This is a genomic window from Variovorax pasteuri, assembly GCF_051216435.1.
Lineage (GTDB): Bacteria > Pseudomonadota > Gammaproteobacteria > Burkholderiales > Burkholderiaceae_C > Variovorax.
This window is the reverse complement of record NZ_JBPJZS010000006.1, coordinates 1-56,512: the sequence shown is the minus strand read 5'-3', so window position 1 is coordinate 56,512 and position 56,512 is coordinate 1. Positions and strand designations below refer to the sequence as shown.

General features: G+C 62.9%; 50 protein-coding genes and 2 pseudogenes (1 of these 52 cut by a window edge). 17 read left to right on the top strand and 35 right to left on the bottom strand.

All coding sequences use genetic code 11. The features are described 5' to 3' along the window. The 5 genes from ACSFBM_RS21535 to ACSFBM_RS21515 all read right to left on the bottom strand — a co-directional run. A protein-coding gene (locus ACSFBM_RS21535; protein WP_435441292.1) for a sigma 54-interacting transcriptional regulator crosses the window boundary here: on the bottom strand, positions 1 to 752 show its 5' portion. The gene continues 637 nt to the left of window position 1, outside the view; only the first 752 of its 1,389 coding nucleotides appear in the window; it begins with the start codon at positions 750 to 752; the stop codon falls past the left edge of the window. Beyond that, the gene (locus ACSFBM_RS21530; RefSeq protein WP_435486195.1) at positions 749 to 1,366 is read right to left on the bottom strand and encodes a hypothetical protein; all 618 of its coding nucleotides are present in this window, start codon (positions 1,364 to 1,366) and stop codon (positions 749 to 751) included. The genes ACSFBM_RS21535 and ACSFBM_RS21530 overlap by 4 nt, the downstream gene beginning before the upstream one ends. 108 nt (positions 1,367 to 1,474) lie before the next feature. Continuing rightward, a complete protein-coding gene (locus tag ACSFBM_RS21525) occupies positions 1,475 to 2,902 on the bottom strand; it encodes a sensor histidine kinase (protein ID WP_435441294.1) in 1,428 nt (475 codons plus the stop codon). Continuing rightward, a complete protein-coding gene (miaB, locus tag ACSFBM_RS21520; RefSeq protein ID WP_435486194.1) occupies positions 2,902 to 4,269 on the bottom strand; it encodes a tRNA (N6-isopentenyl adenosine(37)-C2)-methylthiotransferase MiaB in 1,368 nt (455 codons plus the stop codon). Before miaB ends, ACSFBM_RS21525 begins: the two co-directional genes overlap by 1 nt. 72 nt (positions 4,270 to 4,341) lie before the next feature. Continuing rightward, on the bottom strand, positions 4,342 to 4,800 hold the full coding sequence (locus tag ACSFBM_RS21515; RefSeq protein WP_435486193.1) for a hypothetical protein: 459 nt from the start codon (positions 4,798 to 4,800) through the stop codon (positions 4,342 to 4,344). Between the two features lie 186 nt (positions 4,801 to 4,986). On the opposite strand from ACSFBM_RS21515, the gene ACSFBM_RS21510 reads away from it, so the two are divergent. Together ACSFBM_RS21510 and ACSFBM_RS21505 are read left to right on the top strand one after the other, a co-directional pair. After that, positions 4,987 to 6,237, top strand: a complete 1,251-nt coding sequence (locus ACSFBM_RS21510; protein ID WP_435486192.1) for an efflux RND transporter periplasmic adaptor subunit — start codon at positions 4,987 to 4,989, stop codon at positions 6,235 to 6,237. Between the two features lie 55 nt (positions 6,238 to 6,292). Next, positions 6,293 to 9,469 (top strand): efflux RND transporter permease subunit, encoded by a 3,177-nt coding sequence (locus ACSFBM_RS21505; protein WP_435486191.1) that lies wholly within the window; start codon positions 6,293 to 6,295, stop codon positions 9,467 to 9,469. Positions 9,470 to 9,473: 4 nt separating this feature from the next. On the opposite strand, the gene ACSFBM_RS21500 is transcribed toward ACSFBM_RS21505, so the two are convergent. The 4 genes and pseudogenes from ACSFBM_RS21500 to ttcA (ACSFBM_RS21485) form a co-directional block, all read right to left on the bottom strand. Next, a complete protein-coding gene (locus tag ACSFBM_RS21500) occupies positions 9,474 to 10,133 on the bottom strand; it encodes a CAP domain-containing protein (RefSeq protein ID WP_435486190.1) in 660 nt (219 codons plus the stop codon). Positions 10,134 to 10,403: 270 nt separating this feature from the next. Beyond that, positions 10,404 to 11,048, bottom strand: coding sequence for a histidine phosphatase family protein (locus tag ACSFBM_RS21495; protein WP_435441300.1), 645 nt, complete (start codon positions 11,046 to 11,048; stop codon positions 10,404 to 10,406). Between the two features lie 19 nt (positions 11,049 to 11,067). Continuing rightward, positions 11,068 to 11,685 (bottom strand): DUF4136 domain-containing protein, encoded by a 618-nt coding sequence (locus ACSFBM_RS21490; protein WP_435486189.1) that lies wholly within the window; start codon positions 11,683 to 11,685, stop codon positions 11,068 to 11,070. 46 nt (positions 11,686 to 11,731) lie between these two features. Beyond that, positions 11,732 to 12,484, bottom strand: a pseudogene (gene ttcA / locus ACSFBM_RS21485) (tRNA 2-thiocytidine(32) synthetase TtcA); the annotation flags it as partial. A 190-nt stretch (positions 12,485 to 12,674) separates the two neighbouring features. On the opposite strand from ttcA (ACSFBM_RS21485), the gene ttcA (ACSFBM_RS21480) reads away from it, so the two are divergent. After that, entirely contained in the window at positions 12,675 to 13,610 is a 936-nt protein-coding gene (gene ttcA, locus ACSFBM_RS21480; RefSeq protein ID WP_435486188.1) for a tRNA 2-thiocytidine(32) synthetase TtcA, read from the top strand. A gap of 65 nt (positions 13,611 to 13,675) precedes the next feature. Here ttcA (ACSFBM_RS21480) and ACSFBM_RS21475 read toward each other — a convergent pair whose 3' ends face one another. The 6 genes from ACSFBM_RS21475 to ACSFBM_RS21450 all read right to left on the bottom strand — a co-directional run bounded on the left by ACSFBM_RS21475 (position 13,676) and on the right by ACSFBM_RS21450 (position 21,072). Further along, the gene (locus ACSFBM_RS21475; RefSeq protein ID WP_435486187.1) at positions 13,676 to 14,095 is read right to left on the bottom strand and encodes a hypothetical protein; all 420 of its coding nucleotides are present in this window, start codon (positions 14,093 to 14,095) and stop codon (positions 13,676 to 13,678) included. Beyond that, the gene (locus tag ACSFBM_RS21470; protein WP_435486186.1) at positions 14,076 to 16,574 is read right to left on the bottom strand and encodes a hypothetical protein; all 2,499 of its coding nucleotides are present in this window, start codon (positions 16,572 to 16,574) and stop codon (positions 14,076 to 14,078) included. The genes ACSFBM_RS21475 and ACSFBM_RS21470 overlap by 20 nt, the downstream gene beginning before the upstream one ends. Beyond that, positions 16,562 to 18,061, bottom strand: coding sequence for a tyrosine-type recombinase/integrase (locus ACSFBM_RS21465; RefSeq protein ID WP_435486185.1), 1,500 nt, complete (start codon positions 18,059 to 18,061; stop codon positions 16,562 to 16,564). The genes ACSFBM_RS21470 and ACSFBM_RS21465 overlap by 13 nt, the downstream gene beginning before the upstream one ends. Before the next feature lie 12 nt (positions 18,062 to 18,073). Further along, on the bottom strand, positions 18,074 to 19,357 hold the full coding sequence (locus ACSFBM_RS21460; protein ID WP_435486184.1) for a hypothetical protein: 1,284 nt from the start codon (positions 19,355 to 19,357) through the stop codon (positions 18,074 to 18,076). 524 nt (positions 19,358 to 19,881) lie between these two features. Continuing rightward, positions 19,882 to 20,691, bottom strand: a complete 810-nt coding sequence (locus ACSFBM_RS21455) for an ImmA/IrrE family metallo-endopeptidase (protein ID WP_435486183.1) — start codon at positions 20,689 to 20,691, stop codon at positions 19,882 to 19,884. A gap of 60 nt (positions 20,692 to 20,751) precedes the next feature. Continuing rightward, positions 20,752 to 21,072 carry a helix-turn-helix domain-containing protein gene (locus ACSFBM_RS21450; protein ID WP_435486182.1) on the bottom strand — a complete coding sequence of 107 codons (321 nt, stop codon included), beginning with the start codon at positions 21,070 to 21,072 and terminating at the stop codon, positions 20,752 to 20,754. On the opposite strand from ACSFBM_RS21450, the gene ACSFBM_RS21445 reads away from it, so the two are divergent. From ACSFBM_RS21445 to ACSFBM_RS21420, 6 genes are read left to right on the top strand one after another with little or no spacing between them, the layout of a single operon-like run. Further along, a complete protein-coding gene (locus ACSFBM_RS21445) occupies positions 21,071 to 22,156 on the top strand; it encodes an AAA family ATPase (protein WP_435486181.1) in 1,086 nt (361 codons plus the stop codon). The two genes, ACSFBM_RS21450 and ACSFBM_RS21445, sit on opposite strands and share 2 nt — an antisense overlap. Further along, positions 22,153 to 22,626, top strand: a complete 474-nt coding sequence (locus ACSFBM_RS21440; protein ID WP_435486180.1) for a hypothetical protein — start codon at positions 22,153 to 22,155, stop codon at positions 22,624 to 22,626. The genes ACSFBM_RS21445 and ACSFBM_RS21440 overlap by 4 nt, the downstream gene beginning before the upstream one ends. After that, entirely contained in the window at positions 22,623 to 23,123 is a 501-nt protein-coding gene (locus ACSFBM_RS21435; RefSeq protein WP_435486179.1) for an HORMA domain containing protein, read from the top strand. Before ACSFBM_RS21440 ends, ACSFBM_RS21435 begins: the two co-directional genes overlap by 4 nt. Then, positions 23,123 to 24,028, top strand: a complete 906-nt coding sequence (locus ACSFBM_RS21430; protein WP_435486178.1) for a CBASS oligonucleotide cyclase — start codon at positions 23,123 to 23,125, stop codon at positions 24,026 to 24,028. Before ACSFBM_RS21435 ends, ACSFBM_RS21430 begins: the two co-directional genes overlap by 1 nt. Before the next feature lie 13 nt (positions 24,029 to 24,041). Further along, complete coding sequence (locus tag ACSFBM_RS21425; RefSeq protein ID WP_435486177.1) at positions 24,042 to 24,797, top strand: DUF6602 domain-containing protein; 756 nt, start codon at positions 24,042 to 24,044, stop codon at positions 24,795 to 24,797. A gap of 52 nt (positions 24,798 to 24,849) precedes the next feature. Continuing rightward, positions 24,850 to 25,746 carry a DUF6216 family protein gene (locus ACSFBM_RS21420; RefSeq protein WP_435486176.1) on the top strand — a complete coding sequence of 299 codons (897 nt, stop codon included), beginning with the start codon at positions 24,850 to 24,852 and terminating at the stop codon, positions 25,744 to 25,746. 252 nt (positions 25,747 to 25,998) lie between these two features. Here the strand turns inward: ACSFBM_RS21420 and ribB are convergent, their stop codons facing one another. Then, positions 25,999 to 26,610 (bottom strand): 3,4-dihydroxy-2-butanone-4-phosphate synthase, encoded by a 612-nt coding sequence (gene ribB / locus ACSFBM_RS21415; RefSeq protein WP_435486175.1) that lies wholly within the window; start codon positions 26,608 to 26,610, stop codon positions 25,999 to 26,001. Next, positions 26,607 to 26,987: an IclR family transcriptional regulator gene (locus ACSFBM_RS21410; protein WP_435486174.1), complete on the bottom strand. Its 381-nt coding sequence runs from the start codon at positions 26,985 to 26,987 to the stop codon at positions 26,607 to 26,609. Before ACSFBM_RS21410 ends, ribB begins: the two co-directional genes overlap by 4 nt. Positions 26,988 to 27,180: 193 nt before the next feature. Between ACSFBM_RS21410 and ACSFBM_RS21405 the strand changes: the two genes are divergently transcribed. Then, positions 27,181 to 27,396: an integrase core domain-containing protein gene (locus ACSFBM_RS21405; protein WP_435486173.1), complete on the top strand. Its 216-nt coding sequence runs from the start codon at positions 27,181 to 27,183 to the stop codon at positions 27,394 to 27,396. 13 nt (positions 27,397 to 27,409) lie between these two features. On the opposite strand, the gene ACSFBM_RS21400 is transcribed toward ACSFBM_RS21405, so the two are convergent. Both ACSFBM_RS21400 and ACSFBM_RS21395 read right to left on the bottom strand, forming a co-directional pair. Continuing rightward, on the bottom strand, positions 27,410 to 27,706 hold the full coding sequence (locus ACSFBM_RS21400) for an IS3 family transposase (protein WP_435486172.1): 297 nt from the start codon (positions 27,704 to 27,706) through the stop codon (positions 27,410 to 27,412). A 223-nt stretch (positions 27,707 to 27,929) separates the two neighbouring features. After that, complete coding sequence (locus ACSFBM_RS21395; protein ID WP_435486171.1) at positions 27,930 to 28,559, bottom strand: DUF2889 domain-containing protein; 630 nt, start codon at positions 28,557 to 28,559, stop codon at positions 27,930 to 27,932. 183 nt (positions 28,560 to 28,742) lie between these two features. On the opposite strand from ACSFBM_RS21395, the gene ACSFBM_RS21390 reads away from it, so the two are divergent. The 4 genes from ACSFBM_RS21390 to ACSFBM_RS21375 are packed head-to-tail and all read left to right on the top strand — an operon-like array spanning position 28,743 to position 34,903. Further along, positions 28,743 to 30,527 carry a long-chain fatty acid--CoA ligase gene (locus tag ACSFBM_RS21390; RefSeq protein WP_435486170.1) on the top strand — a complete coding sequence of 595 codons (1,785 nt, stop codon included), beginning with the start codon at positions 28,743 to 28,745 and terminating at the stop codon, positions 30,525 to 30,527. Between the two features lie 16 nt (positions 30,528 to 30,543). Further along, on the top strand, positions 30,544 to 32,097 hold the full coding sequence (locus ACSFBM_RS21385; protein ID WP_435486169.1) for an acyl-CoA synthetase: 1,554 nt from the start codon (positions 30,544 to 30,546) through the stop codon (positions 32,095 to 32,097). A gap of 3 nt (positions 32,098 to 32,100) precedes the next feature. Then, positions 32,101 to 33,891, top strand: coding sequence for an acyl-CoA dehydrogenase (locus tag ACSFBM_RS21380; protein ID WP_435486168.1), 1,791 nt, complete (start codon positions 32,101 to 32,103; stop codon positions 33,889 to 33,891). 4 nt (positions 33,892 to 33,895) lie between these two features. Continuing rightward, the gene (locus ACSFBM_RS21375) at positions 33,896 to 34,903 is read left to right on the top strand and encodes an NAD(P)H-dependent flavin oxidoreductase (protein ID WP_435486167.1); all 1,008 of its coding nucleotides are present in this window, start codon (positions 33,896 to 33,898) and stop codon (positions 34,901 to 34,903) included. Between the two features lie 66 nt (positions 34,904 to 34,969). Here ACSFBM_RS21375 and ACSFBM_RS21370 read toward each other — a convergent pair whose 3' ends face one another. From ACSFBM_RS21370 to ACSFBM_RS21330, 9 genes are read right to left on the bottom strand one after another with little or no spacing between them, the layout of a single operon-like run. Then, a complete protein-coding gene (locus ACSFBM_RS21370; protein WP_435486166.1) occupies positions 34,970 to 35,758 on the bottom strand; it encodes a crotonase/enoyl-CoA hydratase family protein in 789 nt (262 codons plus the stop codon). Beyond that, on the bottom strand, positions 35,758 to 36,741 hold the full coding sequence (locus tag ACSFBM_RS21365; protein WP_435486165.1) for an acyl-CoA dehydrogenase family protein: 984 nt from the start codon (positions 36,739 to 36,741) through the stop codon (positions 35,758 to 35,760). The genes ACSFBM_RS21370 and ACSFBM_RS21365 overlap by 1 nt, the downstream gene beginning before the upstream one ends. A 19-nt stretch (positions 36,742 to 36,760) precedes the next feature. Beyond that, positions 36,761 to 37,924, bottom strand: coding sequence for an acyl-CoA dehydrogenase family protein (locus ACSFBM_RS21360; protein WP_435486164.1), 1,164 nt, complete (start codon positions 37,922 to 37,924; stop codon positions 36,761 to 36,763). A gap of 1 nt (position 37,925) precedes the next feature. After that, positions 37,926 to 38,861, bottom strand: coding sequence for an SDR family oxidoreductase (locus ACSFBM_RS21355; protein WP_435467460.1), 936 nt, complete (start codon positions 38,859 to 38,861; stop codon positions 37,926 to 37,928). Positions 38,862 to 38,875: 14 nt separating this feature from the next. Further along, positions 38,876 to 39,868: a Bug family tripartite tricarboxylate transporter substrate binding protein gene (locus ACSFBM_RS21350; RefSeq protein WP_435486163.1), complete on the bottom strand. Its 993-nt coding sequence runs from the start codon at positions 39,866 to 39,868 to the stop codon at positions 38,876 to 38,878. A 26-nt stretch (positions 39,869 to 39,894) separates the two neighbouring features. Further along, on the bottom strand, positions 39,895 to 41,019 hold the full coding sequence (locus ACSFBM_RS21345; RefSeq protein WP_435486162.1) for an acyl-CoA dehydrogenase family protein: 1,125 nt from the start codon (positions 41,017 to 41,019) through the stop codon (positions 39,895 to 39,897). 3 nt (positions 41,020 to 41,022) lie between these two features. Then, complete coding sequence (locus ACSFBM_RS21340) at positions 41,023 to 42,195, bottom strand: acyl-CoA dehydrogenase family protein (protein WP_435486161.1); 1,173 nt, start codon at positions 42,193 to 42,195, stop codon at positions 41,023 to 41,025. A gap of 1 nt (position 42,196) precedes the next feature. Further along, positions 42,197 to 43,384 (bottom strand): lipid-transfer protein, encoded by a 1,188-nt coding sequence (locus ACSFBM_RS21335; RefSeq protein WP_435486160.1) that lies wholly within the window; start codon positions 43,382 to 43,384, stop codon positions 42,197 to 42,199. Between the two features lie 29 nt (positions 43,385 to 43,413). Then, the gene (locus tag ACSFBM_RS21330; protein ID WP_435486159.1) at positions 43,414 to 44,553 is read right to left on the bottom strand and encodes an acyl-CoA dehydrogenase family protein; all 1,140 of its coding nucleotides are present in this window, start codon (positions 44,551 to 44,553) and stop codon (positions 43,414 to 43,416) included. A 167-nt stretch (positions 44,554 to 44,720) separates the two neighbouring features. On the opposite strand from ACSFBM_RS21330, the gene ACSFBM_RS21325 reads away from it, so the two are divergent. Then, positions 44,721 to 47,456, top strand: a complete 2,736-nt coding sequence (locus tag ACSFBM_RS21325) for a winged helix-turn-helix domain-containing protein (RefSeq protein WP_435486158.1) — start codon at positions 44,721 to 44,723, stop codon at positions 47,454 to 47,456. Between the two features lie 293 nt (positions 47,457 to 47,749). Here ACSFBM_RS21325 and ACSFBM_RS21320 read toward each other — a convergent pair. The 7 genes and pseudogenes from ACSFBM_RS21320 to ACSFBM_RS21290 all read right to left on the bottom strand — a co-directional run bounded on the left by ACSFBM_RS21320 (position 47,750) and on the right by ACSFBM_RS21290 (position 54,270). Further along, positions 47,750 to 48,833: pseudogene (locus tag ACSFBM_RS21320) on the bottom strand (IS630 family transposase). 490 nt (positions 48,834 to 49,323) lie between these two features. Then, positions 49,324 to 50,289, bottom strand: a complete 966-nt coding sequence (locus tag ACSFBM_RS21315) for a DUF6282 family protein (RefSeq protein ID WP_435486157.1) — start codon at positions 50,287 to 50,289, stop codon at positions 49,324 to 49,326. A gap of 10 nt (positions 50,290 to 50,299) precedes the next feature. After that, complete coding sequence (ehuD, locus tag ACSFBM_RS21310; protein ID WP_435467444.1) at positions 50,300 to 50,971, bottom strand: ectoine/hydroxyectoine ABC transporter permease subunit EhuD; 672 nt, start codon at positions 50,969 to 50,971, stop codon at positions 50,300 to 50,302. Then, complete coding sequence (gene ehuC / locus ACSFBM_RS21305; RefSeq protein ID WP_435467442.1) at positions 50,971 to 51,615, bottom strand: ectoine/hydroxyectoine ABC transporter permease subunit EhuC; 645 nt, start codon at positions 51,613 to 51,615, stop codon at positions 50,971 to 50,973. Before ehuC ends, ehuD begins: the two co-directional genes overlap by 1 nt. Before the next feature lie 30 nt (positions 51,616 to 51,645). Further along, positions 51,646 to 52,473, bottom strand: coding sequence for an ectoine/hydroxyectoine ABC transporter substrate-binding protein EhuB (gene ehuB, locus ACSFBM_RS21300; protein ID WP_435486156.1), 828 nt, complete (start codon positions 52,471 to 52,473; stop codon positions 51,646 to 51,648). 20 nt (positions 52,474 to 52,493) lie between these two features. Further along, a complete protein-coding gene (gene ehuA / locus ACSFBM_RS21295; protein ID WP_435486456.1) occupies positions 52,494 to 53,288 on the bottom strand; it encodes an ectoine/hydroxyectoine ABC transporter ATP-binding protein EhuA in 795 nt (264 codons plus the stop codon). Between the two features lie 16 nt (positions 53,289 to 53,304). Continuing rightward, positions 53,305 to 54,270, bottom strand: coding sequence for an agmatinase (locus ACSFBM_RS21290; protein ID WP_435467438.1), 966 nt, complete (start codon positions 54,268 to 54,270; stop codon positions 53,305 to 53,307). A gap of 433 nt (positions 54,271 to 54,703) precedes the next feature. Here ACSFBM_RS21290 and ACSFBM_RS21285 point away from each other — a divergent pair, with 433 nt between their 5' ends. Together ACSFBM_RS21285 and ACSFBM_RS21280 are read left to right on the top strand one after the other, a co-directional pair. After that, positions 54,704 to 55,579: a LysR family transcriptional regulator gene (locus ACSFBM_RS21285; RefSeq protein WP_435467436.1), complete on the top strand. Its 876-nt coding sequence runs from the start codon at positions 54,704 to 54,706 to the stop codon at positions 55,577 to 55,579. A gap of 87 nt (positions 55,580 to 55,666) precedes the next feature. Further along, complete coding sequence (locus ACSFBM_RS21280; RefSeq protein WP_435486455.1) at positions 55,667 to 56,440, top strand: sulfatase-like hydrolase/transferase; 774 nt, start codon at positions 55,667 to 55,669, stop codon at positions 56,438 to 56,440. Positions 56,441 to 56,512: the final 72 nt, after the last annotated feature.

Genomic DNA, 56,512 nt, shown 5'->3' with positions numbered 1-56,512 from the left:
TGCAGGGCGGGCGGCATGTCCCCGATTTCGTCGAGCAGCAGCGTGCCGCCGTCGGCCTGCTGGAACAGGCCCTTGTGGTTGGCGTGGGCGTCGGTGAAGGCGCCCTTCATGTGGCCGAACAGCTCCGACTCGAGCAGCGCTTCCGGAATGGCGCCGCAGTTCACGGCGACGAAAGGCTTGTCCGCGCGCGCGCTGGCCTTGTGGATGGCGCGCGCCAGCAGTTCCTTGCCGGCGCCGGAGTCGCCGCGCAGCAGCACGGACGCGTCCGACTTGGCGACCATGCGCGCCTCGGCCAGCAGCTCTGCCATGCGGTTGCTGCGGCTCACGATCTCGGAGCGCCAGCTTTCGTCGCCGGCCTTGCTCGGGGTGGTGGCGGGTGCGCCGAGCGCCAGCGCCTGGGCGATCTTGTCGAGCAGCTCGCGGCCGTCGTAGGGCTTGGTGAGGTAGGTGAACACGCCGCGCGCGGTGGCTTCGACCGCGTCGGGAATGGTGCCGTGCGCGGTGAGCAGGATCACCGGCAGCGAGGGGTGGCGCTTGCGGATCTCGTCGAACAGCTGCAGGCCGTCGCGTCCGGGCAGCCGCACGTCGCTCAGCACGAGTTGCGGATGCTCGATTTCGAGCTGCGTGAGCGCGGTTTCGGCCGAGGTCACGGCCGTCACCTGGTAGCCCGCCGAACTCAGCCGCATCGAGAGCAGGCGGAGCATGTCCGGGTCGTCGTCGACCACGAGAAGGCGGGCACCGGTATTGCTCATGGGCTTTGTCTTGTTCCGTTGGGTGACGCGGACGGCGCCGTGGGCGCCGTGTTGGGCCGCGCAAAGCTGCGCTCGATGGCGCGCAGGGCTTCGATGCGGTCGTTCAGCTGGTCGATGCGGCGCTGGCTGTCGCGCAGCTGCTGCACCTGCTTGTCGCGGTCGTCTTCCACGCGGCGCTGCTCCACGTAGCGCGCGGCCAGCGCACGGGCGAGCGGCTGCAGCGGTTGCGCCTCGGGCGACGGGTTGGCGATGACGCGCTGCATCAGCCCCAGCGCGCGCGCCAGGTCGGCCGGCACGCGGGTCTGCGAGAGCAGCATCGCCAACTGCATCTGGGTGGTGGGCGAATCGCCGGGATCGCCGATGCGCGAAATTTCTGCGCCCAGGTCGGCGCCGTTGAGCGAGCGCATCTTGTCGGCATACGACAGCATGGCGGCCACCGGCCCCTGCGTGATCAGCGTGAAGAGCGACGCGGGCTGCGTTGCCGGCGCGCGGGGCTCGGCCTCGACCGGCATCACGCGCGGCATCACCGGCGGCGGCGGCAGCGCGTCGGCCTCCGCGGGCGGCTTGGGCGGGCTGGCGCAGGCGGCCAGCATCAGGACGAAAGGCACGGTCATCGCCCCGGCAAAGGAGGAACGGCGGACGAACGGGAAAAACATGGGTCGAAGAAAGGACGCGATGCGGTGAGGCGGTGTTGCGATAGGGGAGAGGGGGGCGCGGCGTTGTCAGGCCGTGCGCGGCAGTTCGATGCGAAAACGTGCACCGGGTCCGTCAGGCTGCAGGGTGATGCGGCCCCCGTGGGCTGCAATGTACTCCTGCACGATGGAAAGTCCGATGCCGGTGCCTTTCACCGTGTGCTCGGGCTGGCGTTCGCCGCGGAAGAAGGGTTCGAAGATCCGGTCGCGGTCACCTTCGGCGATGCCCGGCCCCGCGTCGTTCACGTCAATGTAGACCGCTTCCGGCGTCCCCGACACCGCCAGGGTGATGACACCGCCGGTTACCGAAAATCGAATGGCGTTGCTCAACAGGTTGGCGATGGCCGTGCCCAGCTTGGTGCGGTCCACCGTGAGGGCGATGGGCTGGCCCTCGGCGCGCACACGCAGGCCGTGCGACTGCCACTGGAGGCGCTGGGCTTCGATCTGCTCTTCGATCAGCGGCAGCAGCTCGGTGCGCTCGCGGCGCAGCTCGCGCGCCTCGAAGGCGGCGGCGTTGAAGCGCAGCAGCGCCTCGATCTGCCCCTGCAGCGAGATGGTGTTCTGCTGCAGGATGTGCGCGACTTCGAGCTGCGCCGCATTCAGCGGGCCGGTCACGCCGTCTTCCAGCAACGACACGCCTTCGCGCAGCGCGGCCAGCGGTGTCTTCAGTTCGTGCGACACGTGGCGCAGGAAGCGCGCCTTGTCCGCGTCCAGCTCGGTGAGGCGAAGCCGCAGCCACTCGAGCTGCTGCGACACGCGCCGCACGTCGGCCGGGCCGCGGATGTCGATGGGCTCGTCGAGCCGGTTCTGCCCGAGGCCGACGATGGCGTGCTCCAGCCGCTTGAACGGCCGCGCCAGCCAGATGCCGAAAGCCAGCGCCAGCGACACGGCCAGCACGCTCGCGGCCACCACTTCGCGCATCAGCCGGCGCCGCGCGTTCTCGATGCGCTTGGCCAGCGCATCGTTCTGCGTTTCGATCAGGAACTGCGCCTGCTGCGCCAGGTTGGTGTTGAGCGCGTCGAGTTCGCGGAACTGCATGGCCATGGTGCTTTCGCGGGCCAGGGCACTGTCGCCGCTGCCGCTCATCAGGCCTTCGATCACGCCGAGCTGGGTGCGCCACATCTCGATGCCGGTGGGCGCTAGGCCGTTGTTCTCCAGGCGTTCGAGCACCTGGTGGGCTTCGCGCGCGGCGTCGTCGAAGCGCCGGCGCAGCACCGCGTCGTTGAGCACCAGCGACTGGCGCCCGGCGCGCTCCATGGCGGCGCTGCGTTCGGCTAGCGACTGGGCCGCGCCCGACAGGCGCAGCGCGCGCGCCGCGGCGTCGCGGCTTTGCGTCATCAGCACGTCGTACTGAAGCACCGAGCGCAACGCCACGCCGACCAGCAGCGCGGTGATCAGCAGGAACGCAAACAGCAGCAGCTGCTGGAACGAGCCCCGGATGGAGGGTCGCTTCGCCATCAGTGGGCCAGCGCCGTGGCGGCGGCCATGGTCGGTTCGCCCGACTCGCGCGTGGGCACTTCGCCGCGCAGCGTGTACGACAGCGAGCGGGTGATGCGCAGGTCGGTCATCTGGCCGACCAGGCGCGCGTCGCCTTCGAAGTTGACGACCCGGTTGCAGGCCGTGCGGCCCATGAGCTCGTTCGCGTCCTTGCGCGAGGCTCCTTCCACCAGCACGCGCTGGGTGCTGCCCACCAGCGCCTGGCCGAAGCGCTTGACGTTGGTGTCGATGGCCGCCTGCAGCGTGTGCAGGCGCGCGAGCTTCACCTCGTGCGGCGTGTCGTCGTGCAGCGCGGCGGCCGGCGTGCCGGGGCGCGGGCTGAAGATGAAGCTGAAGCTGTTGTCGAACTGGCAGTCGTCGATCAGCTTCATCATCTTCGCGAAATCTTCGTCGGTCTCGCCGGGGAAGCCGACGATGAAGTCGCTGGAGAGGGCCAGCTCGGGGCGGACGGCGCGCAGCTTGCGCACCGTGCTCTTGTATTCCATGGCGGTGTAGCCGCGCTTCATGGCCATCAGGATGCGGTCGCTGCCGTGCTGCACCGGCAGGTGCAGGTGGCTCACGAGCTGCGGCACCTTGGCGTAGGCCTCGATGAGCCGCGGCGTGAACTCGTTCGGATGGCTGGTGGTGTAGCGGATGCGCTCGATGCCGGGGATCTCGGCCACGTATTCGATGAGCAGCGCGAAGTCGGCGATCTCGGCGGTGTCGCCCATCTTGCCGCGGTAGGCGTTCACGTTCTGGCCCAGCAGCGTGATCTCGCGCACGCCCTGGTCGGCCAGGCCGGCAATCTCGACCAGCACGTCGTCCAGCGGGCGGTTCACTTCCTCGCCGCGGGTGTAGGGCACCACGCAGTAGCTGCAGTACTTGCTGCAGCCTTCCATGATCGACACGAAAGCCGTCGAGCCCTCGACGCGCGCGGGCGGCAGGTGGTCGAACTTCTCGATCTCGGGGAAGCTGATGTCGACCTGCGGGCGGTTCAGGCGCACGCTGTCGTTGAGCATCTCTGGCAGGCGGTGCAGCGTCTGCGGGCCGAACACGATGTCTACATACGGCGCGCGCGCGATGATGGCCTGGCCCTCCTGGCTGGCCACGCAGCCGCCCACGCCGATCTTCACGCCCTTGGCCTTCAGGTGCTTCACGCGGCCGAGGTCGGAGAACACCTTTTCCTGCGCCTTCTCGCGCACCGAGCAGGTGTTGAACAGGATGAGGTCGGCCTCGTCCACGTTCTGCGTGGGCTCGTAGCCCTGCGCGGCGTGCAGCACGTCGGCCATCTTGTCCGAGTCGTACTCGTTCATCTGGCAGCCGAAGGTCTTGATGAATACTTTTTTCATGGGGAGCTCTCTGTCTGCCCTCCGAGGGTGGAGGGCACTTTCAGGCGCTGGCGCACAGGGCGCGCCGCGCAGTTATTGCGTGTTGACGGTGTCGTTCGAGGTGAACGGCCAGATGTTCAGGAACGGCTTGCTCATGGCCTCGCGCGGGGCCGAGGCTTCGTCGGGCGTGAGGATCCACACCTCCTTCAGCAGCCCGGCGGCGTCGCGCGTGTAGTTGACGAGGTAGAGCTGGCCGACCAGCGCGCCGGTCATCTGCAGCAGGTTCTGCTGGTTGCGGATGCGCGCGCCCGGCGAGAGCCGGGCCGGGTTGCCGTCGAGCTGCACATCGTTGCCGTCGACCACCATGAACTTGCCGCGCAGGGCGCCGATGGGGAAGGTGCGTCCGCCGACCAGCGATTCGTTCTGGGTCTGCGGGCGGGGCACGTCGTCCTGGGCGCTGGCCGGCAGGCAGAACAGGCCGGCCACGCCGGCGGCTGCGGCGCAAAGCGCGAGGAAGGGAATGGGGTTCGTGGGTGTCTTGCAGCGGTTCATGGGGTTTATCCAGAGGCTGTGGAGCGGGGATTTTAGCGAGGGGGTGCGTCGCTGGGGGCCGTCCACGGCAGGTGGTGCACAGGGCGTCGGCCCGATTTGCTTTGCATTTCTTTACAGGACTGGTCAACACTGCGCGTCGGCCACTGATTCAATAGCCGATGTCAGCTCAAAGTGCACAAAAACCCCATGAAAAAAAATGCTGCCGTTGCCCTCGTGGGCGTGTTGATCGTAGCTGCCGCGGGCGGCTGGTGGAGCCTGTCCGGCGGCAAGACCGATGGAAAAAGCGCCAAGGCGCCGGTCCCGGCGGGCGGCGGCGCGGCCGCGCTGGTGACGCTGGCCACGGCACAGAAGCTGGACGTGCCGGTCACCGTGCAGGTCAACGGCAGCGTGGTCTCCCTCAACAGTGTCGACCTGCGCCCGCAGGTGACGAACACGGTGAGCGCGGTGCACGTGAAGGAGGGCCAGTTCGTCAAGTCGGGCCAGTTGCTCTTCACGCTGGACGACCGCAATGACCAGGCCAACCTGGCGCGCGCACGGGCGCAGCAGCAAAAGGACGAGGCCACCATGGCCGACCTGGAGCGCCAGTACAAGCGCAGCCAGGACCTGGTGGCGCAGAACTTCATCGCCAAGAGCGCGGCCGACGCCACGCTCTCGCAGCTGGAGGCGCAGCGCGCCGCCGTGGCCGCCGACCGCGCCGCCGTGCAGAGCGCGCAGGTGGCGCTGGGCTATGCCACGCTGCGCGCGCCGATTGCCGGGCGCATCGGCGCCGTCAACATCTACCCGGGCACGCTGGTGCAGCCGACGCTGTCGCTGGTCACCATCACGCAGCTCGACCCCATTGCCGTGAGCTTCCCGGTGCCCGAAGGCAACCTGCAGGACCTGCTGGCCGCCGCGCGCACCCGCTCGAAGGTCGAGGCGCTTGTCAGTGGACGCAAGGCGCCGCTGAGCGGCACGCTCGACTTTGTCGACAACACCGTCGATCCGCAGATCGGCACGGTGCGCGCCAAGGCCGTGTTCGCCAATGCCGACCAGGGGCTGTGGCCGGGGCAGTTCGTCGGCACGCGCATCACGGTGCGCACGCTGGAGGGCGCCACGGTGGTGCCGGCCGCGGCGCTGATGATGCTGGCCGACGGCACCTCGCTCTACGTGGTGGACGCTGCCAGGACCGCCACGCGGCGCAAGGTGAAGACGCTGCACACCTTCGGCACCCAGGTCGCGGTGAGCGGCGTGGAGCCGGGCGAGCAGGTGGTGATCGAGGGCAACCAGAACGTGCGCCCCGGCGGCAAGGTGCGCGTGGATGCCAAGGCGCCGGCGGCTGCGCCGGATGCGCCGGCCGCACCGGCCACGCCGACGAACGGCACCAGCGGTGTCACGCCCGGCAGCGCAGCGTCTTCCGACGGCGCGGACGCCAAGCCGCCGAAGCAGGAACGCGCATGAGCCGCCGGGCCGCTCCCAAGGCGAATGCCGCAGCGCGCAGCGCGGAGGTTTCCCCATGAACATTTCCGAACTCTGCATCCGCCGTCCCGCGATGACGGTGCTGCTGTCGGCCGCCGTGGTGGTGATCGGCATCTTTGCGTACTTCAGCATCCCGGTCGCGGCGCTGCCCAGCTACAACACGCCGGTCATCAACGTCAACGCGCAGCTCCCCGGCGCCAGCCCTGACACCATGGCGAGCTCGGTCGCGCTGCCGCTCGAAAAGCAGTTCTCCACCATCCCCGGCCTGCAGACCATCAGCTCGGTGAACACGCAGGGCGTGACCTCGCTCACGCTCGAATTCGTGAGCAGCCGCGACATCGACGCCGCCGCGGTCGACGTGCAGGCCGCGCTCTTGCGCGCGCAACGCCAGCTGCCGCAGGAGCTCACGCAGCTGCCCTCGTACCGCAAGGTCAACCCGGCCGACGCGCCGGTGCTGTTCATCGCGCTGATCTCGCCGTCGATGAACCCGGCCGAGCTCAACGACTACGCCGAGAACCTGATCTCGCCCACGCTCTCGACCATCGACGGCGTGGCGCAGGTGGGCGTGTACGGCCGCAAGGCCTTCGCGGTGCGCATCAAGGCCAACGCCGACCTGCTCAACGCGCGCAACATCACGCTCGACGAGCTGGCCAAGGCCGTCAATTCGGCCAACGCCAACACGCCCGTCGGCGTGCTCGACGGCCCGCGCCAGACACTCACCATCCAGGCCAACCGCCAGCTCGTGAAGGCGGCCGATTTCGCCAAGCTGATCGTCGGCCAGCGCAACGGTGCGCCGGTGCGGCTCGATGAAGTGGCCACCATCGAGGACAGCTTCGAGTCGGTCAAGACCGCCAGCAGCTTCAACGGGCAGGACTCCATTTCGCTGGCCGTGCAGCGCCAGCCCAATGCCAACACCGTGCAGGTGGTGGACGCGGTGCGCGCGCTCATTCCGCGCTTCAAGGCGGAGCTGCCGCAGTCGGTCGAGATCCAGATGGTGAACGACCGCTCGCTGTCCATCCGCGAGGCGGTGCACGACGTGCAGCTCACGCTGCTGGGCACCATCGCGCTGGTGGTGCTGGTGATCTTTCTCTTCCTGCACCGGCTGGTGGCCACGCTGATTCCGGCGGCCACCATTCCGATCTCGCTGATCGGCGCGGTGGCGCTGCTCTACGCCTTCGGCTACAGCCTGGACAACGTGTCGCTTCTGGGCATCACGCTGGCCGTGGGCCTGGTGGTGGACGACGCCATCGTCGTGCTCGAGAACATCATGCGCTACGTCGAGAAGGGCATGGAGCCCTATGCGGCGGCGCTGCGCGGGGCGCGCGAGGTGGGCTTCACCATCGTGTCGATCTCCATCTCGCTGGTGGCGGTGTTCATCCCGATCTTCTTCATGCCGGGCGTGATCGGCCTGCTGTTCCACGAGTTCGCGGTGGTGGTGGCGCTGGCGGTGCTGGTGTCGGCCGTGGTCTCGCTCACGCTGGTGCCGATGCTGGCGAGCCGGCTGCTCAAGCACGTGCCACGGCCCGAGGGCGCGATGGACCATGAAGAGCAGCACCCCGAACCCGGCACTGCCATCGGCCGCGCCTTTGAGCGCGGCTACCGTGCGGTGCACGGCGGCTACATGCGCTCGCTCGACTGGACGCTGGGACACCGCAAGGTGATGCTGGCGATCGCGGGCCTGACCTTCGTGGTCACCGGCTGGCTGTTCGCCACCATTCCCAAGGGCTTCTTCCCCGAGGAAGACATCGGCCAGATCCAGATCACCACCGAGGCGGCCGAAGACATCTCGTTCGCGGCCATGAAGGCGCTGCAGGCGCGCGTGTCCGACGCGCTGCAGGCTGACCCTAGCGTGGACTACGTGAGCTCCTTCGTCGGCGTGGGCGGCCCGACCGCCACGCAGAACTCCGGGCGCCTGTTCGCGGTGCTCAAGCCGCGCAGCGAGCGCCCGCAGATGGCCAAGGTGCTCGAGTCGCTGCGCCAGCGCTTCCGCGAGATTCCGGGCGTTGCCGTCTACATGCAGCCGGTGCAGAACCTGCGCCTGGGCGGGCGCCAGAGCAAGGCGCGCTTCCAGTACACGCTGCAGAGCGTGAACGCGGGCGAGATGGTGCCGTGGGCCACCAAGCTGATGGAGCGCATGCGCGCCGATCCCGCGTTCCGCGACGTGACCAGCGACTCGCAGAACCGCGGCCTGCAGGCCACGCTCGACATCGACCGCGACAAGGCCGGCGTGCTCGGCGTGGCGGTGGGCGATCTGCGCACGGCCCTGTACAACGCGTACGGCGACCGCCAGATCGGCAGCATCTACGCGGCCAGCAACACCTACCAGGTGATCCTGTCGGCCGCCGACAGCGACCGCCAGTTCGAGGACGACGTGTCGCGCCTGTCGGTGCGCAGCACCACCGGCCGGCTGGTGCCGCTGTCGGCCTTCTCCACCATCAACCGCACCGTGGGGCCGACGTCGGTCAACCACCAGGGCCAGCTGCAGGCAGTGACGGTGTCGTTCAACCTCGGGCCTGACGTGCCGCTGGGCAACGCGACCGCGAAGATCGACCAGTTCAAGGACGAGCTGAAGATGCCGCAGTCGATCATCACCACCTACGGCGGCGATGCCGCGGTGTTCCAGAGCTCGCAGTCGAGCCAGGCGGTGCTGCTGGTGCTGGCGGTGCTGGTCATCTACGTGCTGCTGGGCGTGCTGTACGAGAGCTATATCCATCCGCTGACCATTCTGGCCGGGCTGCCTTCGGCGGCGGTGGGTGCGCTGCTGTCGCTGAAGCTCTTCGGCTTCGACCTGACGCTGATTGCCACCATCGGCATCCTGTTGCTGATCGGCATCGTGAAGAAGAACGCGATCATGCTGATCGACTTCGCCCTCGACGCGCAGCGCACCGAGGGCATGAAGCCGGTGGACGCCATTCGCGAGGCCTGCCGGCTGCGCTTCCGGCCGATCCTGATGACCACGCTGGCCGCGCTGATGGGCGCGCTGCCGCTGGCCCTGGGCCTGGGCGCGGGCGCCGAGCTTCGGCAGCCGCTCGGCGTGGCGGTGGTGGGCGGGCTGATCTTCTCGCAGGTGATCACGCTGTACATCACGCCGGCGATCTACCTGGCGCTGGACCGCTACAGCGGTACGGGGCCGATGGTCGATCTGCCCGGGGAAGCGGATGCGAAGGCCGCCGGTGCCGGTACCGTGGAGCACGCGGCGGCCTCGCACACCTAGGGCGTCAGGGCGCGGGGTAGGGCGGGTGGCCGGTGACATTGCCGGACGGGCTGTAGTTGCACACGAGCACGGTGCCGGGGCCGATGTCCTTGCCATTGTCGGTGATGTTCCCGCAGGTCTTCGCCGCGCAGCCGACCTCGGTGGTGGTGCTCCAGATGACCTGCGTGTAGTGGCCGCAGGCCTTGTTCTGTGCGCAGGTGCCGCCGGTCGCGCCGTAGGTGTAGTCGGCCTTCTCGCCCATCCACGCCTTGACCGCGTTGCCGGGGCTCGCGGTCGAGGCCGAGGTCATGTACAGGTTCTGGCCCTGTCCCTTCGGCATCGAATGGTCGAACTTGCATTGGTCAGCCCATGCCTGGGTGTCCGTCTGCAGATTGGCCGACCATTTCAGGCTGGCGAGGCCCTTGCCTTCCCCGGCGCGCGCCGCGTTGTGGGCATCGAGCGCTTCTTGCTGGAAGGCGTCCAGCGCGGGGGTGGATGCCTGTGGTTCCGCGGGCGCGGCGGGTGCCGTGGGCGCTGCGGGGGCCGAGGAGGCCTGCTGTGCAGGCACTGCCGCGGCGGGCGCGGGCGCTGAAAAGGCGGGCGAATCCGAATTGCCACCCCCGCAGGCCGCAAGCAGCAAGCCGGCGGCGAGGCACAGCAGGCCTTTCGCCAATGATTTGTTCACGGAATTTGTTTGCATGAGACTCCCATTGTTAATAACTATTGACTGGCTGGCCTCGATGAATTTCGGGGCCGCGCGATTATTGGGAGTCGCAGGCGAAGTCAATGGCTGGGAGCCGCTGCAGCAGGTGGCGTGGGCGTGAAGAACTTCACGGCAGCTGGCGATTTGGGACGGCGCGTTCGGGCGCCCTATGCACTGGACACGCTGCTGGCGCACCCCGTCGGCGTGCGCGTGCCCTGAACAGCGGCGTGTATACGCAACCCGCGAAAAAACTCAGCTCGTGATCTCGTCGAGCGCGTCGCCCGCCGTCAGGTGAGCGGTATCGCTCCACCCCACGAGGCTGAACCCGCCGGAGGTCCACAGCATGCGGTTGATGGCCGCATTGCCCAGTTGCCAGGTGCGCGGCGCCTGCAGCGCCTGCCGGGTGGCGGCGCGGTAGAGCACGTCCATCACCCCGCCGTGCGCGACCAGCACCACCAGCTCGCCGGGATGGCGCGCCGCCAGTTCGGCCGCCACGCCCGTCACGCGGTCGCGAAACACCAGCAGGCTTTCGCCGCCCTCGGGTTCGAACTCCGGGTCGCGCTCGCGCCAGCGCCTGGCCTGCTCGGGCAGCGTGGCCTCGATTTCCGCGAAGCTCATGCCCTCGAAGGTGCCGAAGGCCCGCTCGCGCAGGCGCGGCTCGGGCTGCACGGCCAAGCCGTGGGGCCTGGCGATTTCCTCGGCGGTCTGCCAGGCACGCGACAGGTCGCTGGCATAGACGACGCCGATGGGCTCGTCCGCCAGCGCCCCGCCGGCGCGCCGCGCTTGCCAGACGCCGGTGGCGTTCAGCCCGATGTCGAGCTGGCCCTGGATGCGGGTGTCGACGTTCCAGGCGGTTTCGCCGTGGCGAACGGCGATCAGGCGGGTGGGTTCTTCCATCCGCGGGATTCTAGAAGCGCTACTTTCCGGCCGCCGGCAGCTCGATGTTCACCCGGCGCTCGCCCTGCGGCGGATTGGGAAAGCCCTGCAGGGCGGCCTCGAACATCACCGGCAGGATCGCCGCGCTGACGTTGTACGGGCCGTCGTTGCGTGCGCGGGTCTCGTAGACCACGCGGTTGGAGCCCGCCTCGCGCAGCACGATGCTCACCTCGCGCTCGTACCAGGGCTTGGCCGGCGGCGCGAACCCCGGGCCGCCGTACCAGCCGCCGCCATGCCAGCGCCGGCCGTAGTAGCCGTAGCCGCCATACCCGCCACCCCACGGGCCGCTGTAGAGCCAGGGATCGGCCCACGGCGACAGCCCGGCCGAGACGCGCGCGCCGATCTGCGCGGTGTACTGGGGCTTGGCGTCGTCGCGGCGCAGGCCGGCCTTGTCGAGCGCCGCGCCGGCCATCGCTTCGAGCGATGCCTGCCGGGCGCCGTCGGCCTGCTGCGAAGGCAGGCGATCGAAGCGGTAGGTGGCACCGGGCGCCACGGTGCCGGGCGAGGCGAAGCTCTTCACGTCGCTGTCGACCACCCAGGAGGTGGCGCAGCCGGTCAGGCTTGCTATCAGAAAGAGAGCGGATAACGCGCGTTTCATAAGGGTCTCCGGGCTGAAAAGCCCCAAATTCCCCTGGGTTGCCCGGTCAGCCCTGGACGATGCGCAGGGCCGAGGGTGCCTGGGAGAGCAGATCGAAGGAGGGCGTGTCGAAGGCGGTGTCGCCGTTCTCGTCCGCCACGCCCGTCGCCTTGAGACCCTTGAAGTCGTGCAGCGTTCCGTCGAGCAGGTGGGACGGCACCACGTTCTGCAGCGACGTGAACATGTTCTCCACGCGCCCGGGGTACTTCTTGTCCCATTCGCGCAGCATTTCGCCGACCTGCTTGCGCTGCAGGTTCTCCTGGCTGCCGCACAGCGTGCAGGGAATGATCGGGAACTCGCGGTGCTGCGCCCAGCGCACGGTGTCCTTTTCGGCCACGTAGGCCAGCGGGCGGATCACGATGTGCTTGCCGTCGTCGCTCACCAGCTTGGGCGGCATGCTCTTCAACTTGCCGGCGAAGAACATGTTGAGGAAGAAGGTCTGCAGCATGTCGTCGCGGTGGTGGCCCAGCGCGACCTTGGTGGCGCCCAGCTCGTCGGCCACGCGGTACAGGATGCCGCGGCGCAGCCGGCTGCACAGGCCGCAGGTGGTCTTGCCCTCGGGAATCACGCGCTTGACGATGCTGTAGGTGTCCTGGTTCTCGATGTGGAAGTCCACGCCCAGGTCGCTCAGGTACTTAGGCAGCACGTCTTCGGGAAAGCCGGGCTGCTTCTGGTCGAGGTTGACCGCCACGATGTCGAAGTGAATGGGCGCGCGCGCCTTCATCTTGAGCAGGATGTCGAGCAGCGCGTAGCTGTCTTTGCTTATCGGACGTGGGAGCTCTTCAAGATGCTTTCTCTGCGGTTGCGCACGGAGGGGTCGCGGCAGCGGGCAAAAGCGCCATGCCTTACAACTTCTGCACTTTGTCAAGAAACGCGCTAACTACGGCCAATGTTTACATTGAGGCGCGCCTGTCGAGGCCTCCTTACAATGCACCAGAGGTTTCTCATCTATGAGTGTTGAATTTAATAAACTGCGCAAGCGCATCCGCCGACTCGCCGGCCAAGCTATCGTTGACTACGCGATGATCGAGGAAGGCGACCTCGTCATGGTCTGTCTGTCGGGTGGGGCAGACAGTTACACGATGCTGGATAGTCTTCTTTATCTCAAGGAAGTCGCTCCGATCAACTTTGATGTAGTGGCGGTCAACCTCGACCAGAAGCAGCCAGGCTTCCCGGAGGACATCCTTCCCGCATATTTGACTCAGCTAAACGTTCCGTTTCGCGTCATCGAGGAGGACACCTACTCCATCGTCAAGGAGAAGGTGCCTGAGGGAAAAACGACTTGCGCCCTTTGCTCAAGGCTGCGGCGCGGCATCCTTTACCGGACCGCGGTGGAATTGGGTGCGACCAAGGTAGCGTTGGGTCACCATCGCGACGACATTTTGGAGACGTTGCTTCTCAACATGTTCTTCGGCGGCAAGCTGAAAACTATGCCGCCGAAGCTGGTCTCAGACGACGGAAGAAATGTAGTCATTCGCCCACTCGCGTACTGCGCCGAGCGAGACATCAAGGCCTATTCGGCGGCGATGAATTTCCCGATCATCCCTTGCAATCTATGCGGTTCTCAACCCAACCTTCAGCGCAGAGCAATGAAGGAAATGATTCAGGAATGGGATCGACGCTTCCCGGGGCGCTCCGACAACATGTTTCGTGCATTGACCGATGTGGTGCCGTCACACCTGCTCGACCGAAAGTTGCATGACTTCGACACGCCAGCGAAGGTGAGCGGCGAACTGGACGACGTCAGCAACTGGCTCGCTGCGCCGAATGAGCCTTCGGAAATCGGCGCAGTCCCAATCCGGCTCATATCCGGTATTTCGACAATCGCTAGTTCAGTTAGCTCATCGGGGAGTTTGACGCCGAATGGGAATCGACGGGCGCCTTAACATAGCAGCCGGGGCGACAGTAGAAGGACCGTTCCTGGTCTTCTGGCAGCGTCTGAGCTGGATCTCTACCTATCTTCCCGCTTTCGACGCGTATTACTGGGCAATGGAAGAGCCAGCAATCCGATCCCACCGGGCAATAGCGAAACGTTGTGAACGAGCTGCATATGGCGCAACTGCAGCGCAGCTTGTTTTACGGTCAAATCGGCAACCTTCCGCTCCAACTCGATAACTCTTTTCGCGTACCAGGACCGACTGCGATTGGGAGCATTTGAGCGCTCAGGATCTGGCGTCTTTGCTGCTTCGTATGCGCTGTAGATCGCTTCATTTGCGCCAAGAGATTGACGCGACCACACTTCTGCCGATTTGAATTTCTTGGCTATCTGCTTTCTGAGCGAATCCCACGTTAGTCGTTGCTTGACAGGCCATTCTTTCAAGATGGCCACAATCGCTCCTTCTGCCTTCCGACTAATCTTCGACATTCCCATGGTCATCTCTTTCCGGCGAAACGCCGACATTTTCATCGTGTAGTCGAGACGTAAGTTCGGAAAGGCCCAGAGCCTCTGGCGCCGCCTCGAACGTCACGATCGTGCCGGGTGTAATTGATGGGTCATTCTCCACAGCGAAAATCTCTTCACAGCGAAGGCGAACTGATTCATGTTGTCTGATGTGGCGCTCGATCGGCTTTTTTAGGCCCGTGCTCGAGCGCAACCTCCTGTGCCCCTCGGCGATCATGCGGACGGAGTGCTGATGCATATCTTTAATGATTGGCAAGCGCTTCTTGTCCCCTTTCATCCAGACGTGAAGGCCACACCTCATGCAGTCGCCATGCTGTTCGCAGGGATTGAGAGACCAAGATGTTGAGCATCCACCCACTTCCGTGAGTTGTTTGGGTACAGCTCTCTCAAAGAGAAAAATTTTTCGATCTACCACCTCGATCGTCCGTGCGCTATCTGCAACGGGCCCTATCACTTTGAAATCGACTGCCGGATCAAACCCTTCAATTGAGTTGCTCACTATCTCGGCTGGAGTGCGCAAATCATAGTGTGCTGACTGTGGGCCCGATGTTCTGCCTGCGAGTAGATCAATGTACTGCTCACTAACTCCTAGCGTGAGGGCTCGCGTTTGAAGATACGCGCGGGCGTCGTGAAGGGTAAAGGTCGGATGTTCGCCATTTGACAGCCTGATGTCCAATATCTCGAAGAGCCTCGGGGGCTTGTCTGCGTAGCCACCAGTCCATTGAATAAACCGGTTGTGCGTAAGGACGACAGGGCGCCACCATGCTCGCTTTCTTATCAAAAAATCTCTTTTATGGTCAATTTGTGCGTCGAACCACACGCAGAGGGCCTCGTCGAGCCGCAGCTTTCGATCACTGGATGTATAGGGCCAATGCGAGAATTTCTTTTTCTTGAAGTCAGCCAAGAGTTCGGTGCGCAATTTTTCAACGCTAGAAAAATAGGCGAGATTCCGCCCTGCCAAAAGAAAGGCGAGTTCGATACCGATCTTCTGTCCTTCGTCCGCGGAGATCGATTTGAATAGATAATCTCGATCAACGTAGATATTTGGGGAGAGCTGCCGAATTTCGTCTGGCACCCTAACTCCCACGCTCTGCAGCAAGATGCTCAAATCGGTGCGCGATAGATAGACGCGCCCTGCAAATTGAGCCCGGAACTTGATAGCTGGAAAAAAGTCTTTCGGAGTGTCGACACCGCGAAAGATGCTTAGCTTAGCAATGGTGACTGTTGAGACCTTCTGGTAAAGGGAGGGGCGATCGAGAGCCTCCATTTCAAAGGCATTGACTGGCGCATCTCCATTGATCTTTCTTCCTCCAGGTACAGGCCTCCTGAAATAAGCTTGACCGAAATGACTCTGAAGATCTTCCGGAATGTATAACTCATCAATTTTCTCGAAGCTTTCGAATCTTTCAATGTAGTACTTGAACGCCGCCCTTGCTTTTGACGAATAATCAGCGGCGACTTCACTCAATTCTTCGGCAAGAGTCTCAAGTTGTCTTGGGACAGGAAGCTCTTGATACAGATCGATTTTTGGTCGGTAGATCGATAGTCGGACTTTTCCTTCAAAGCGTCTAAGAGCGTCGGCGCGAAGCTGCAACAGATCCGACAAACGCATCGATACGGTGGTAAATGGCAATGCTGCCAACGCGGCCATCGCGGTAACCTCATGATCTCGCCCAAATCTTTGCTGCGCGGAGCGGTATGCCAGCCCAATAGCAGTCACGACTTCGTTTGGCAACCGCTTAGACTGATTTTTCGTCTGCATGTCGTCATCAAGAAGTTGCGCTTTTCGTTTAACCGGCATGGGCACCGTGGACGTAAAAGTGAAGCGAATGGCCAACAAACCAAAACCGAACTGCCCGTATCGAAAATTCTTCGAGTGATAGCCGCCTTGCAACATGCCCGCGAGCATGGACAACTCACATCCAATATCGTATTTGACGCCTGCAGCGCACGGTTCGCTTATTAACTTCCGCTCAGCGAGAGCGAACGTTGCGCGCGTCATGAGGGATGGGTCATTGGCTCCAGAGTTAAGCTGTCGCAGGGCCCATTCGATGAGTACCAGTGTCCGTGTCTGCGTTTTGGGAAGACCCCTAAGATTTCGGTAAATAACCATCACGTTGATGTATGCCTTCGCAAAAGCGAGGAAGCGCTCTCCGCCAATCATCGCCTCTGGCTCGATAATCTTGGGGGAACCAGATCGAGTGCGAATGAATATTTGTCGGGCCCTTGCGCGGTGCTCGAATTTTACAAATGGAAGTCGCGCGACTTTGTCGTTGTTTTTTAAGCGCTGCGGTGCCATCGAAAACCACGGATCACGTGGATCGTATTTTTGCTCATGCACCGAGTCAAAACCTGCGATTCCTCCGGGACATCCCCATTGGGAAAATTCATCAAATCTTCTGGGGTCGGCAGAAGTCTTTGCACGGAAGTGTGGGGTCACCCCTTGCATTGGGTGCTCTTTTTTCTCTCGCAGAGCCAGATCACTTGCTTTACGGCCGAAATGATGTTGTCGTCTCTTTGAATGGTTTCCGCAGGTAATCTCATTTGAATCTTTTTTTCTCGTGCGTTCTCCATCCTTGCCAGAACCTGCTGGTGAGGTCCGTCTAAGAAGGCCTTGAACCGTGGACAAATATAGCAACCGATGGGAGCTAAAACGCCGCATGGTTCAGCTCCGCAGCCTCCGACGCTGTCGTTCAAATCGATATCGAGAATGAGCTTATCTTCGGGGACGGACTTCTCGCCATCTGTATCTAATACTGAACCTCTAAACGCATCGATTACAAGTGTGAAATGTGGATCCATCTGCCGCTCAAACGCGTCAGCCATTTCATCGGTCAAGTTGACATAGCGCACGAGCGAGCCCGAAGAGGTGTGAAAGGCCGCTTGTTTGAGGACCTCTATAGGTGCACCCAGAATGGCCAGGTGAGTGAGTTTCGTATGCTTGAAACGCCTTGTGAAAAGATCAAGGTTGCTCAAGTCAGCAATGTGGTCCGTGATGCGTCCTCGAGAGCGAGCTATAAGAGAAGTAATCCCTAGTGACCGCTTCTGTAAGACAGGTTTTTGATTGTGGTTGTTGATGCAAAAAATCGGCTGATCTGGAGAGAGATCGCCGGCGCATAGCGTCTGCGTCCAAGCAAGATGATCTCGAAGAGCCACATATACTGACTCTGAAACCATCACTTCCATCATCTTTGCGCGGCTTGGTTTTCCATGGAGCTTTACTAAAGGCACTGCAAGTGTTTTGGTGGACATCGACACATCTTTGATCCTTAATAATTGCATTTGCGAGGGCCGCAAAGCCTCTGAGATCATCAGACGCCAAAGCAAGTTTTGCTGCGGATTGAATATTCCATCAATATACAATTCATCCACTTGACGATGAATCGCGCGCACCTTCTCGATCGTGAATGGTCGCTCATGCGCCTTCCTTGCCTGAATTTCGATGGAGGTCGCGCTCTTCGGTGATCGTGAGGTCAGAATGTGAGCCTTGAGGTCTGGCGCGATGCATGGATAGCTGAGGCGTATCCAATACCTCAAAAAACTCCTAAGTGTCTTAAGATCATTTGGCGACGATTGCCGTGCATCCTGCATGTACATCTTTAGCGTGACGGTTGCAACTTTCTTGGTGAGATTTAACCTCTTTAACATCCTTTCAAAGCGGAAAAACCATTGAATCACTGTGGAAACCTTACGATTGCCGTTTAACGCATGCAGGATGACTGCGTAACAGACAGTTGCCGTCGCAGGCGTCAAAAACCCCTCGACATTTCTTAGCCGGAATACGCTTTCAATGTCGCCGGTTTTGGAAAGCAGCATGCCATCTAGATTGACTGGGATGAGTCGCGATTCGTTGTCAATCACTTTGATGTGAGTTGGAAGATCATCGGGGAAGATTTCATCGCTCCCGACGACGAACTCGGTGTATGGACCGTACATGCCGTAACCTCGTCAGGAAATGATCTGGTCTCTTTGCTGAACAAGCTCAGCCGAGCGTTGTTCGATGGCACGAGCGGCGTATCGATCCGGCATTGTTGATTTCGTAGACCATCGACCTCGTTGGATCACGATTTCACGAGCATCACGGCCTTTTGACGCCGCAGTCTTGTAAACGTGATTGAGGTTGGTGTGTCGCAAGACGTGAGGCGAGATGGTGGGAGGGAGTGATTCGAAGGATTTGAGTTTCTCGAGTATGCGATTCAGGTTCCTTCGGCCAAGAGGGCTCCCTTCGTACATGCCCTCATGGTTCACAAAAAGAAAGGGCGTCGCTGAGTTCGATTTGAAAACGGCCGTTTCACGGTCGCTTACGATGTATTCAATGAGTTTGGCCGCAAGTGATGTCGAGATCGGCACTAGGCCGCCTCCTGTCTTACAAGCAGGTTCATGCAATCGGGTGTCGGCTGGATCGTTCTGTGCTTCGACGACCTTGATGCAACCGGTGAACTGCCCGGGCTTGTATTCCCACGACTCGATCACGTCCACACAGCAGAGCTTGAGTAGTTCTCCCGCCCTGAGGCCTGACTCGTGGAGTGTTTCCACTATCAAGCGGTCGCGCCGCCCGGTGGGAGTTTGAGGAAATGGGCCACCGTTCCCGATGGCTCTCTCAAGGCTGCTCCGTTGTTCGTCGTTTAACGAGCGCACCTCTACAGAATCGTCGCCTGTGGCGATGTGCTTATGAAATTCCATTCGAATGCTCTGCGCGCTGGCCTCAAGCAGCCGATGTTCCTCCGCCGTGAGTTCCAACCGAGGATCGCATTCCTTCGTCAGCCAGGCGACGTAGTTTCCGGTGGTCCTGATGCGTCGGTTAGACGTGCCGAATTTGACTGCTTTGCCGGTTGCCATCCGAGCGAAGGTGGAGGATTCGTCTTGTAGCGCGGTCGCGAGCTTGTCGGCATGCAGGCACGCCCAACAGCAGTACTCGGTCATCTCTCTGGTCGTCAGTGCGCGCGTTCCGGCAAGCACGCGACTTTCCGGACTGATAAAGGGCGTTTTCGATTTTCCCGAGGCTTCAGCACGCCTTGCGCGAAGCAACTGCCATTCGAGGAAGAACGCGAGATCTGAAAGAACCGCTATCTGGGTGTTCAGCGGCTTTTGGCCAAACTCGTCAAGCAAAAAAGCCACTGCAAGTTCGTGCTGCAGTTCGGTTTCGCGGTCGACAAGTACGACCCGGCGAACGGCCTCGCTGCCATCCGGCGATGTGTCCAGCAGAAATTCAGTTCGGAAGTGAAGCGTCATGGCTGAAACCTTACAAAACGCAGGTCGTCTCAGCAAGAAGATTCACGGATGGCGGAGAGCAAAGGCTTCATGTGCCTCAAGAATATTGTCAAACTGGGATGGAGTCCGATAACTGCGTTGTCCCCAGAGAAAAATCTTTACCAAGGAGGATGTGGTTTGGCTTCATGGTGCCGGACGTGCGATCACGACAGTGGCACTTCAATGTCTAGAGTGTCAGTTGATCGCGACAGGCATAGACGGCCCCAAGCCGCGGGCGCAAGGGCGCAGGTGCATTGAGAAGGTGTTGCCCGAAGGATTGGAACGCCGGCAGGCGGTTGTCGCAGCGGAGTCAAGCGGTATCGGTGTTCCGACAATCCTGACGAGCGTGATCGCCGACCGGGGAGGACTTCTTTTCCTCCGATCACCGCCGTGTTCTGTCAAGTCGCCAACTGCTACGGTTACCTGTGCGAGAGTCAATGTGTTTGCGCCCGCACGGCTTTCGCGTCCATTGGACGCCGATCGTGTGTTTGTTTTCGGCCGGCCAGCTAACGTGTCTCCCACGCTGGCCACACCTTGTCCCCCGACGAGAGGTGCAGCAGCGACAGGCTGTAGCCGTAGTTGTCGCAACCGATCTTCATCTCTCTGAGCACGGCTCGGCCATCGGCATGTTCGAACCACACCGATGTGCCGACCGCCATGCCGGGCTTGTTGGATGCGGTCATGGAATCAGCGGCCAGTGACCCAGCAGGCAGCTCGATCACCTTGCCTCGAGTTCGAAAGAATGCTCCGTTCTTGCGCGCTTTGTCGGACGAGACACTCCAGTCGATAAACCCGTCTCGAGACAAGACCAGCACGGCACTTTCATCGGTAAATGACACCCAACGAAGCGTGGCGGCCGTCAGCGACACACCGAACAGATCGGCGCACTTCCCGAGCATTTCAAAGTCGATCTTCGAATCGTTGACCAGCGCTCGAAAATGATTGATCGGCATCAAGAGCGTTGAGGCGAATTCGTCGGCTTCCTGCTCCAGTTGCTTACCGCCCGGGCCCCACTCCACCATGTCCTTGTCGGTGCACGAGAAGCTATTTCTCAGCGTCCGGTGGAGCAGGTAATGACCAAGCTCATGGGCTTGCGTGAACCTGATCCGGCCCTCTGACTGGATCTGGTCGTTGTAGAGCAGCACCCAGCCGCCGTCGACAGTGAAAAGCCCGCCTTCAAAGCTGGCGATGGGTGCCGCCTTCACGCCAACGATGGGATCCGTCCAGCCGAACTGCGCAGACACCCGCAGCGCAATGTCGGCTACATCCACCGGAAATCGGGAGGCCTGTCCCGAAGCCGCCAGCGCGTCCAGCATGTGCGTCAGCAGATGTGCAGCGGCCGGGGGTGTTTCAGGAAAAGCGTGCATCGCGCCGGCCTACTTTTTCTTGAATGTCTCTAGGATCTGATGCAATTGCTCCTTGGCGGAGGCATCCAGCTTGTTGTAGTCGCGAAAAAAAGCATCGTCCAGATGCTCTTGCTTCGGCTGCTTGACCGAATCGTCGACAAAAAAGGCCATGTCGACGCCAAGCACGGCGGCGATGGCTTGAAGCTTCTCTGCGGAGGGGTGAAGCGATTCGCGGTTCTCGAGCTCCCACAGGTAGCTCTTGCTCATGCCGGCTGCTGCGGCTAACGCATCCAGCGTCAGACCCTTCTTCGTTCGGTAGATCTTCAGCTTGTCACCAAGTTTTGAAGCCATGGGCATTCCTCTTTATGACGAAGCCTCAGATTATGGCATTTCATCGAACTTGTCATTCGCTATTCCGAACTTTCTTGTGGTCTTCGTGTTCGGTATAGCGAACATGGCGTTAGCATATGGCGCATCATCAGCTACAAGGGTTTGCATGAAGATGGTTTCCAAGGCGCCTGCCGCCCATTCGGCCGACATCGTTGACCTTCCCAAGGGCATCAACGCGATCCGGCAATTGCCCGCTCAGTCTCTTGACGATCTCTGGGAATCGATCATCGTTGAAGAGACCGTCAAGACCCAGCTCTTGGCACAAGCGCTGCTGAACTTCACCGTCCGCGGCAAGGTCGAGCGGACCGTGCTTCCGTTGCACGGTGTCATCCTGCTGGTGGGCCCCCCAGGCACCGGAAAAACCTCTCTGGCTCGCGGCTTGGCCAGTCGCGTCGCAGGTGTCATGGGCACGAAAGACTTCAAGCTGCTCGAAGTTGATCCACATGCGCTGACCAGTTCCGCGATGGGCAAGACGCAACGCGCCGTTGCCGACCTTTTCTCGCAAACCGTGGCCGAGCACGCGAGCACCGGCCGCACCATCGTCTTGCTGGACGAAGTGGAAACCTTGGCCGCTGACCGCTCCAAGATGAGCCTCGAGGCCAATCCGATCGACATCCACCGGGCGACTGATGCGGTGCTGGTGCAGTTGGACCTGCTGGCGGAAAGCCATCCGAATCTGCTCTTCGTTGCGACGAGCAATTTCCCGCAGGCCGTCGATGCAGCTTTCACATCGCGCTGCGACCTCGTGCTCGAAGTGCCGCTCCCCGACGCCCAGGCACTCCGAACCATCCTGACCCATTGTCTGGGTGGCCTGTCTCAGACCTACCCCGCAGTGGCAAGCCTGGTGGAATCGGCCGGCATGGCAAAGCTTGCGACAGCCTGCGTAGGAATGGATGGTCGCGCAATTCGAAAGCTGGTGATCAATGCGCTCGCCATGCGCAAGGAAACCGCAGTCGACCCTAACCAACTGGAGATGAAGGACTTGTTGGCGGCCGCCGCCAGCGCTCGGCGGCATCGCGTCGCCGACAAGGGGGCCGCAGCATGACCACCGTCGTTCGCAGAGATTTTCGCAGCGTCCCCTCGCGCGATGCGATGGCGACATGGACTGCGATCGTCGCGCTCCTTACTCAGGGCCAAGGCGGTGATCGAGAGGCGGAGTTGCTGTCCATTGCAGGCATCGCGAGCAGCTTGATTGCCGATCAGGCCGCGAAGGATGCGCCCATCGTGGTCACATGCGACGGTCCGCGCACGCGCATCTACTGCTTGTACGACGACGATTCGCTGGACGACTCGGGGACTGGCGAGGCCAAGCTCGGGTACGAGCCGCTGAAGGGCGATTGGCAGGTGTCTCTGCCCTGCGCGCAAGAAGATCTCGATTGGGTCTCCCAGGCACTGGGTCGGCTGACCAAGCGCATCGTTGCGCGCGACCTAGTCGACGGCATTTCGGCTGACAGCAAGACTGCATCGGCTGTTGCTGCACCGGTGCTCAACCTGGAAAGCTTCTTCAAATCATGACCACCGTTGCATCCTACTCGCGCACCCAATCCGTGACGTATGTCGCCGACAACATCTTGAAGAGCCTGAAGGACATCATCCGCCTGAGCGGCATGAACCCGGAGAAGCTGGTCGGCCGCTGGCAACACTACCAAGCGGCGACCAGCACTTGGCTGGCCTCCGAAGATCTGGAGAAGGTGGTGCTCGAGGTGTACCACCCGCTGACGGGCAAGCTTGCAACCCGGTGGGACATCGACATCGTGTACGGATGGTCATCCGGCGACGGCCACTTCTGGGTAGACACGGACCAGCTTCGGTACAGCATCAAGAAGGCGGGTCTCGCACCGGAGGCGGCCGATTACCGGTTGGTACTCAAGGTCAAGCCGGGAAGTCCCAACGTGGCTGGCTGGTCCGACACCACGTTCATTTCAACCGAAGGTTTCACTCGCCACAGCCTGGGCTCGACGGTCGAGCACAACGGATTGGCGGGGAGTGCCGCGTACTGGAGGGCAAGGTAATGTTGACGACAGATGAAGCTTTCAGAAAATTCAAAAGCCGCCTTGAACTTAATGAGCGTGAGCGACAGAACGCGATCAAGCGGCATACAGAGGTCCGCGAGCACATGCGTGAACGCTTCTGCATTGATCGCGACTTTTTGACGGGGTCGTATGCGCGATACACGAAGACCAAGCCGCTCAAAGACATCGACATCTTCTTCGTGCTGAAGGAGTCAGAGAGATCCAAATACCGCGAGAAGGCGCCCAACGTCGTGCTGGACGACTTCCACACGGCTCTCGTCGACAAGTATGGAACCAACAGTGTTCGCCGACAGGGCCGTTCCATCAACGTCGATTTCGGCGTGCATATCGATGCGGAAGACAACACCGACTACCGGATCGTCAGCGTCGATGTCGTTCCAGCGTTCGTCGCAGGCGACAACTACGAGATCCCTTGTGCGGACACAAGCAAGTGGATCCTGACCAACCCGCAGATCCACGCACAGAAAGCAACAGATGCACACCAGGCGTTTTCGACCGAATGGAAAGGGCTGGTGCGCATGGTCAAGTACTGGAACAACAACCCGCGGCATGGCACGGACAAGCCAGTCAAGCCATCGTTCCTGCTTGAGGTGATGGCACTCGAATGTCTGCATGGGGGTTGGCAAGGCCGCTTCGACTACGAGATCCAGGCGCTTTTTTCAACGCTGGCCGACCGCGTGGACGAGGAGTGGCCGGATCCGGCGGGCTTGGGCGAGCCCATCAGCAACGGGATGGATCAGGCCCGCAAAGAGCGCGCCAAGAAGTTGCTGCAGCAAGCCAGCACGGATGCGACCAATGCCATCCAACTGGTCAAACGCGGGCAGACCGGAGAGGCTCTCAAAGCCTGGCGCGCGCTATTCGGCACAAAGTTTCCGTTGTCCTGATGGAGAACAGTCAATGAACATGTCGACAGTACCGACCGCCCTCCAAGCAGGGCCCGACGACTCAACCTGGATGCGGAAATCGTTTTCCATGGTGCAGAGCAGACTTCGGGTGGATTTAGGTCTGGGTAGCCAGTCCATCTCGCACGCCGGCACCATGGGGTCGGTCAACGAAGGGAATTGGATCGCGGTCTTGCGAGCGTACCTCCCAGATCGTTACGAGGTGGAGCAGGCCATCGTCATCGACAGCCGGGGTAACAGAAGCGATCAAATGGACGTGGTCATCTTCGACCGCCATTTCACGCCCGTGCTGCTGGACCAAGCGAACCATCGCTTGGTCCCTGCCGAGGCTGTCTACGCCGTGTTCGAGTGCAAGCCGACGTTCGACAAAGGACTCATCGAATATGCACAAGCCAAAGCGAAGTCCGTTCGCGAACTCCACCGAACCTCGGTCGGCATCGCGCATGCCGGCGGCATGTACGCGCCGAAGATCCCTTTCCGGATCGCCGCCGGGCTGTTGGCGCCTGAGGCCTCGTGGGCCGACGGGCTAGGCAAATCGTTCACCGGAAATCTCTCTACGGCTCTCGATCAACGTCTCGATTGTGGGTGCGCACTGGACCACGGTGCATTTGACTGGTTTGACGGCAGCTTGAAGGTCGTCCCTGCGGAGTGCGGCCTAATTCACTTTCTTTTCAGGTTGCTATCGCACCTGCAAGGTCTCGGTACCGTGCCCGCAATCGACTGGCGCGAGTACGCCAAGATTGTCGAGTGACGATCCGACCAACAGCACCCTTCAAAAACGACAATTTCCAGTAAGAGGAAGAATGCAACCCATCTCGATACCAGCGCTGTCTGAGCTCGCTAAGCTTATCGGCGTGCTCTTCCCTGTTATTGCGTTGATCGCGACTGTTTCTCGAACGCGATCCACGCATACCTTTCTAAGGTACCGGCTCTGGCAACTCGTGTTCAGCCCACGGGAGATCGACGATCCAGTCTTCAGGCAGCACATAGATGAAGAGACTGTGGTGGCGGCGTTTCGTACCAGATACAACATTCTCGTGGACTTGCCCGCGCAAGCGCACAGGATTATTCATTGGGCGAAAGCACGCAACGTGTCGGTGCCCGCGATCGGTGCCTGTGGTTACTATTTTGACTTCAAGCTTTGCGAGATTCGCAAGAAGCTCCCCTCGCCGCGAAGAACGAAGGTGCTGGCTTTCGCCGTCGTGACTCTTGGCATGCTGGCCGTGGTGCTGCTTGCGTTTGCATCGGGCAACTCTGTGCTGGCGCAATTCAAGGAGAGCAAAAGGTACTTCCTGGTCAACCGAGATACGGCGACGCCGCTGTTTCCGCAAGGACCTGTGGTTACCAAAGCCTCATGTCAGAAAGGGACGCCGCCAGAAGCCAACCCTCTAGGATTTTCGGTCGCTGATCAAAGATTTATTTGCACAGCCTTTATCGACGAAGCCGAGAGCAGCGCAACCGCCAAGTTCCTGAACGACGGCCTTCGCGCGCAACGCTGGCTCCTTGGTAGTTTTCTTTTGGTCGTCTTGGCTGCCGCCACTATATTCTTCTGGACGGTTCAAGAATTGAGAGCAACTTACCGGCTCCAGAAGGCGCTGGCAGAAAAGGCCGATCCTTTGCCGTCGGGTGATTCTCAGAATGCATCGTCGGCAAGCTCAGGTCTTGATCAGGAATCTCTGTTGCCGATGGGCCACTCATGAATTTATAGAAGGGCCCCGAGGCGGGAGGCTGAACATGCGCGCTTGGCGCGCCGATAGCGCGGCAAAGGGTCGACGATCTAGGCTTGTCTTGCCCTTGAAGCTGGACCCGTTAAGGCTTTCTGCGTGCGAAGGATATCGGCGCTCAGTTTCTCAACAGACATGTAAGCAACGTCGAAGAATGCGAATGGATCCAAATCTACGGCCGTTCACTGCGAATGCGATGTTCGATCAGCTGTCGTATCGAGATCGTCGTCAGACCATGTTGCGCGGCGAACCGAAAGATTTCTGGTCGGCGCGCCATGGTGCCTCGTCATTGACAAGCTCGCAGAACACCCCACCCGGCGAGCGACCCGCGAGCCTCGTCAGATCGAGCGCGGCCTCCGTATGACCGGGCCGTTCGAGCACGCCGCCCGCCTTGCTGCGCAGCGGGAAAATATGCCCTGGACGAACGAAGTTTGTCGAAACCGAACCAGGGTCGGCTAAGTTACGCAGCGTGAATGCCCGATCGCCAGCAGACACCCCTGTGGTGATGCCTTCGCGGCAGTCCACGCTGACGGTAAAGGCCGTCTGATGGGATTCCCGGTTGTCCTGCACCATCAGCGGCAGTGCAAGTCGATCAAGAACCTCGCCTGGCAGCGAGATGCACACGATGCCGCTGGTGTGGCGCACCATGAATGCCAAGTGCGCAGGCGTCACCGCATCAGCGGCGATGATGAGTTCGCCTTCGTTCTCCCTGTGTTCATCGTCAACCACGAGTACGAACTCGCCGCGCGCGACGGCGGCGATCGCTGTCTCGACTTCATCGAAGACGTACTCAAGCGCCACGGTTTCCGTGAAAGGCTGTTGTAGCTGGTTTGCTTTCATGCAGCCTCCGAACTGGGTTGTGCAAAGGAAATTTGCGCTGAGATTTCGGCTGCCGCGAGGTTCAGTTGGCGTGGAACGGCACCGCCCCAGTCTGGTGTCAATCGGTCGGCGTTAGATGTCACCGACAGCGCCATGACCATTTGCCCCTCGGCATTTCTGATTGGTGCGCTGAAAGCATTGACGGCAATCTGGTGGATCGGTGAAGGCGTCGAGCCGATGGCTCGCGCCAGTCGGTGGTTGCGCGTCTCGATGATCGTCGCATCGAAAGCGGCGCGGCGCTCCGCGATGCTGCTGTGAGTGGCGGTCGATACACCACATTCGCATTCAGGTTGTACAGCCTCGCGATCGCCGCGGCAGAAGCATCCGGCTGCTGGCACGCCTCAAGGACCTCAGCCTTGAACCGCGCACTGTGCTTGCGACGGGTCGCCCGCTTAACCACACCATCTATTGCGTCCACATCATTCATCGCGGACACGATGCCTGCCGACTCTCAGGCAATCAAGATGACTTCACCGTGCGCTTACCAACGTACTGGCCTAGCGTCAGCTGTTCGCCAGGACTTGCCCAGCCTTGGGCATCAAACACTCCTTCACCAAGCCCTACCGCCCACAGAATAATGGCAAGGCTGAGCGAGTCATCCAGACATGGCTGCGAGTCGGCCGATGGCCGCGCTTGGGCCCAGCAGCAAAACGCGCAACTGTTGCCTGCGTTCCTGAGCTATGCAGCGCCAGGAGGCCGCACTCCGTCTTGGGCTACAGGCCTCCAGCTTTCCGGCTGGCGGCCTAGTGCAACTCGACACTTAGCCGTTCGAATGCGGCTTCCCAGACGAGCTGCACAAGTGGCGCGCTGACGATCGCAAGGCGGCATTGACGCAGTCGACCAACGTTCCGACCTTGCCGATGCCCGACTTAAGCGCGCTGCGAAGCTTGATGCTCACGCCTTGTGCCCTCATCACGCGTGCGCCCCGCTTTTGATTGACCACGTGGCCGCGGCGGCGCAGTTCGTGTGTGACGCGCCGGTAGCCGTAACCTGGCACCTCGTCCTGGATGGACCCAATCAACTCGGCGAGCCGCGCGTCTCCCAGATCTTCGCCCACTGCCGTCAAAACCGGTAGTAGAACGTGCTTCGCAGAAGATCGATCACTTGGTACCCCCGTCGAATGGAGCAGGCTTCGGCCGGTGACGTCAGAGATCGGTGATCCAACAGCAAGAGCGTTTAAGCACCTTCAACGCATTACGCAAGATCGCCAACTGTCTTAGACGTAGCGGCGGAATCGGACGAGCTTGCAAAAGGAGACCGGACCTTCAGTGCGCAAAATTTCATGAAAGTTTTTGATCTGACGGTTTTGGTTGGGAGTGACCTTCAGTGCAGGCCTGCGGTGCCTGCGCGCGCCTGTGCATAGGCCAGATTGCTTCAAGCGCTTCTCCGTCCGCACGGTAGGCTTGGCAGGTGTTCAGAAGCGCGGGTTGGGGAAGCGTCCCGCGCTTCGCATGCACAGAGCGCATGCCGCCGCTTTCCCGGCCAAGGGAAAAAAGGGTTTGCATGGCAGTAGTCGCGGCTGGCCCCATCAGTTCTGTGAGATGGGTGCAGCCCCGGGCGCCGCCCACAAGCGCGCGGATCCTCTTTGTAAAACCAGGGCCGATTCGCAGTCCGATCAGGCTTTCATAGACGGTATTGCCATCGGCGCACCAAGGAGTTGGCGCTGCTTCAGTGCGAACCTGTATCCCACGAATGAGCAGCTCGGAATCCACCGTCAGGCAAATACTCATGCGGTGCAAATCTTCGCCGGCGCCGAGTCGCTTAAAGAACAGGTCGGAACCGCCCGGCGAGATGTCCCGCATTGTGCTCTCGACATCGACCAAGCCGTCATCTCGCAGGAACCCGTGGCAGACGATATCTCGCGTGTGGAGCAGGCGACGCGTGGGGGTAGGTGTTGTGGGGCAATCCATGGTTCGTAGGTATCCGGTGCAATGGAAAACACATGCTCCACCGGTCGCGCCGCGTGAGCACTACCCGGGGTGGGTGGTCTACGCCCCCTCCAAGCCCGTACGGCCACCCAATCGGGGTGGCCGTGAGTTCGAGGGCGTGCGTTCTACTGGTTATCCAAGAGACGAAGCAGATTCGGAGACCCCATGCAGGAACTCAGCGCAACACACCCTTTCCCAGCGCCGACAGGCGTGATCGAGCGCCCCAGCGGCGCCTTGCGTATCGAACTAGCTCGCGCCCGCGGCGGCCTACCGAGCGAGGTACACATCCCCGAGACCAGTCTTTTTTTCAATCTCCGAACCTCGGCTCAACGCTATCCAGACAAGACGGCAATCCAGTTCTTCGAAAAGGCCGTCTGCTACGCCGAACTGCTGTCCGAGGTCGAAGCCATGGCAGGCTACCTGCAAAGTGGGTGCCAGGTGGCACCCGGCGATCGCGTGATCGTGTTCAGTCAGAACTGCCCGCAGTTCATCGCGGCCTACTTTGCCATCTTGCGCGCCGACGCGGTCTTCGTGCCGGTCAATGCCATGCTGCTGCGCGAGGAGCTCGAACACATCGTGCAGGACAGCGGCGCGGTGGTGGCCTTCGTGGCCAGCGAACTGCTTGAACGCATAGCGCCCCTGGTGGGCACCGGCGCGCTGCGACACCTCGTGGTGCATGCCTACGGCGATGCGCTCGGCGATGCGCTCGGCGATGAGGACGGCGACCTTGTCCTTTCGCCGCCCGACTGGGTGCGCTCGCGTATGGCCGATGTCGCGCTGCCACCGGCCGCCGCGTCCTGGCAGACCGCACTGGCGCAGGACCACGCGCCGCCGCCCCACCGCGCCGGCCCCGACGACCTGTGCATGCTGCCCTACACCTCGGGTACCACCGGCAAGCCCAAGGCGTGCGTGCACACGCACCGCACGGTGATGACTTCCTGCATCGGTTCCTCGCTATGGCGCCGCACCCATCCATCGTCGGTGTACCTCGCCGTGGCGCCGCTGTTCCACTTGCTGGGCTTGCAAAACAACGTCAATTCAGCCATCTTTTGGGGCGGCACTATCGTGCTGATGCCGCGCTGGGACCGCGAGGCCGCGGCGTTGCTGATCGAGCGCCACCGGGTGAGCTTCTGGGCCGCGCTGCCGGCCATGCTGGTCGACTTCTTCGCGCAGCCCGGCATCGAACAGCGCGACCTGTCGAGCCTGGCAGTGGTCACTGGTGGAGGCGCGGCCACGCCGCAGCATGTGAACGACATTCTCAAGAACCGCTACGGGCTGGACTACGTCGAAGGCTATGGTCTGACTGAAAGCGCCAACTTCCTGTGTGCCAACCCGATGCACAAGCCCAAGAAGGGCTGCCTGGGCGTGCCCACCTTCGGTGTCGATCTGCGCATCGTCGATCCGCAAACACTGGCGCCGCTGCCGCAAGGCGAGGTCGGCGAGATCGTGGTGCACGCCGCGCAGATCATGCTGGGCTACTGGAACCATGCGCAGGCCAACGCCGAGAGCTTTTTCGTACGCGACGGCAAACGCTTCTTTCGCACCGGCGACCTCGCCAGCATGGACGAAGAAGGCTACGTCTTCATGCGCGACCGCCTGAAGCGGATGATCAATGCCTCGGGCTTCAAAGTCTGGCCGGCCGAGGTCGAGGCCACGTTGCACACGCACCCGTCGATCCTCGAAGCCTGCGTGATTGCCGCGCCCGATGCACGGCGCGGCGAAACGGTCAAGGCCGTAGTTGCGCTGCGCGACGGCTGCCGTGAGGACAGCACCAGCCTGGTGGCCTGGTGCCGCGAGCACATGGCGGCGTACAAGGCACCGCGCCTCGTGCAGATCGTCCATGCGCTGCCCAAGTCCGCCACCGGAAAGATCGCCTGGCGCGAACTGCAGGAGCAGGAAGCCCGCGTCGCGCAGGCGACCGAAGCCGAAGAAGCCACACCCACCCACTGATCGAAAGTACGCCTCCATGTCCATGACACTTGCACTGCGGCGCTCGATCCAGGCCACGCCCGAGCAGATTGCCACCGTCTTTTACCAGCGGCGCCAGAGCTTTCGAGAATTCGGCGACCGCGTGGCGCGCCTAGCGGGCGTGTTGCATGCCCTCGGCATGAAGCCGGGCGACCGAGTGGGCATGCTGGGCGTGAACTCCGACCGTTGGCTCGAAGTCCTGATGGGCGTCTGGTGGGGCGGTGGTGTGCTCAATCCGGTAAATACGCGATGGAGCGTGCCCGAGATTGTCTATTCGCTGGACGACTGCGACACTGGCATCCTGATGGTCGACGACCACTTTCTCGATCGCGTCGAAGGCATTCGGGCCAGCGCCAGACGGGCACCGGTCTTCGTCTACGCTGGCGAGGGCCGTGCGCCTGAAGGCATGTCGTCTCTCCAGGCGCTGATCGAAGCCAGTGCGCCGATCGAGGATTCGGACCGCGCCGGCACCGACCTGGCCTGCATCCTGTACACAGGCGGCACCACCGGGTATCCCAAAGGGGTGATGCACAGCCATTGGACTTTGTGGTCCATCGGCATCCAGCGCTTTGCGCAGACACCGATGCCGGACGGCAGCGTCGCGCTGCACGTGGCACCGCTGTTTCACATGGGCGGCATTGGCCGCGCGCTGGTGCAGTTCATCGCGGGTGAAACGCACGTGCTGGCCACTGCCTTCGACGCTCGCGAGGTGCTACAGACCATCGAGCGCGAACGCGTTACCGACGTGCTGCTGGTGCCCACCATGCTGCAGGCCCTCATCACCCACCCCGAATTCGACTGCTTCGACCTGGGCAGCTTGAAGCGCATAGTCTATGGAGCCTCGCCGATTGCCGAGCCGGTGCTTGAGCGCGCGATGGCTTTGCTGCCCGGCGTCGCCTTCACACATTCCTATGGAATGACCGAACTTGGTGGCGCGACTTCGAACCCGCCACAGAACCACGGCGCCGGAGGCCGCGCGTCAGGCCTGTCACGGTCGGCGGGGCGGGCCAACTTCGGGGTGGTCGTGAAGGTGGTCGATGCGGGGGGCAGGGAGCTACCTCGTGGCGAAGTAGGTGAACTCATCGTGCGCGGGTCGAATGTCATGCTCGGCTATTGGAACAAACCGGAGGAAACGGCGCGCGCCCTGCGCGACGGATGGCTCTACACCGGCGATGGCGCCCGCATGGACGCGGGCGGCCACGTCTTCATCGTCGATCGCCTCAAGGACATGATCGTGAGCGGCGGCGAGAACGTGTATTCGGCCGAGGTCGAGAACGTGATCGCGCGGCATCCGGCCGTTCAGGCCTGCGCCGTCATCGCAGTGCCGCACGCCCAGTGGGGCGAGGCGGTGCACGCAGTGGTGGTGCGCAAGCCCGGCGCGCAGCTCGACGACGCGGACCTACATGCGCATTGCCGCAGCGCCATTGCGGGCTACAAATGCCCCAAGAGCATCGAGTTCCGCGAGGCGTTGCCGCTGTCCGCTGCGGGCAAGGTGCTCAAGCGCGAACTGCGTGAGCCCCATTGGGCGGGGCAGTCTCGCCAGGTGAGCTGATCCATGAGCTACACCGCCCCCCTCAAGGACATGCTGTTCGACATCGAACACCTGGCCAACATCGGCGAAATCGCCAAGCTGCCGGGCTTCGAAGACGCCGGCTTCGAAACTGCGCAGGCGGTGCTCGAGGAGTGCGCCCGCTTCAACCAGGACGTGGTGGCGCCGCTGAACATCGACGGCGACCGCAACCCCTCCTCGTTCAAGGACGGCGTGGTCACCACCACGCCGGGCTTCAAGGACGCCTTTGCGCAGTACGTGTCGGGCGGTTGGCAGGGCTTGCAGCATCCGTCGGACTTCGGCGGCCAGGGCCTTCCCAAGACCATCGGCGCGGCCTGCGGCGAAATGCTCAACTCGGCCAACATGAGCTTTGCGCTGTGCCCGCTCTTGAGCGACGGCGCCATCGAGGCGCTGCTGACCGCAGGCTCCGACGAATTGAAGGCGGTGTACCTCGAAAAGCTCGTGAGCGGCCAGTGGACCGGCACCATGAACCTCACCGAGCCGCAGGCCGGCAGCGACCTGGCCATGGTGCGCAGCCGTGCGGAGCCGCAGCCCGACGGCACCTACAAGGTGTTCGGCACCAAGATCTTCATCACCTACGGTGAGCACGACATGGCCGAGAACATCGTGCACCTGGTGCTGGCCCGCGTGACCGGCGCGCCCGAGGGCGTAAAGGGCATCAGCCTGTTCGTGGTGCCGAAGTTCATGGTCGGCCAGGATGGTTCGCTGGGCGACCGCAACGACGTGCACTGCGTGAGCATCGAGCACAAGATGGGCATCAAGGCCTCGCCCACCGCCGTGCTGCAGTATGGCGACCACGGCGGCGCGGTGGGCTACATCGTCGGCCAGGAAAACCGCGGCCTCGAGTACATGTTCATCATGATGAACTCCGCCCGCTACGCCGTGGGCATGCAGGGCATCGCGATTGCGGAGCGTGCCTACCAGCACGCCGTGGCCTACGCGAAAGACCGTGTGCAGAGCCGCCCGGTCGATGGCTCCATCAACGCGAGCGCGCCCATCATTCACCACCCCGACGTCAAGCGCATGCTGATGACGATGCGCGCCTACACCGAAGGCTGCCGCGCGATGGCCTCGGTGGCCGCCGCTGCCTACGATGCCGCGCACCATCACCCCGATGCCGACGCACGCAAGCAGAACCAGGCCTTCTACGAATTCATGGTGCCGCTGGTCAAGGGCTACAGCACCGAGATGAGCCTGGAGGTGACCTCGCTGGGCGTGCAGGTGCACGGCGGCATGGGCTTCATCGAGGAGACCGGTGCGGCGCAGTACTACCGCGACGCGAAGATCCTCACGATCTACGAAGGCACCACCGCCATCCAGGCCAACGACCTCGTGGGCCGCAAGACCGCGCGCGACGGCGGCCAGACGGCCAAGGCCATCGCCGCGCAGATCGAGAAGACCGAAGCCGAGCTGGCCAAGAGCGACAGCCCCGCCGCCGCGTCCGTGCACAAGCGCCTGAAGGCCGCGCGCGAAGCCTTCATCGAAGTCGTCGACTTCGTCGCGGGCCAGACCAAGGCCTCGCCCAACGCGGTGTTCGCAGGCAGCGTGCCGTACCTGATGCTTGCGGGCAATCTGATGGCCGGATGGCAGCTCGCTCGCTCGCTGATCATTGCCGAGGACCTCGCCTCGCGCAGCTTCGACACCGACTTCATGCTCGCCAAGATCGCGACCGCGCGCTTCTACGCCGAGCACATCCTCAACAAGGCGCCGGGCATCCGCGACAGCATCGTCGACGGCGCCGAGAGCGTCACGGCGCTCGCGCTCGACGCGTTCTGACGTCATGGCAATCTTTCGCACACGAATCACTGAACTGTTCGGCATCCGCCATCCGATCCTGCTCGGAGGCATGCACCACCTGGGCCAGTCGGACATCGTCGCGGCCGTCGTCAACGCCGGCGCGATGGGCTTCATCACGGCCCGGTCCTTCGATGTGTTGGACGACTTTCGTGCCGACCTGCGCCGATGTCGTGCGCTGACCGATGGCAAGGCCTTCGGCGTCAACCTGACGCTGTCGCGCCGCGCGGGCGCAAACGTGAAGGTGCCAGGCTGGATCGAGATCGCATTGGAGGAGGGTGTTCGTCATTTCGAGAGTGCCGGCGACTCGCCCGAGTCGCTTGTCGAGCCGATCCATCGCGGCGGCGGTCTGTTGATGCACAAATGCCCGAGCGTGCGCCACGCCCACAGCGCGGCGCGCCTGGGCGTTGACGCCATCGCATTGGTCGGTTGCGAGGAGGGCGGCCACCCGGGCACCAATCCGCTGTCTGCGTTCGTCAACGGCGCCTTCGCGCTGGAGCAGGTTCAACTGCCGCTGGTGCTGGGCGGGGGCATCGGCAGCGGGCGGCAAGTTGCCGCCGCCCTGGCTTTGGGCGCCGACGGCGTGGTGATGGGCAGCCGCTTCCTGGTGGCGCAAGAGATACGTGCCCACGAGGCCCTGAAGCAACGCATCGTCGAGACCGGGCCCGAGGGCTCGACGGCCATCCTGGGATCGATCGGCGATACCTGGCGCGTGCTGCATAACGAAACTGCGCGCGAAGTGCGCCGCCTGGAGGCGCAAGGCGTGCGCAGCCATGCTGAATTTGGTGACCTGATCCTGTCCTCGCGCACGCGACAGCGCGTGTATGTCGAGGGCGATGTGGACGGCGGCATTGTCTCCTTCGGTCCGGGCGGAGCCTTTGCCGACGAGATCGTGCCGGCGGCACGGATCGTGGAGCGACTGATGCGCGATGCCGCGCGAGCTGCAGGTGCATTTGCGCGACAACAGGTCGCCGAGCCCGAGGTCGTTCGGTAGATCAGCGTGGGCTCGGTGCGTGTGCCGTTGCCGCGCGCACAACCCGCGCAGCAACGCCCACAGACCTCAGCCCCGAAACTCCGGCTTTCGCTTCTCGACGAAGGCGGCCACGGCTTCGTGGTGATCTTCCGTCTGATGCGAAATCACCTGGAAGGCGGCCGACATCTCCAGCAGCGTATCGAGGCGCGAATGCAGCGCCTCGCGCAGCAGGCGCTTGGCCAGGCGCACGGCGTGAGGCGGGTTGGCGGCGATCTGCTCGGCGATCGCGCGGGCCGTGGGCAACAGCTGCTCGCGCGGCACCACGCGCGACACCAGGTTCCACTCTGCGGCCTGGCGCGCGTCGATGGTCTGGCCGGTCAAGGTCAGCTCGGTTGCACGCGACAGGCCGATGATGCGCGGCAGCAGCCATGCGCCGCCGTCGCCGGGGATGATGCCCAGCTTGACGAAGCTCTCGGCAAACTTGGCCTCTTCAGCGGCCACGCGGATGTCGCACATGCAGGCCAAGTCGAGCCCCGCGCCGATGGCATGGCCGTTCACCGCCGCGATCACCGGCACCTCGAGGTTGAACAGCGCCAGCGGCAGCTTCTGGATGCCCAGGCGGTATTCGCGGCGCAGTTCCATCGCTGACATTTCGCTGTAGCGGCCCATGTCGCGCACGTTGCCGCCCGACGAAAAGGCTGAGCCCGCGCCGGTCAGGATCACCGCGCGCACCGAATGATCGGCGTGGATGCGGTCGATGGCGGCCAATAATTCCGGCACGGCCGTGTTGCCGGTCAGGGGATTGCGGCGCTCGGGGTCGTTCATCGTCAGGGTGACGATGTGGCCTTCTTGCTCGTAGTTCAGAAAATTGCTCATCAAAGGATCTCCTCCATCACGAATTGCAGGACCGAGGGCGTTGCGTTGCCGAGCAGCGCTTCACCGACGATGCGGTTCCAGTAGGCCTCCGAGCCGTCGGCCATGCGCCATTCGTGCAAACGGCGGCTGTAGAGCTGGAGGTCGAACTCCTCGGTGACGCCGATGGCGCCGTGCAGCGCATGCGCCGTCGATGCAACGAGCGGCACAGACGCACTGGTGCGCGCCTTCGCGGTGGCGGCGGCGAGTGGGGACGGAATTTTTTCGCCGGCCCGAAAGGCCAATTCGGCCGCCACGCCCGAGCTTGCGACATGCTCGGCCATCACGCCCAGCTGGTGCTGGACGGCCTGGAACTTGCCGATGGCCTTGCCGAACTGCACGCGGTCGTTGCAGTAGCCCAGCGTCATCGAGAACATGCGCTCCATGGCGCCTGCGATGGCGGCGGCGTGCAGTGCCGCGCTGAACACCGCGACCTGCGCGCCGTTGTCGCCGACCGGCGCACCGACCGCGTCGCCGGCCCAGCGCAGCGACGCGCTGAGGCTGCCGCGAATGCCGGTCATCGTGCGTTGCGCGCGTGCGCCGTCGAGCAGCACGAGCCGCCCTTCGATGTTCGCCAGCACATGGTCGGCAATCGCACCGAACGCCACGTGGCCAGCGCTGACCGAACCGTCGTGCTCGCGCCGCGCATGGCCCGCGAGCGTGACCATGCCTTGCGGCGCTGCCACGTCTCCCAGCAGCGCTCTTGCCGCGATGCTCTGCGCCGCTGGCACCGGCACTGCATGCTGGCCGAAGGCCACGAAGATGGGGAAGACCGCGTCCAGGTCGAGCCCGGCGCCGCCGGCTTTCTCGCTCGCCATCAGTTCAAGGAATCCGCTCTCGGCCAGCGCGTCCCAAAGCGCTGTGGCCGAACCGCCGTTCTCGATGGCCCGGATGGTGGCTGGCGTGCACTGGTCAACGAGGATCGCCTCGATGGCTTCTGTAAACATGTTCTTGTCTCCTTGTGGCTCAGCGCAGGCCCAGGCCGCGCGCGATCATGCCGCGCAGAATCTCGCGCGTGCCGCCGCGCAGCGAGAAGGTCGGCGAGATCTGGCTCAGGTAGGCGATCGCGCGATGTAGGTCCGCATCGACATCGGCCGCGCGCGTCGGGTCGGCCGCCACGGCCGCTTCGATGGCGGCGGGGATGGCCTGCTCGAACTCGGTGCCGATGTCCTTGACCAGCGCCGCTTCGACCACGGGGCTTTCGCCGCGCGCCAGCTTGGTGCTCACGGCCACCGACAGGCTGCGCAAGGTGGCGAGCTGGGTGGTGAAGTTGCCAAGCAGCGTGGCGTCGGCCGGCGTGAAGCCGGTCTTGCGCAGGCTCTGCATCCAGGTGTCGAGCAGCACCACGCTCGAATACAGCCTCTCGGGTCCGCTGCGTTCGAAGGCCAGCTCGGCGTTCACCTGCATCCAGCCGCTGCCTTCGTCGCCGATCAGCGCGTCCTCCTTGAGGAAGACATCGTCGAAGCTCACTTCCGAGAAATGTGCGTCGCCCGTCAGGTCGACGATGGGGCGTATCTGGATGCCGGGCAGCGAGAGGTCGACGATCAATTGCGACAACCCGCCTTGCCGGTCTTCCGGCGCGCCGGAGGTACGCACCAGCGCAATCATGAAGTGCGAGCGCTGCGCGTTGGTCGTCCAGATCTTGCGGCCCGTCAGGCGCCAGCCGCCTTCCACGCGAGTGGCACGCGTGCGTACGCTGGCTAGGTCGGAGCCCGCGTTGGGCTCGCTCATACCGATGCAGAAGAAGGCTTCGCCACGACAGATGCGGGGCAGGTAGAAGTCTTTTTGTGCCTCGGTGCCGAACTTGTTGATCAGCGGGCCGCTTTGCCTGTCGGCAATCCAATGGGCTGCCACGGGCGCACCGGCCGCGAGCATTTCTTCGACGAGCACGAAGCGGCGGAAGGCGTCCAGCCCCGCGCCGCCATAAGAGGCGGGCAAGGTGATGCCGACCCAGCCGCGCTGCGCGAGCCGCCGGCTGAACGCCGCATCGAAGGCCATCCATGTGCGCGCACGCACGACAGGTGGCGCAGGTTCCAGGTTCGTCGCCAGGAAGGCGCGCACTTCGTGGCGGAATGCTTCGGCCTCGTCGGGAAGCCTGGCGAGGCGAAAGGCCTCGAGCAGTTGGCTCATGCTAGTTCTCCGTGGGAATCTCGCCGGTGGTCAGCGCGTTGGGCGCGGCCTTTTTCACCAGCTCAGGGATCAGACCACCGAGTTCCTCGACCGTCCAGCGCCCTTGCTTCTCGATGCGCGGGCCGGCGTGCCAGCCCTCGGCCACCGTGATGCGGCCACCGCGTGCGCCGAACACACGCCCGGTGATGTCGCGCGACTCGCTGCTGCCCAGCCACGCCACCAGCGGCGCAACGTTCGAAGGGTCCAGTGGATCGAAGTCGGGCGCCTCGTTGCGGATCGCCTGCCACTTGGGGCTGGCGAAGATGTCTTCTGTCAGGCGGCTCATGGCGGTCGGGTAGATGGCGTTCACCGTCACACCGTAGCGGTCCAGCTCGCGCGAGGCAATCACCGACAGGGCGGCGATGCCGGCCTTGGCCGCGCCGTAGTTCGACTGGCCGGCATTGCAGTACAGGCCAGAGGACGAACTGGTGTTGATGATCCGCGCGTCGCGCTGGCGGCCCGCCTTCGATTCGCTGCGCCAGTAGGCCGCCGCGTGCCGAGAGGGCGCGAAGGTGCCGCGCATGTGCACGCGGATCACAGCGTCCCAGTCTTCCTCGTCCATGTTAACCAGTGTGCGGTCTCGCAGGATGCCGGCGTTGTTGACCAGCACGTCGAGCCCGCCGAAGGTGTCGATGGCCGCGTCGATCATGCGTTTGGCGCCGGCCCAGTCGGCCACGTCGTCGCCGTTGGCAATGGCCTGTCCACCCAGGGCTTCGATCAGGGCCACAACTTCCAGCGCCGGGCTGATGGCCGAGCCGGGGCTGCCGTCGCCGCGCCCGCCGAGGTCATTGACCACGACCTTGGCGCCCTGGCGCGCGAATTCGAGTGCGTACTCGCGGCCGATGCCACGGCCTGCGCCGGTGATCACGACCACGCGGTCCTTGCAAAGCTGCTTCATTTCCAATGGCTCCATCATTTCTGCGAAAGATCTACTTGCTTGGAAAGGGCGCGATAGCGCGCTCTTTCCGAGGTAATCATTTCGCCCATTTCCTTGCCACCGACGGTGAACACTTCCGCGCCCGCAGTCTCCGTCACGTACGTGCGGAACTCCGGCTGCGACATGGCTTTCAGAAGTGCCGCTTCCAGTGTCTTGACGGCAGGCTCGGGCGTCTTGGCGGCAACGCCCAGGCCGATCCATACGTACAGGTCGTAGTTCGGCAGGCCGCTCTCGCGCACCGTGGGCACGTTGGGCAGCTTGGGGTGGCGTTCCTTGCCGGTCACTGCCAGCGGCCGCACCTTGCCCGCAGCGATCAGCGGCAACGCGCCACCGATGTCGAGCAGGGCCAGATCGACCTGGCCACCCATCAGGTCGCTCTGGACCTGCCCGGGCGACTTGTAGGGGATGTAGTTGAACTCGACGCCCGCGCCGTGCTGCAGCATCAGTGAGCCGATGCGGTAGTGGTTGCTGTAGCTGGCCATGCTCACGTTCTTGGGGCTCTTCCTGGCCGCTGCCATGGCTTCGGCGTAGGTCTTGTAGGGCGAATTGGCGCCGGTCACCAGCACCGCCGCGCTGCGCAGCATGGTGGCCAGGGGCCGCAGATCTTTCTGCGCGTCGTAAGGCAGGTTGTCGTTGATCAGCGGGTTGATCACCATCGACGAAGGCGAGAGCATGAGCACGCTGTAGCCGTCGGCCGGTGAAGTCAGCAGGGTCTGTACCGCCAGCACCGAGTCTGCGCCCGGCTTGTTCTCGATGAAGGTGGACTGGCCACCGAGCTCTGGCATGACGAGCTTGGCGACCAGCCGCGTGATCGTGTCCGAGCCGCTGCCCGGGCCCAAGGGAACGATGAAGCGCACCTGGCGCGACGGGAAGGCGTCGGAGGCCTGTGCTTGCTGCAGAGGCAGGGCGAGGGCCAACAACGAAGTCAGTGCGGCGCCCATCAGGCGGAAGGTCTTGAGGCGTTTCATGCTTTTTTGTCTCCTGGGGATTTGAACTACATGCGGGCGAGGCGCGCGGCCTGCGCATCCACGTCGCCGAACAGCTGGTCGAGTACGTGGATGCGGCGCAGGCAGTGGCCGACGGCGTATTCCTCGGTCATGCCGATGCCGCCGTGCGACTGAATCGCCTGCTGGCACAGCGCCCGCGCGTGGCGGCCGATGGCCAGTTTGGCGCGCGGCAGGTCGGTGGCGGCGTGGGCCGAGGCCGGGTCGTCGACCGCCACCGCCGCGGCAATCGCCATGCTGCGCGCCATCTCGAGCGCGACGGCCATCTCGGCCACGCGATGGCGCAGCGCCTGGTACTCGCCGATCAGTCGGCCGAACTGCTTGCGTGTGTTGACGTAGGCGGTGGTAAGCGCAAAGGCCGCCTCCATGGTGCCGACCATGTCGGCGCAGACGGCGGCGGTGCCGGCGGCGACGGTGGCGTGGATGGCGGCTGCGGCGCGTGCGTGGTCTGCGGCGTCGCCCAAGGGTTCGGCGGTGGCACCGTCAAGGGTGAGTTCGCCGGCCGGCGTGTCGTCGATCAGGCGATAGGTGCGCAGCGTCGCATCGGCGGCATCGACGAGAAAGAGCGCCAGGCCGTCTGCGTCGGCCGGCTCGCCGCTCACACGCGCGCTCACCACGAAACGGCTCGCCGCACCCGCGTGAAGTACAAGCGACTTGGTGCCATCGAGACGCCACCGGTCGCCATCGCGCCGCGCACGGGTCTCGACCCACAGCGGCGCGTGGCGCCCCTGCGCTTCGTCATGTGCCCAGGCCATCCGCATGCCGCCTTGAGCCAGAGAAGGCAGCAGGCGGTCTTTCTGCGCCTCGCTGCCGGCCGACAGCACGGCCGTCGCCGCGAGCACGCTGGAGGCCAGATACGGTTCGAGCAGCAGCGCGCGGCCGAAGGCCTGCATCACCGGCAGCCGGTCGCCCGCGCCACCGCCCAGGCCGCCGAAGGCTTCGGGAATGCCCAGCGTCGTCACGCCCAGTTCGGCGAGCTGGCCCCAGGCCGCTTCGCTCCAACCGGCTGGCGAATGGGCGATGGCGCGGCGCTTCTCAAAACCGTAGTGGTCGTCCAGCAGCCGCGACAGGCTTTGTGCCAGCGCCTGCTGGTCTTCGTTCAGATCGAATTGCATGGCTTATCCCAGGAGCGTCTTGGCCAGAATGTCCTTCTGGACCTCGCTGGAGCCGCCGTAGATGGTGGCTGCGCGGTAGAAGAAATAGCGTGGGGCTGCGGCCGCCAGTGGATGCAGCGCGGCATCGCCTTCCGCGTCGCAGCGCTCCAGCCCGCTGGGGCCGGCAATGCGCGCGATCAGCGTGGTCAGCGACTGCATCAGCTCCGAGCCCTTGAGCTTGAGCACCGAGGCAAAGCCCGGGTTCTTGCGCCCGATCTCGGGGTCGAGAAGGAAGCGCCAGTTGGTCAGCTCCAGCGCGCGGATTTCCGCGCCCAGCTCGGCGATGTCGGTGGCCAGCTTGGGGTCGTCGAGCAGGCACTTGTCGCCCTGACGCGTGGCCGCCGCGAGTTCGCGGGCGGCGTCCAGGCGCTCCCAGCACAGGCCCACGTTGGCGATGTTGGTACGTTCGCTTGCCAGTAGGTACTTGGCGCAGTCCCAGCCACGGCCTTCCTCGCCGACGAGGTTGGCGAGCGGCACGCGCACCTTGTCGAAGAAGACTTCGTTGAGATGCTGCTGGCCGTCGATGGAGACGATCGGCCGCACTGAAACGCCCGGCGTCTTCATGTCGATCAGCAGGAAGGAGATGCCGTCCTGCTTGCGCGCCGTCTGCTCCGTTCGCACCAGCGCGAAAATCCAGTCGGCGTGATGGGCCGAGGTGGTCCAGATCTTCTGGCCATCGACGACGTAGTGATCGCCATCGCGCACCGCGCGCGTGCGCAGCGAGGCCAGGTCAGAGCCCGAATCCGGTTCCGAGAAGCCCTGGCAAAACCACAGGTCGAGCCGCGCGAGCTGGGGCAGAAAAAAGCGCTTCTGCGCTTCGGTGCCAAAGCGCAGCAGCACCGGGCCGAGCATCGCGATGTTGAAGGGCAGCGGCAGGGGCGCCCCGGCGCGCTGCAGTTCTTCGAGCAGGATCAGCCGCTCGGTGGTGCCCAGGCCGGCGCCACCGTACTCGGCAGGCCAATGCGGCGCAGCCCAGCCGCGCTCGTGAAGGATGCGCTGCCAGGCCACGGTGTCCTGCTTGCGCGGCGCATGGCCACGGCGCAGGCGCGCGCGGATGTCAGCGGGCAGGCGCGCGCCGATGAAGGCGCGGACCTCGTCGCGAAAGGCGAGTTCGCCCGGGCTGAGCTGCAAGTCCATGTCAGTTCTTGCCGTAGAGCGTCACGACGCAGGCACCGCCCAGGCCCACGTTGTGCTGCAGCCCCAGCCGCGCACCTTCGACCTGGCGCTGGTCCGCGCTGCCGCGCAGTTGGTGCGTCAGCTCGTAGCACTGCGCCAGGCCGGTGGCGCCCAGCGGGTGTCCCTTGGACAGCAGGCCGCCCGAGGGGTTGACGACGACCTTGCCGCCGTAGGTGTTGTCGCCGTCGTTGACGAACTTCTCGGCGCCGCCTTCGGGGCAGAAGCCCAGGGTCTCGTAGCTGATGACTTCGTTCTGCGCGAAGCAGTCGTGCAGCTCGCACACGTCGATGTCCTCGGGGCCGACACCGGCCGCCTCGTACACGCGCATGACGGCGGCGTGCGTCATGTGCGTGCCGATCCAGCTCAGCATCGACGGCGGCTCGAACGACTGCACCGGATCGGTGGCCATGGCCTGCGCGAGGATCTGCACGTCGGTGCGCAGTCCGTGCTTCTTCGCGAAGCGCTCCGACACCAGCAGCGCCGCTGCGCCGCCGCAGGTGGGCGGGCAGGCCATCAGGCGCGTCATCACGCCGGGCAGCAGCACGGTGTCGTTCATGACTTCTTCGGTCGTCACGATCTTGCGAAACAGGGCCAGTGGGTTGTTGGCCGCATGGCGGCTGGCCTTGGCGCGCACCGCGGCGAAGGTCTCCATGCTGCAGCCGTAGCGCTCCATGTATTCGCGGCCGGCGCCGCCGAAGGTGCGCAGGGCCTGCGGCATGCCGTCCATGTCGGCCGTCAGGCCGCGCAGCACCGGCAGGAAGCGCTCGCGCGTGGGCGGGCGGTCGTCCCAGTGCGACTTGAGGGCGCCGGCCTGCATCTGCTCGAAGCCCAGCGCCAGCACGCAATCCGCGTCGCCCGAAGCGATGGCCTTGCGCGCAAGGTACAGCGCGGTGGAGCCGGTCGAACAGTTGTTGTTGACGTTGACGACCGGGATACCGGTCATGCCGACCTCGTACAGCGCCGTCTGGCCCGAGGTGGAGTCGCCGTAGACGTAGCCCACGTAGGCTTCCTGCACCGCGCCGTAGCCGATGCCCGCATCGGCCAGCGCGCGGCGCGTGGCCTCGGCGCCCATCTCTGTGTAGCTCAGGCTCTTGCCCGGCTTGGCGAAGGGGATCATGCCGACGCCGGCGACGATTACTTTTTCGGTCATGTGGTGCTTGTCCTGTGAGGGCGTTGAGTTCAGAGTTTTCTGGAGATGAGGTCGCGTTGCGTTTCGTTGCTGCCGCCGAACACGCGCGTGATGCGGTAGTCGGTGAAGGCGCGGGCAATCGGGTACTCCAGCATGTAACCGTAGCCGCCGTGCAGCTGCACCATGTCGTCGATGCACTTCCACAGCGTCTCGGTGGCGAAGAGCTTGGCAATTGCCGCCTCTTGCACGCTGATGCGCCGGCGCATGTGCTCGCCGATGTAGTAGTCGACCAGCGTGCGGGCCGCCACCGCTTGCGTCTTGATGTCGGCCAGCTTGAACTTGGTGTTCTGGAAGTCCCACACCATGCCGTCGAAGGCTTTGCGCTCCTTCACGTATTCGAGCGTCTGCTCCAGCAGGCGTTCGAGCTTGGCGACGCTGTACACGGCGATGATCAGGCGCTCCTGCGCCAGCTCCTGCATCAGGCAGACGAAGCCTTTGTTCTCTTCGCCCAGCAGGTTGTCGACCGGCACGCGCACGTTGTCGAAGAACAGCTCGGTGGTGTCGGCGGCCGGCTGTCCCACCTTGTCGAGCTTGCGCCCGCGACGAAAGCCCGCGCGGTCGGTCTCGACCATGATCAGGCTCACGCCCTTGCTGCCGGCGTTGGGGTCGGTCTTGCAGGCCACCAGCACCATGTCGCAGTTCAGGCCGTTGCTGATGAAGGTCTTGCTGCCGTTGATGATGTATTCGTCGCCGTCGCGCACGGCGCTGGTGCGGATGGATTTCAGATCGGAGCCAGTGCCCGGTTCGGTCATGGCAATGGCCATGATGGTTTCGCCGCGGCAGATCTTGGGCAGCCAGCGTTGCTTTTGTTCCTCGGTGCCGAAGCGCACGATGTAGGGCGCGGTGATGTCCGAGTGCACCGACAGGCTGAAGCCCGAGACGCCCGAGCGGTGCAGCTCTTCGGCCAGCACGCAGGAGTGGCCGAAATCGCCGCCGCCGCCGCCGTACTCGGTCGGCACTGTGACGCACAGCAGGCCCTCGCGGCCGGCCTTGAGCCAGGTTTCGCGGTCGGTGCGGCCGGCCGCGTCCCACGCGGCTTGGCGCGGCAGGCATTCGCGTTCGAAAAATCGCCGTGCGGTGTCGCGCAGCATCTCGTGATCGTCGCGGTAGACGGTGCGGTTGATATTCACGGGGGGCTCCTTGTCTTGGCGCAATTCTGGGAGTCCCCCCTCGCAACCCCACTACCCCGATCGGGTGGCAGCGCGCCACAATGCCGGGCAGAGACATGCAGAACAAGCCACATTCCCATTCGCGCTCGCCTGAAGCCTCCGCGCTCAAGGCCCTGGTCACCACCAAAATGGTCCCGCCCCGCAGCGCCGTGCGCGCGGTGGCGCGAGAGGCATTGCTGGCCCGGCTGATGGAGGGGCGCCGCCGCCGTTGCGTGGTGCTGCAGGGCCCGGCCGGCTGCGGCAAGACCACCACCCTGGTCGCCTGGCGCCAGGCGCTGCTGCCGCTGGGCTTCGACGTGGCCTGGTTCACGTTGACTCCCGAGGACAACGAGCCCACCCGCCTGCTCGACTACCTGCTGGCCAGCGTGGCGCATGTGGCGCCGGTCGCCACGCAGGAGGCGGCCGACTACGCCGGTCGCGGTGTCGACAGCGAAGCCGTGGAGCGTGCCCTGATTGCCCTGGTGCGCGGCATTGCCGCTCATCCGCGCGAACTGGTGCTGGTGCTGGACGATCTGCAGCACCTGATGGATGAGCGCATCCACGAGGCGCTGCAGTGGCTGCTGGACTACGCCCCGGCCAACCTGCATCTGGCCATCGCCTCGCGCGCAGCGCTGCCGCTGTCGCTGGATCGCCTGCGCGCCGAGGGCCAGGTGCTGGAGATCGACGTGCGCGACCTGCGCTTTTCTCCGGCCGAATCCGAACGCTTCCTGCAGTCGCAACTGGGCAGCATCGCGCCGCGAGACGCCTTGGCCCTGCACGAGCTGTGTGATGGCTGGGCCGCCGGCCTGCAATTGCTGGCCATCAACTGGAAGAAGCGCCGGCGGGAGCTGGGCGCGGGCCAGGTGCCGGGCGACTTCGTGCGCGCGCACGTGCAAGACCCGCAGGCCTTTGCCGCCTATTTCGAGAAAGAAGTGCTGTCGCGCCTGGCGCCGGCCGATCTCGAATTGCTGATCAGCGTGTCGGCCTGCAGCCGCTTTTGCGCACCGCTGTGCGCGGTCTTGCTGGGCCGGCCCGTGGACGACGCCGCCATGGCACCGTTGCTGGCGCGGCTGGAAGCCGAGAACCTGTTCATCGTGCCGATCGAAACCAGCGCCGAGCGCGAGACCTGGTTTCGCCTGCACCCGCTGCTGCGCGAAACGCTGCGCGGGCGCTTGAGGCAGCGCAGCGAAGCCGGGCAACGCGAGGTGCACCGCATCGCCTGGCAGTGGTTTCGCGACCATGGCCTCATCGACGAGGCGGTGCGCCAGGCCGTCGCGGCGGGCGAGGGCGCGGCCGCTGCGGCGCTGGTGGAAAAGTCTGCCCATGGCCTGGCCGTGCGCGGCGAACTGCGCAAGCTGATCGGCCTGGTGCGCCAGCTGCCGCCCGCCGAAGTGCAGGCGCGCATCGGGCTGCGGTTGTGGATGATCCGCATCGAGCTGTTCGCGCGGGAGCTGGATGCCTTTTCCGCCAACATCGCGCGCCTGCGGCCGGACATTCCGCCGGACGACGCCATCAGCCACTACTGGCTCACGCTGCTCGAAGCCTCGCTGGCTTTGCAGCGCGACGACACCGACGCTGCCATGGCGCTGCTGCCGCGCCTGCAGTCGGCGCCCGAAGGCGCGGACGCGCTGGCAACGGGGGCACGCGACAACATCCTGTCCTGGCTGTACATGCACCGCGGCGACTACGAGCGCGCGCGCCGCGTGCAGCAAGACAACCCGATTCGCCTGATCGACGGAGAGTCGCTGCGCGGCAGCTCGTCGGGCACGCTGCAGGGCCGAAGCCTGGTCGGCCTGAGCTACGCCATGGAAGGCCGCATGACACAGGCCGAGCGCATCTACCGCGAGGTGCTGCGCGAGGCCAATGAAGGTGGAAGCGCATGCGTCGATGCCACCTACTTGTCGACGGCGCTGCTGGGCGAGGTGCTGTACGAACACGGCGAGACCGAGGCCGCGCTCGCGCTGCTCGAAGACCGCGTGGACGCGCTGGAGCGCGTGTCCATTCCCGACTCGGTGCTGCGCGTGCACCGCTCTCTGGCGGCGGCCCACTGGGTCGCCGGGCGCAGACTGGAAGGCATGTCCTACCTCGAGCGGCTGGAAGACTACAGCGCCGCGCTGGGCCTGGACCGCTTGCTGGTCCACAGCCTGACGATGCAGGTGCACTACCGTTTGCAGATGGGCGATCCGGCCGCTGCGGAGGCAGCGTTATTGCGCGCGAACGAGATCGACGCGCGGCATGCCGATGCCGTGCACAGCGCACTTGGCGAAATCGCCGTGGTAGTGGAGCGCGCACGCATCCGCTGGGCCATGGTCCGCGGCGACACGGACGATGCGGCGCGCAGAATCGACGTGCTGATGGCGAACATCGAACTGCGCGGAAGACAGCGATTGGTCGCGCAGATGAAGCTGCTGCAGGCATTGATCGAGCGGCGGCGGGGCAGGGCGGATGCCGCGAGGGAATACACGCTGGCAGCCTTGCGCAGCGGACACCGGCTGGGCCTGGTGCGCAGCCTGCTCGACGCAGACCCGGCCGTGATGACGCTGGTTTCGGAAGTCGCCAAGGACGCGTTGCTGGACCCGGTGCTCGGCTTCTATGCGGAGCGCCTGGCGCAGGCGCAGTACGGGCGGCAGGTGCTCGTGCCTTCCGATGCAATGGCCTCGGCGGGCGTAGCGCCCGATACCTCCAGGAGCCCCGTTGAGCCGTTGAGCGAACGCGAACGCGATGTGCTGAGTTTGCTGGCGCAGGCGATGCCCAACAAGAAGATCGCGCTGGCGCTGGGACTGTCCACTGACACCGTGAAGTGGCATCTGAAGAACATCTACGCGAAGCTGGGGGTGGCGGGGCGGGATGAGGCCGTGGCGTGGATGCGGGGGAGGCAGGGATAGGGGCCTTCTCGTTTCTGCACTGGGATGTCTGAATCAGACTGATTGCAGATGTTGGTTGTGCCGACGTTGAAGGCGGCTTCCGTTGCAAAGAAGACAAGCGCGGAGGCACCTACGCGCAAAGAAGGAGAGATGGGAATGAGTTTCTCATACCGAATGAACTGCGATATGTCTTTCGCTACTGCGCCCGTGCCACGATGGCTATGCCACGAATTTTCTCGGCGCCGAGCACCTCTGCTGGTCACGATTGGCCTGGCGCTAACACCAGGCCAGTAGCAACCGGAAGTGCAACGCCCCTAGTGTGGTGAGTTAGAAGTTCGCAGACAAAACCTCTCGACGCTGGCAAGAATGTCGTCGGCAGTCTTCGACCATATGAAGGGCTTCGGCTTGGCGTTGTTGATGTCCAAGTACTCCCGGATGGTCTGCTCGAGCTGTCGCGTGGAGCGATGCGTGCCTCGACGAATGCAGCGCTGCGTGAGCGTTGCAAACCAGCGCTCGACCTGGTTCAGCCACGACGCCGAAGTCGGCGTGAAGTGCACGTGAATGCGCGGATGTCGGGCCAGCCATGATCTGATCGAAGCCGTCTTGTGTGTGCCGTAGTTGTCCATGACCAAATGGATGTCCAGCACCGCTGGCACGCTGGCCTCGACGGTTCGCAAGAATTGCAGGAACTCGCCGCTGCGGTGGCGCCGATGCATCTGGCCAATGACCGAGCCTGTAGCGATGTCCAGGGCTGCGAACAGCGTGGTTGTGCCGTGACGTTCGTAGTCGTGGGTGCGCCGCTCGGGAATGCCGGGGGCAAGCGGCAGTAAGGGCTGTGTGCGATCCAGAGCCTGGATCTGGCTCTTCTCGTCCACGCACAGCACCATCGCCATCAAGGGCGGATCCATGTACAGCCCGACGATGTCGCACCTTCTCGACAAACATCGGGTCGGTCGACAGCTTGAACGTCTCCTGGCGGTGCGGCTGCAGGCCGAAGGCGCGCCAGATGCGCGAGACGGCCGTCTGCGAAAGCCCGCTCGCGCTGGCCATGGTGCGCGTACTCCAGTGCGTCGCGCCGCGCGGCACGCTCTCCAGCGTCTTGGCGATCACCGCGTCAACGCGGGCATCGTCAATGGTTCTTGGCGCACCAGAGCGCGGCGCGTCCAACAGGCTATCCAGACGTTGTTCGACAAACCGTGCTCGCCACTTGCTCACCATCTGCGGTGTGACGCACTGGCGTGCTGCAACCACCTTATTGTCCTGTCCGTCGGCGCAGGCCAGCACGATGCGCGCTCGCAGCGCCAGGGCCTGCGCTGTCTTGCGTCGCAGCGTCAGCGCCTTGAGCTCTTCGCGCTCCGCATCTGTCAGAACCAGTGTCGCTTTAGATCTTCCGCTCATTGCTGCCTCGTCGGGTACACACGGTACACGAGAGACCCTGGCGATCACGAGTAGTTCAACGAACTTCTAACTCACAACACTAGGGCTGCGCTGATCAAGTCCCCTGTTGGCATGCGATCTGCGTCTGCTTTGCATGCAGCAACAGAACCTTGCTATGGCCGCCGAAGAGAACGCGCAGTACGCGAAGTACCACAGGGCGACAAAGCGTGACACGTTCCAGGCGACGATAGAGCAGATCGTTCCGTGGGCACAGCTCTGCTGCGTGATCGAGTCCGCACTATCCGAAGACGGGCAACAGTCGACCGTCAGTGCGATTGGAGCGCATGCTGCGGATGTACTTGTGCATGTATGGCCCCGACGCCTTTTGCAAGCCCCCTCTTGGATGATGTTCAACGGTCTGCACACCTGTGTGCGGCTTGCTCGATGGACAATCATGTATGCATGCGCGCAGCCTTGATAAGGCAGGCCTCAGGTTCCGGTGGTTTTCCGCCTATTGCTCAATCCCTAACGCGGCAAACCCGTTTGCAGAAAACATCGAGAGGAATTCGGACGTGTCCATTGCGCCACGCAACAGTTTTCCCAGTTCCAAGGCATAAATCACCGTACCCGCTGGGAACGTATCGCTGTTAACCTGGCCGAAATCTGTCGACAACAACACCCGCTCATGTCCCGTGGCGCGGATCGAATCCGCGAAAGCTTCGAGCTGCACACCATCCTGGGTATGGATCGCAAAACAGTGCTCGACGTACACGCCGTCGTGCTTGACGAGCGCGCACAGCTGATCGTCAGTCAGTCCGACCGAGGGATAATGCGGGTGGGTGACGATGACTCTTTTGACGCCCAACGAAATGGCCAGCGGCACAAGCTGCATAACCTCGGCAGCGGAAAGATGCCCTGTGGCCAGCACGCAGTTGTGCCGGGCAATGGTCTTCAAGACTTCGATCAGCTCGGGCATAGGGCGCAAATCTTCAGCAAATACGACAACCGGCCTTTGTCCGCCAAGGTCATCTGCAGAAAACTTGGCAGGCTCCGATCCACAACAACCCGACCAGTTCGGATCAAACCCGAAACCATGGACTTTCACATGCGACACGGCATCAACAGTCGGCATCCAGACGACGATTGGTGCGTCATCCGGCTGCCTACCTTGCACATCCGCCTTGTTGCCTGACACCGCACTCGACACTGCAGCGGGATTGAGCCCACCAACATAGCTGTTGAGGACGACGCCACCATAGAACCTGACACCGTGGCGGGCACGCGCCAGAGCGGCAAGAGGAGTGGTGGAGAAGGTGTGATTTTTCAGCACCAGCGCAGCTCCGAACGGGCGCGCGGCTTCGGCAAGCGATTGCACGTCGTAGCGACGGGCAACCAGCTCGGGCCCCACGTGGTAGTGGGTCTCCACGACGCCAATCCGCGCGAGGAGATCGTGTGCTTGGCTGTAGGAATCAAACATGATGGGATCGCTAGCCGGCAGAACCGTTGAACCGAGAAATTTTGTGCTCAAGATACCGAACAGCGACCGCACTTGGAATGCTGATCGCCAGATAAATGGCGCCTACCAACGTCATGGCCTCGACGTAGCGGTAGCTCTCATTTGAGAAGACACGCGCCTCACCCATCAGGTCGAGCACTGCGATCGCCGAGAGCAACGCGCTTTCCTTGAACATCATGATCAAGTAGTTTCCCAAGGCGGGAACCATAGGCGGAATGGCCTGAGGCAAGACGACGGCTGTCCATTGCCTGTACGTTGAAAAATTCAGTGCTCTTGCTGCCTCCCACTGCCCACGGTTCACGCCGTCAATTCCCGCCCTGTAAACCTCGGCCATGTAGCAGCCGATGTGCAGGCCAAGAACCAGTACGCCGCAGACGACCGGCTCCAGCCGAACGCCGACCTCAGGCAAGACGTAGAACGCGAAGAAAAGTTGGATCAACAGCGGCGTGCGCCGGATCGCCTCCATAAACCCGTAGGCGGATCTCCTCACCAGCGACGAGGAGGATCGCGATACAACCGCCAGAAATAGCCCGACGCACAGGGCCAAGATCGTGGCAAAGAAGGTTACCTGTGCGGTGACGACCAGTCCTCGCATTAGGCGCGGCAACACTTCTGCTGCCGTTTGAGGGTCCCACAACATCATCATCGTGTTCCTTCGAAACCCTTGCTCGCCCAGATCTCCAAGCGCTTGAACGCATGAATGATGAGGGTGGACAGCAAGAAGTAAATCACCATCAGAATGCCGAACCCCTTCAAGGGACTTCCCGTCTCCTGCCGGTAGATCTGACCCAAGAAAGTCAGATCCGCGATCGTCACTAGTGACACGATCGGCGTGATCTTCAGAAGATCGACCATGAGGTTGCACATGGGCGGGAGCATGCGCGGAAACGCATTGGGTATCACGACGTTGACCATCGTCTGCACGCCATTCATGTTAAGCGCGCGCGCTGCCTCTCGCAGGCCGCGAGGAACGGCAAGGATGGAGCTTCTCACCACCTCAGAACCGTAGCAGCCAATATTCAACCCGATGGCAAGGATTGCGACAGCCATCGCACTGATCTCGACACCCACCAAGGGCAGAACGAAGTACAGCCAAAACAGTTGCACGTAGCAGGAAGTGCCACGGATCGCCTCCACGATTCCTGTGACCGGCCACGAGATGAATCGTGAGCTTGAGAGTTTGCACAGGCCAGCAACGAACGATACGAGCCAGGCAAGAAGAGCCGCGCCCAACGTGATCTGGACGGTTACGTACGTTGCTTGCGCAAATTTGGCGAGGATGTCCATGGCACGCTCCTGCTTGATCGCCTCAGCGGCTTAGTTCGCGCCGCCGCACAAGGTTGTCCGCGAGGTCGCCTTGGCAAGCTTGGGATCAAACCCGTACTTCGAAACGATCTGGTCGTATTCGCCCGAGTCTTTGAGCGCCTTGAGCTTTTGATCAACCATATCACGCAGGCCCTTCTGATCAGTCCTGAACGCGATACCGGAACACTTGGCCGGCTCATTGGCAACCACCAGAACTTCAAAGCGATCCATGACGCCCATGGAGGTAGCGGCAGAGCGCAAAGCCAAATCTGGCGCAGCGTACACATCGATCCGGCCGTCGAGCAGCATCTTGATTCCGCTCTGGTGGTCAGGTGCAACCGTTATCCGGCTTCTCGGCACCCCTGATTCCGTAGCGCGCTTCTCTGCCGAACAGCCTCCGCAGACCCCGTAACGGACGCTCTCGTTCGCTGCCACATCAGCGAACGACTTGATGGCCTTCGGGTTGCCCTTGGCGACGATAAAGCCCTCCGTCGTACACAGGTCAGGCTCGGAGAACAACACGGCCTTGCAGCGCTGCGGATTGATGTACAAACCCGTGGAGATCACGTCCACGCGACCAGCCTGGAGACTGGGGATCATTGCGCCGAATTCCAGGACTTTCGGATCGAGTTCCTTGACACCGAAATCCTTCATGATGCGAAAGAGCAGATCCGGTGCTGCACCGCTCAGCGTTCCGCCGGCCTGATAGTTTGTGTAGGGAGGCTCGTGGGCCAGGCCCACGCTCATCTTCTCCTTTACCTGAGGCTGTGCTTGAGCTGCCGTCAATGATGGAGACAGGGATAGGAACGCGGCGAGCGCGACTGCAATGAACTTCAGCATTTTGATAACTCCGTGGGTGGTTAGTCAACGCGATGCCCTGCGGCAGCGATCTTTTTCAGAAAAGATTTGGTTCGTGGCTCCCGAGGAGCGTGGAAGAGCTGGTCGGGCGGACCCTGCTCAACAATTTTTCCGCCGTCAAGAAAGAGAACCCGATCGGAGAATTCCCTGGCGAAGCTCATCTCATGGGTCACCATGAGCATCGTCATACGGCTTTCGCGCGAGATGTTCCGAAGCACTTGCAGAACTTCGTCGACCACTTCCGGATCGAGCGCTGACGTGACCTCGTCAAACAACATGATCCGTGGCTGCATTGCCAGTGCGCGCGCAATGGCGACCCGCTGTTTTTGACCGCCTGACAGCATTGACGGGTAGTTGTCAGCCTTGGCCGCGAGCCCCACACGATCCAAGAGTTCCATCGCGATTTTGTCAGCTACCGCTTTGTCCGTTCCCTTCACGATCCGTTGAGGCCGCGAGATGTTTTCGCGGGCCGTCATGTGAGGGAATAGGTTGAAGTGCTGGAAGACCATTCCAATCTGTGCGCGCATCAACGCCAGATGCCGTTCGTCTGCCGGTACGAGTTGCCCTTGTTTGGGCATGTGCCAAAGCGGCTTGTCTTCGATCCATACATGACCGCCTTCGATTTTTTCGAGCGTCATGAGAATCCGCAAGATCGTCGTCTTGCCGGAACCGCTTGGGCCAATGAGCGACAGTTTCTCGCCCTCATGAATGCCAAGGTGCAGGTTGTCCAGCACTACGGAAGTCCCATACCGCTTCACTACGCCATCAAAGCGTATGAACGGTTGGGCCCCAGCCACTGGCTGGGGAGACGAATCAGTGCTCACGAGGGAAATAACCGGCTTTGATGGCCGACCCAATCAGATTGACGATCAAACGCCCAGCCGTTACGCAGGTGAGCTTGCTTGCGTTGTCCTTTGAAGGTTGAATCTCGACAATGTCCATGCCGACAACGCGTCCCTTTTTGACCAGGCCGTGGATGAGTTGGCGTGCCTGCACAAAATTCACCCCACCCGGCGCTGGCCCGTCGACGGCCGGCATGATCGTGGGGTCCATCCCATCGGCGTCGATCGAGAGGTAGTAATTGCCACCATCTGGTATGCGCGCCAGCACGGCCTCCATACCAATCTCGTGCAACTCGTAGGCGCTGATCAATTGCGCGCCGTAGCGGACTGCGGTGTCGTAGTCTTCAGGTCGACCGCTGCCTTGCGCGCGAAGACCGATCTGCACGATGCCCGCAACATGCCGCATCTCTGAAGCGCGACGGATAGGACTGGACAAGCCGTCCTTGACGCCATTGACCTCGTCCCGCCAGTCCAGATGGGCATCGATGTGCACAAGAGTAATCGGCCCTGTCTGGTCATACGCTCGCAGAACAGGTGTGGTGATCCCGTGATCGCCACCAAGAATGATGGGGAGGCCGCCGCCTTTCAAGATCTGACGCACTGCCAGTTCGACGCGCCGGTAGTGGTCGCCGGGCAGTTTCAAATCCGGAATGACATCGCCGCAGTCGACGAAGCGGATGTCAGATCGGCCTTGCAGAAGCGGGCCTTCAATGTCGAAGTCGTAGTGGCCGGGAGCGCGCACGATGCGATCAGTGACATCGCGAATGGCCTGCGGCGCGTTGGTCTGGTCGTTGGTAAAGGACCGCGCGCCGTAAGCCGAACCGAAGGGCATACCGAGAATGGCGATATGCGCACGCAGGTTCTCGAGGTCGGTCACAAGCTCCGAGTAGAGCAATGTTGCGTGACCGACGCGCGGAGCAGTTGTCAAAGTTTCCATGGGGTGTTTCTCCGTTAAGGGGGCGAATTTGTGTAGTCAGCAGCGGCTCGGGCGGCGCAAGTTCTTATTCATGAAGTGCCGCTTCCTTCATGAGCACGCTGCAGCCCCAATGGATGAGAGCCGTGACACCGAGAAGCTCCAGGTAGGCCGAGCGGGCGGACGAGGCCGACCGAACAACTGGACGCAAACCGCGTGTGCGCTCTCAGCGATGCCGACGCTTGTGGCCACAAAGCACCGCCTTCTGCCAGCGCGGGACTGGGCAAACAAGCGGAAATCGAGGCCCCGAACACAGCCTTGATCGCGTTACGTGGAGGGCGATTCGTCATTTGCCTTTTGCCGACGGGTGTAGGAATGCGCCGACTGTAGTCATCACCCTGTCAAATGGAAAACGATTCTTTTGACGCTATGGTTGCAAAAAGCGATACTTTGCGAGATGAGCCGCCTGGACTTCAACGAGCGCGATCTGCGCTCGCTCCGCATCTTTTGCGCCGTCGCTGAGGCAGGTGGCTTTGCAGCCGCCGAGCATCGGCTCAACCTGTCAAAAGCTTCGATCAGCCGGCACGTCCGAGAGGTTGAAGAGCGTCTGGGTGTACGGCTCTGCGAACGCGGACCGGGCGGGTTCAAGCTCAGCAGCGCTGGCACCGTGGCCGTCGATCTGGCCTCCAAGGCGATCAAGTCGCTGGAGCTCATTCGCCCGGAAATTGACGCGGTGAGGGGGGTGCTATCCGGCACCCTGTGCATCGGCATGACCGAACACGTCATCACCCACGATCACTGTCGAATCCCCGAGGCCCTGGCCGCACTGCGACGGCAAGCTTCGGATGTACAGCCGGCACTGACGGTGATGAACTTTGCCCAACTGAACGATGCGTTGCGCGAACGCCGGGTCGAAGTGGCGGTCCGTGGTATGTACAAAAAGGACCGTGTGTTCGACTACCAGAAGCTCTTTGTCGAAGTGCACCGCGTCTATGTCGCCAAAGCCGATGGGCCCGAGCGGAAACGCTCGCTTCCGCTCGTCTACCGTCCACACCCGTTCGTTGAACAGGCGATCGCAGAATACGGCTTCGAGCGCGGACCGGACGCTGGCGGGCTTGAGGCAATCGGCGTGCTCATTGCCACAGGCAACTATGCCGGTCTTCTCCCTGAACACTATGCCAAGCTTGTGGCGAAGCGGCACGCGCTCGAATTGGTGCCCAAGGGACCGGCATTTCAGAACACGATCTGCGCAATGACCGAGGCGTCGCGGCCACTGACGCAACGCGTGAAGTTGTTTCTCGAAATTCTTCGAGGCCTTCATGCCGACACATAAGAACGCCGTTTGGGAGCGCCTTCGCGCAAAAGTGCCGAATGCGTGTTGAATTCCGCCGATCTCTGCCCCTGGGGCGATGGATCGAACATGCTCCGGTCCGCTAGGGCTGGCGACTCGGACTACACGCGTTACGACGGGGAAATCACCAAGTCGGCGACAGCTTGGTTGAGATCGAAGGGGAAGGAGGTTGGAAGCCGAGGGGACGAGAAACCGTGGGTTCTCATGGTTTCACTTGTGGCACCGCATTTCCCCTTGACGGTGCCGGCAGAGTACTTTGATCTGTACAGCGGCATGCCGCTCAAGATGCCCAAGGCGTACAGATTCGGCGTCGACGAGTCGGCGCATCCCTTCATCCAGCAATATGCACGCCTCTCCGGCTACAACAATCACTTCAAGGACGAGAGCGATGTTCGGCGAGCGCTTGCCGGCTACTACGGCCTGATCTCCTATCTGGACGCGAACATCGGCCGAGTCCTGGAGGCGCTGCAGGAAGCCGGCTTGGTGGACGATACGCGCATCATCTACATCATCTACATCATCTACATCATCTACATCATCTACATCATCTACATCATCTACATCATCTACATCAGCGACCACGGCGACAACGCCGGCGCGCGCGGGCTTTGGGGCAAGAGCACGATGTACTCGGAATCCGTTGGAATTCCGCTGATCATCAGCGGACCTAACGCGACGCCAAGCAAGACGGAGACCGCAGCAGTCAGCCATGTGGACGTCTACAACTCGATTCTGGACGCGGTCGGCCACGACTTATCGAAGAGCACGGCTTGCGCCCGAGCACAGTCTGTTTTCGGCCGAGGCTGTGTGAAAAGACTGCCAGTTCCGCTCTTCCAAAATTAAAATTGGTGCACCCGTTCTGAGCGAGGTGCCCCATGAAGCGATTCATCCAAGGCGAGTCGCGCGAGCAAGTCA

Coding starts and splice junctions, on each gene's coding strand:
- ACSFBM_RS21530 (WP_435486195.1), bottom strand. CDS start 1,366: ATGACCGTGCCTTTCGTCCTGATGCTGGCCGCCTGCGCCAGCCCGCCC.
- ACSFBM_RS21525 (WP_435441294.1), bottom strand. CDS start 2,902: ATGGCGAAGCGACCCTCCATCCGGGGCTCGTTCCAGCAGCTGCTGCTG.
- miaB (WP_435486194.1), bottom strand. CDS start 4,269: ATGAAAAAAGTATTCATCAAGACCTTCGGCTGCCAGATGAACGAGTAC.
- ACSFBM_RS21515 (WP_435486193.1), bottom strand. CDS start 4,800: ATGAACCGCTGCAAGACACCCACGAACCCCATTCCCTTCCTCGCGCTT.
- ACSFBM_RS21510 (WP_435486192.1), top strand. CDS start 4,987: ATGAAAAAAAATGCTGCCGTTGCCCTCGTGGGCGTGTTGATCGTAGCT.
- ACSFBM_RS21505 (WP_435486191.1), top strand. CDS start 6,293: ATGAACATTTCCGAACTCTGCATCCGCCGTCCCGCGATGACGGTGCTG.
- ACSFBM_RS21495 (WP_435441300.1), bottom strand. CDS start 11,048: ATGGAAGAACCCACCCGCCTGATCGCCGTTCGCCACGGCGAAACCGCC.
- ACSFBM_RS21490 (WP_435486189.1), bottom strand. CDS start 11,685: ATGAAACGCGCGTTATCCGCTCTCTTTCTGATAGCAAGCCTGACCGGC.
- ttcA (WP_435486188.1), top strand. CDS start 12,675: ATGAGTGTTGAATTTAATAAACTGCGCAAGCGCATCCGCCGACTCGCC.
- ACSFBM_RS21475 (WP_435486187.1), bottom strand. CDS start 14,095: ATGGGAATGTCGAAGATTAGTCGGAAGGCAGAAGGAGCGATTGTGGCC.
- ACSFBM_RS21470 (WP_435486186.1), bottom strand. CDS start 16,574: ATGCAAGGGGTGACCCCACACTTCCGTGCAAAGACTTCTGCCGACCCC.
- ACSFBM_RS21465 (WP_435486185.1), bottom strand. CDS start 18,061: ATGTACGGTCCATACACCGAGTTCGTCGTCGGGAGCGATGAAATCTTC.
- ACSFBM_RS21460 (WP_435486184.1), bottom strand. CDS start 19,357: ATGACGCTTCACTTCCGAACTGAATTTCTGCTGGACACATCGCCGGAT.
- ACSFBM_RS21455 (WP_435486183.1), bottom strand. CDS start 20,691: ATGCTGGACGCGCTGGCGGCTTCGGGACAGGCCTCCCGATTTCCGGTG.
- ACSFBM_RS21445 (WP_435486181.1), top strand. CDS start 21,071: ATGGGCATTCCTCTTTATGACGAAGCCTCAGATTATGGCATTTCATCG.
- ACSFBM_RS21450 (WP_435486182.1), bottom strand. CDS start 21,072: ATGGCTTCAAAACTTGGTGACAAGCTGAAGATCTACCGAACGAAGAAG.
- ACSFBM_RS21440 (WP_435486180.1), top strand. CDS start 22,153: ATGACCACCGTCGTTCGCAGAGATTTTCGCAGCGTCCCCTCGCGCGAT.
- ACSFBM_RS21435 (WP_435486179.1), top strand. CDS start 22,623: ATGACCACCGTTGCATCCTACTCGCGCACCCAATCCGTGACGTATGTC.
- ACSFBM_RS21430 (WP_435486178.1), top strand. CDS start 23,123: ATGTTGACGACAGATGAAGCTTTCAGAAAATTCAAAAGCCGCCTTGAA.
- ACSFBM_RS21425 (WP_435486177.1), top strand. CDS start 24,042: ATGAACATGTCGACAGTACCGACCGCCCTCCAAGCAGGGCCCGACGAC.
- ACSFBM_RS21420 (WP_435486176.1), top strand. CDS start 24,850: ATGCAACCCATCTCGATACCAGCGCTGTCTGAGCTCGCTAAGCTTATC.
- ribB (WP_435486175.1), bottom strand. CDS start 26,610: ATGAAAGCAAACCAGCTACAACAGCCTTTCACGGAAACCGTGGCGCTT.
- ACSFBM_RS21395 (WP_435486171.1), bottom strand. CDS start 28,559: ATGGATTGCCCCACAACACCTACCCCCACGCGTCGCCTGCTCCACACG.
- ACSFBM_RS21390 (WP_435486170.1), top strand. CDS start 28,743: ATGCAGGAACTCAGCGCAACACACCCTTTCCCAGCGCCGACAGGCGTG.
- ACSFBM_RS21385 (WP_435486169.1), top strand. CDS start 30,544: ATGTCCATGACACTTGCACTGCGGCGCTCGATCCAGGCCACGCCCGAG.
- ACSFBM_RS21380 (WP_435486168.1), top strand. CDS start 32,101: ATGAGCTACACCGCCCCCCTCAAGGACATGCTGTTCGACATCGAACAC.
- ACSFBM_RS21375 (WP_435486167.1), top strand. CDS start 33,896: ATGGCAATCTTTCGCACACGAATCACTGAACTGTTCGGCATCCGCCAT.
- ACSFBM_RS21370 (WP_435486166.1), bottom strand. CDS start 35,758: ATGAGCAATTTTCTGAACTACGAGCAAGAAGGCCACATCGTCACCCTG.
- ACSFBM_RS21365 (WP_435486165.1), bottom strand. CDS start 36,741: ATGTTTACAGAAGCCATCGAGGCGATCCTCGTTGACCAGTGCACGCCA.
- ACSFBM_RS21360 (WP_435486164.1), bottom strand. CDS start 37,924: ATGAGCCAACTGCTCGAGGCCTTTCGCCTCGCCAGGCTTCCCGACGAG.
- ACSFBM_RS21355 (WP_435467460.1), bottom strand. CDS start 38,861: ATGAAGCAGCTTTGCAAGGACCGCGTGGTCGTGATCACCGGCGCAGGC.
- ACSFBM_RS21350 (WP_435486163.1), bottom strand. CDS start 39,868: ATGAAACGCCTCAAGACCTTCCGCCTGATGGGCGCCGCACTGACTTCG.
- ACSFBM_RS21345 (WP_435486162.1), bottom strand. CDS start 41,019: ATGCAATTCGATCTGAACGAAGACCAGCAGGCGCTGGCACAAAGCCTG.
- ACSFBM_RS21340 (WP_435486161.1), bottom strand. CDS start 42,195: ATGGACTTGCAGCTCAGCCCGGGCGAACTCGCCTTTCGCGACGAGGTC.
- ACSFBM_RS21335 (WP_435486160.1), bottom strand. CDS start 43,384: ATGACCGAAAAAGTAATCGTCGCCGGCGTCGGCATGATCCCCTTCGCC.
- ACSFBM_RS21325 (WP_435486158.1), top strand. CDS start 44,721: ATGGTCCCGCCCCGCAGCGCCGTGCGCGCGGTGGCGCGAGAGGCATTG.
- ACSFBM_RS21315 (WP_435486157.1), bottom strand. CDS start 50,289: ATGTTTGATTCCTACAGCCAAGCACACGATCTCCTCGCGCGGATTGGC.
- ehuD (WP_435467444.1), bottom strand. CDS start 50,971: ATGATGTTGTGGGACCCTCAAACGGCAGCAGAAGTGTTGCCGCGCCTA.
- ehuC (WP_435467442.1), bottom strand. CDS start 51,615: ATGGACATCCTCGCCAAATTTGCGCAAGCAACGTACGTAACCGTCCAG.
- ehuB (WP_435486156.1), bottom strand. CDS start 52,473: ATGCTGAAGTTCATTGCAGTCGCGCTCGCCGCGTTCCTATCCCTGTCT.
- ACSFBM_RS21290 (WP_435467438.1), bottom strand. CDS start 54,270: ATGGAAACTTTGACAACTGCTCCGCGCGTCGGTCACGCAACATTGCTC.
- ACSFBM_RS21285 (WP_435467436.1), top strand. CDS start 54,704: ATGAGCCGCCTGGACTTCAACGAGCGCGATCTGCGCTCGCTCCGCATC.
- ACSFBM_RS21280 (WP_435486455.1), top strand. CDS start 55,667: ATGCTCCGGTCCGCTAGGGCTGGCGACTCGGACTACACGCGTTACGAC.